Annotated in this window: 54 protein-coding genes, 1 rRNA gene and 1 pseudogene (1 of these 56 only partly in view); 33 read left to right on the top strand and 23 right to left on the bottom strand. The window is 69.7% G+C overall.

Features of this window, described 5'->3' with window-relative positions; all coding sequences use genetic code 11:
* The 3 genes in view from ACWC09_RS37155 to ACWC09_RS37145 are tightly spaced (at most 59 nt apart) and all read right to left on the bottom strand, a layout consistent with a single transcriptional unit that may run on beyond the window.
* A protein-coding gene (locus tag ACWC09_RS37155; RefSeq protein WP_450855448.1) for a hypothetical protein crosses the window boundary here: on the bottom strand, window positions 1–569 show its 5' portion. 529 nt of this gene lie to the left of the window's left edge; the window shows 569 of its 1098 coding nt (coding positions 1–569); it begins with the start codon at window positions 567–569; its stop codon lies beyond the left edge, outside the window.
* A gap of 2 nt (window positions 570–571) precedes the next feature.
* On the bottom strand, window positions 572–826 hold the full coding sequence (locus ACWC09_RS37150) for a MoaD/ThiS family protein (protein ID WP_450855447.1): 255 nt from the start codon (window positions 824–826) through the stop codon (window positions 572–574).
* 59 nt (window positions 827–885) lie between these two features.
* Entirely contained in the window at window positions 886–1776 is an 891-nt protein-coding gene (locus tag ACWC09_RS37145; protein WP_450855446.1) for an alpha/beta hydrolase, read from the bottom strand.
* A 182-nt stretch (window positions 1777–1958) separates the two neighbouring features.
* On the opposite strand from ACWC09_RS37145, the gene ACWC09_RS37140 reads away from it, so the two are divergent.
* From ACWC09_RS37140 to ACWC09_RS37100, 9 genes are all read left to right on the top strand, one after another.
* Window positions 1959–2738, top strand: coding sequence for a winged helix-turn-helix transcriptional regulator (locus ACWC09_RS37140; RefSeq protein ID WP_450855445.1), 780 nt, complete (start codon window positions 1959–1961; stop codon window positions 2736–2738).
* A 96-nt stretch (window positions 2739–2834) separates the two neighbouring features.
* A complete protein-coding gene (locus ACWC09_RS37135) occupies window positions 2835–3857 on the top strand; it encodes a LacI family DNA-binding transcriptional regulator (protein ID WP_450855444.1) in 1023 nt (340 codons plus the stop codon).
* A 232-nt stretch (window positions 3858–4089) separates the two neighbouring features.
* On the top strand, window positions 4090–5241 hold the full coding sequence (locus ACWC09_RS37130; protein ID WP_450855443.1) for a S1C family serine protease: 1152 nt from the start codon (window positions 4090–4092) through the stop codon (window positions 5239–5241).
* 33 nt (window positions 5242–5274) lie between these two features.
* On the top strand, window positions 5275–5481 hold the full coding sequence (locus ACWC09_RS37125; RefSeq protein WP_450855442.1) for a hypothetical protein: 207 nt from the start codon (window positions 5275–5277) through the stop codon (window positions 5479–5481).
* Between the two features lie 78 nt (window positions 5482–5559).
* The gene (locus tag ACWC09_RS37120) at window positions 5560–6297 is read left to right on the top strand and encodes a response regulator transcription factor (RefSeq protein WP_450855441.1); all 738 of its coding nucleotides are present in this window, start codon (window positions 5560–5562) and stop codon (window positions 6295–6297) included.
* Window positions 6294–7742, top strand: coding sequence for a HAMP domain-containing sensor histidine kinase (locus ACWC09_RS37115; RefSeq protein ID WP_450855440.1), 1449 nt, complete (start codon window positions 6294–6296; stop codon window positions 7740–7742). The genes ACWC09_RS37120 and ACWC09_RS37115 overlap by 4 nt, the downstream gene beginning before the upstream one ends.
* 230 nt (window positions 7743–7972) lie before the next feature.
* On the top strand, window positions 7973–10015 hold the full coding sequence (locus ACWC09_RS37110; RefSeq protein WP_450855439.1) for a pectinesterase family protein: 2043 nt from the start codon (window positions 7973–7975) through the stop codon (window positions 10013–10015).
* A gap of 58 nt (window positions 10016–10073) precedes the next feature.
* On the top strand, window positions 10074–10802 hold the full coding sequence (locus tag ACWC09_RS37105) for a PH domain-containing protein (RefSeq protein WP_450855438.1): 729 nt from the start codon (window positions 10074–10076) through the stop codon (window positions 10800–10802).
* Between the two features lie 65 nt (window positions 10803–10867).
* Window positions 10868–11578: a response regulator transcription factor gene (locus tag ACWC09_RS37100; RefSeq protein WP_450855437.1), complete on the top strand. Its 711-nt coding sequence runs from the start codon at window positions 10868–10870 to the stop codon at window positions 11576–11578.
* Here ACWC09_RS37100 and ACWC09_RS37095 read toward each other — a convergent pair.
* Window positions 11568–13352 (bottom strand): ABC transporter ATP-binding protein, encoded by a 1785-nt coding sequence (locus tag ACWC09_RS37095; RefSeq protein ID WP_450855436.1) that lies wholly within the window; start codon window positions 13350–13352, stop codon window positions 11568–11570. The genes ACWC09_RS37100 and ACWC09_RS37095 overlap by 11 nt on opposite strands.
* A 675-nt stretch (window positions 13353–14027) precedes the next feature.
* Entirely contained in the window at window positions 14028–15836 is a 1809-nt protein-coding gene (locus tag ACWC09_RS37090) for a bifunctional metallophosphatase/5'-nucleotidase (protein ID WP_450855435.1), read from the bottom strand.
* 181 nt (window positions 15837–16017) lie between these two features.
* On the opposite strand from ACWC09_RS37090, the gene mshD reads away from it, so the two are divergent.
* A complete protein-coding gene (gene mshD / locus ACWC09_RS37085) occupies window positions 16018–16944 on the top strand; it encodes a mycothiol synthase (RefSeq protein WP_450855434.1) in 927 nt (308 codons plus the stop codon).
* 67 nt (window positions 16945–17011) lie between these two features.
* Here mshD and ACWC09_RS37080 read toward each other — a convergent pair whose 3' ends face one another.
* Genes ACWC09_RS37080 through ACWC09_RS37060 form a run of 5 tightly spaced genes read right to left on the bottom strand, consistent with a single transcriptional unit; the run spans window position 17012 to window position 21492 of the window.
* A complete protein-coding gene (locus tag ACWC09_RS37080) occupies window positions 17012–17695 on the bottom strand; it encodes an ABC transporter (RefSeq protein ID WP_450855433.1) in 684 nt (227 codons plus the stop codon).
* Between the two features lie 17 nt (window positions 17696–17712).
* On the bottom strand, window positions 17713–19242 hold the full coding sequence (locus ACWC09_RS37075) for an ABC transporter permease (RefSeq protein WP_450855432.1): 1530 nt from the start codon (window positions 19240–19242) through the stop codon (window positions 17713–17715).
* Window positions 19239–20099, bottom strand: a complete 861-nt coding sequence (locus ACWC09_RS37070; RefSeq protein ID WP_450855431.1) for an ABC transporter ATP-binding protein — start codon at window positions 20097–20099, stop codon at window positions 19239–19241. The genes ACWC09_RS37075 and ACWC09_RS37070 overlap by 4 nt, the downstream gene beginning before the upstream one ends.
* Window positions 20096–20956, bottom strand: coding sequence for a zf-HC2 domain-containing protein (locus ACWC09_RS37065; protein WP_450855430.1), 861 nt, complete (start codon window positions 20954–20956; stop codon window positions 20096–20098). The genes ACWC09_RS37070 and ACWC09_RS37065 overlap by 4 nt, the downstream gene beginning before the upstream one ends.
* A complete protein-coding gene (locus tag ACWC09_RS37060; RefSeq protein ID WP_450855429.1) occupies window positions 20953–21492 on the bottom strand; it encodes an RNA polymerase sigma factor in 540 nt (179 codons plus the stop codon). The genes ACWC09_RS37065 and ACWC09_RS37060 overlap by 4 nt, the downstream gene beginning before the upstream one ends.
* Window positions 21493–21603: 111 nt before the next feature.
* Here ACWC09_RS37060 and ACWC09_RS37055 point away from each other — a divergent pair, with 111 nt between their 5' ends.
* The 8 genes and pseudogenes from ACWC09_RS37055 to ACWC09_RS37020 all read left to right on the top strand — a co-directional run bounded on the left by ACWC09_RS37055 (window position 21604) and on the right by ACWC09_RS37020 (window position 28071).
* Window positions 21604–22035, top strand: coding sequence for a GntR family transcriptional regulator (locus ACWC09_RS37055; protein WP_450855428.1), 432 nt, complete (start codon window positions 21604–21606; stop codon window positions 22033–22035).
* Window positions 22032–22274: pseudogene (locus ACWC09_RS37050) on the top strand (ATP-binding cassette domain-containing protein); the annotation flags it as partial. The gene ACWC09_RS37055 and the pseudogene ACWC09_RS37050, both read left to right, overlap by 4 nt.
* Before the next feature lie 41 nt (window positions 22275–22315).
* The gene (locus tag ACWC09_RS37045; protein WP_450855451.1) at window positions 22316–22693 is read left to right on the top strand and encodes a hypothetical protein; all 378 of its coding nucleotides are present in this window, start codon (window positions 22316–22318) and stop codon (window positions 22691–22693) included.
* A gap of 315 nt (window positions 22694–23008) precedes the next feature.
* On the top strand, window positions 23009–25243 hold the full coding sequence (locus ACWC09_RS37040; protein ID WP_450855427.1) for an RNA degradosome polyphosphate kinase: 2235 nt from the start codon (window positions 23009–23011) through the stop codon (window positions 25241–25243).
* Complete coding sequence (locus ACWC09_RS37035) at window positions 25224–26282, top strand: CHAD domain-containing protein (RefSeq protein WP_450855426.1); 1059 nt, start codon at window positions 25224–25226, stop codon at window positions 26280–26282. The genes ACWC09_RS37040 and ACWC09_RS37035 overlap by 20 nt, the downstream gene beginning before the upstream one ends.
* A complete protein-coding gene (locus ACWC09_RS37030; RefSeq protein WP_450855425.1) occupies window positions 26279–26698 on the top strand; it encodes an NUDIX hydrolase in 420 nt (139 codons plus the stop codon). The genes ACWC09_RS37035 and ACWC09_RS37030 overlap by 4 nt, the downstream gene beginning before the upstream one ends.
* A gap of 250 nt (window positions 26699–26948) precedes the next feature.
* Entirely contained in the window at window positions 26949–27773 is an 825-nt protein-coding gene (locus tag ACWC09_RS37025) for a hypothetical protein (protein ID WP_450855424.1), read from the top strand.
* 121 nt (window positions 27774–27894) lie between these two features.
* Window positions 27895–28071, top strand: coding sequence for a hypothetical protein (locus tag ACWC09_RS37020; protein ID WP_450855423.1), 177 nt, complete (start codon window positions 27895–27897; stop codon window positions 28069–28071).
* 250 nt (window positions 28072–28321) lie between these two features.
* On the opposite strand, the gene ACWC09_RS37015 is transcribed toward ACWC09_RS37020, so the two are convergent.
* The gene (locus ACWC09_RS37015) at window positions 28322–28642 is read right to left on the bottom strand and encodes a metal-sensitive transcriptional regulator (RefSeq protein ID WP_356353196.1); all 321 of its coding nucleotides are present in this window, start codon (window positions 28640–28642) and stop codon (window positions 28322–28324) included.
* Window positions 28643–28830: 188 nt separating this feature from the next.
* Between ACWC09_RS37015 and ACWC09_RS37010 the strand changes: the two genes are divergently transcribed.
* Together ACWC09_RS37010 and ACWC09_RS37005 are read left to right on the top strand one after the other, a co-directional pair.
* Window positions 28831–29451 carry a DUF47 domain-containing protein gene (locus ACWC09_RS37010; protein WP_450855422.1) on the top strand — a complete coding sequence of 207 codons (621 nt, stop codon included), beginning with the start codon at window positions 28831–28833 and terminating at the stop codon, window positions 29449–29451.
* A 7-nt stretch (window positions 29452–29458) separates the two neighbouring features.
* Entirely contained in the window at window positions 29459–30457 is a 999-nt protein-coding gene (locus ACWC09_RS37005; RefSeq protein ID WP_450855421.1) for an anion permease, read from the top strand.
* Between the two features lie 237 nt (window positions 30458–30694).
* Here the strand turns inward: ACWC09_RS37005 and pstB are convergent, their stop codons facing one another.
* From pstB to pstS, 4 genes are all read right to left on the bottom strand, one after another.
* Window positions 30695–31471: a phosphate ABC transporter ATP-binding protein PstB gene (gene pstB, locus ACWC09_RS37000; RefSeq protein ID WP_450855420.1), complete on the bottom strand. Its 777-nt coding sequence runs from the start codon at window positions 31469–31471 to the stop codon at window positions 30695–30697.
* A 62-nt stretch (window positions 31472–31533) separates the two neighbouring features.
* Window positions 31534–32586 carry a phosphate ABC transporter permease PstA gene (pstA, locus tag ACWC09_RS36995; RefSeq protein ID WP_450855419.1) on the bottom strand — a complete coding sequence of 351 codons (1053 nt, stop codon included), beginning with the start codon at window positions 32584–32586 and terminating at the stop codon, window positions 31534–31536.
* On the bottom strand, window positions 32583–33590 hold the full coding sequence (pstC, locus tag ACWC09_RS36990) for a phosphate ABC transporter permease subunit PstC (protein ID WP_450855418.1): 1008 nt from the start codon (window positions 33588–33590) through the stop codon (window positions 32583–32585). The genes pstA and pstC overlap by 4 nt, the downstream gene beginning before the upstream one ends.
* Window positions 33591–33730: 140 nt before the next feature.
* Window positions 33731–34858 (bottom strand): phosphate ABC transporter substrate-binding protein PstS, encoded by a 1128-nt coding sequence (gene pstS, locus ACWC09_RS36985; protein ID WP_450855417.1) that lies wholly within the window; start codon window positions 34856–34858, stop codon window positions 33731–33733.
* A gap of 319 nt (window positions 34859–35177) precedes the next feature.
* Between pstS and ACWC09_RS36980 the strand changes: the two genes are divergently transcribed.
* On the top strand, window positions 35178–36728 hold the full coding sequence (locus ACWC09_RS36980; protein ID WP_450855416.1) for an FAD-binding oxidoreductase: 1551 nt from the start codon (window positions 35178–35180) through the stop codon (window positions 36726–36728).
* A gap of 104 nt (window positions 36729–36832) precedes the next feature.
* On the opposite strand, the gene ACWC09_RS36975 is transcribed toward ACWC09_RS36980, so the two are convergent.
* From ACWC09_RS36975 to ACWC09_RS36955, 5 genes are all read right to left on the bottom strand, one after another.
* Window positions 36833–37537, bottom strand: coding sequence for a phosphatase PAP2 family protein (locus ACWC09_RS36975; protein ID WP_450855415.1), 705 nt, complete (start codon window positions 37535–37537; stop codon window positions 36833–36835).
* Window positions 37538–37733: 196 nt separating this feature from the next.
* Complete coding sequence (locus ACWC09_RS36970; RefSeq protein WP_450855414.1) at window positions 37734–38741, bottom strand: C40 family peptidase; 1008 nt, start codon at window positions 38739–38741, stop codon at window positions 37734–37736.
* A gap of 87 nt (window positions 38742–38828) precedes the next feature.
* Complete coding sequence (locus ACWC09_RS36965; RefSeq protein WP_450855413.1) at window positions 38829–39602, bottom strand: trypsin-like peptidase domain-containing protein; 774 nt, start codon at window positions 39600–39602, stop codon at window positions 38829–38831.
* A gap of 44 nt (window positions 39603–39646) precedes the next feature.
* Window positions 39647–39871 carry a hypothetical protein gene (locus ACWC09_RS36960; protein WP_450855412.1) on the bottom strand — a complete coding sequence of 75 codons (225 nt, stop codon included), beginning with the start codon at window positions 39869–39871 and terminating at the stop codon, window positions 39647–39649.
* Window positions 39872–40394: 523 nt separating this feature from the next.
* Window positions 40395–41915 carry a lysyl oxidase family protein gene (locus tag ACWC09_RS36955; protein WP_450855411.1) on the bottom strand — a complete coding sequence of 507 codons (1521 nt, stop codon included), beginning with the start codon at window positions 41913–41915 and terminating at the stop codon, window positions 40395–40397.
* Between the two features lie 589 nt (window positions 41916–42504).
* Between ACWC09_RS36955 and ACWC09_RS36950 the strand changes: the two genes are divergently transcribed.
* Window positions 42505–43881: a S53 family peptidase gene (locus tag ACWC09_RS36950; RefSeq protein ID WP_450855410.1), complete on the top strand. Its 1377-nt coding sequence runs from the start codon at window positions 42505–42507 to the stop codon at window positions 43879–43881.
* A gap of 102 nt (window positions 43882–43983) precedes the next feature.
* Here ACWC09_RS36950 and ACWC09_RS36945 read toward each other — a convergent pair whose 3' ends face one another.
* Complete coding sequence (locus ACWC09_RS36945; protein ID WP_450855409.1) at window positions 43984–44472, bottom strand: hypothetical protein; 489 nt, start codon at window positions 44470–44472, stop codon at window positions 43984–43986.
* A 45-nt stretch (window positions 44473–44517) separates the two neighbouring features.
* On the opposite strand from ACWC09_RS36945, the gene ACWC09_RS36940 reads away from it, so the two are divergent.
* The 11 genes from ACWC09_RS36940 to ACWC09_RS36890 all read left to right on the top strand — a co-directional run bounded on the left by ACWC09_RS36940 (window position 44518) and on the right by ACWC09_RS36890 (window position 56364).
* Window positions 44518–45507 (top strand): zinc-binding dehydrogenase, encoded by a 990-nt coding sequence (locus ACWC09_RS36940; protein ID WP_450855408.1) that lies wholly within the window; start codon window positions 44518–44520, stop codon window positions 45505–45507.
* A 139-nt stretch (window positions 45508–45646) separates the two neighbouring features.
* Window positions 45647–45982: a WXG100 family type VII secretion target gene (locus tag ACWC09_RS36935; protein ID WP_450855407.1), complete on the top strand. Its 336-nt coding sequence runs from the start codon at window positions 45647–45649 to the stop codon at window positions 45980–45982.
* Complete coding sequence (locus tag ACWC09_RS36930) at window positions 45979–47115, top strand: WXG100 family type VII secretion target (RefSeq protein WP_450855406.1); 1137 nt, start codon at window positions 45979–45981, stop codon at window positions 47113–47115. The genes ACWC09_RS36935 and ACWC09_RS36930 overlap by 4 nt, the downstream gene beginning before the upstream one ends.
* Window positions 47112–47375, top strand: coding sequence for a hypothetical protein (locus ACWC09_RS36925; RefSeq protein ID WP_450855405.1), 264 nt, complete (start codon window positions 47112–47114; stop codon window positions 47373–47375). Before ACWC09_RS36930 ends, ACWC09_RS36925 begins: the two co-directional genes overlap by 4 nt.
* Window positions 47376–47576: 201 nt before the next feature.
* Window positions 47577–48884: a S53 family peptidase gene (locus ACWC09_RS36920; RefSeq protein WP_450855404.1), complete on the top strand. Its 1308-nt coding sequence runs from the start codon at window positions 47577–47579 to the stop codon at window positions 48882–48884.
* Window positions 48885–49255: 371 nt separating this feature from the next.
* Entirely contained in the window at window positions 49256–49564 is a 309-nt protein-coding gene (locus tag ACWC09_RS36915) for a hypothetical protein (protein WP_014673544.1), read from the top strand.
* Window positions 49565–49716: 152 nt separating this feature from the next.
* Window positions 49717–50553, top strand: a complete 837-nt coding sequence (locus tag ACWC09_RS36910) for a hypothetical protein (protein WP_450855403.1) — start codon at window positions 49717–49719, stop codon at window positions 50551–50553.
* Window positions 50543–51886 carry a hypothetical protein gene (locus ACWC09_RS36905; protein WP_450855402.1) on the top strand — a complete coding sequence of 448 codons (1344 nt, stop codon included), beginning with the start codon at window positions 50543–50545 and terminating at the stop codon, window positions 51884–51886. The genes ACWC09_RS36910 and ACWC09_RS36905 overlap by 11 nt, the downstream gene beginning before the upstream one ends.
* The gene (locus ACWC09_RS36900) at window positions 51883–53442 is read left to right on the top strand and encodes an SCO6880 family protein (protein WP_450855401.1); all 1560 of its coding nucleotides are present in this window, start codon (window positions 51883–51885) and stop codon (window positions 53440–53442) included. The genes ACWC09_RS36905 and ACWC09_RS36900 overlap by 4 nt, the downstream gene beginning before the upstream one ends.
* Window positions 53443–53448: 6 nt before the next feature.
* Entirely contained in the window at window positions 53449–54876 is a 1428-nt protein-coding gene (locus ACWC09_RS36895; protein WP_450855400.1) for an ATP-binding protein, read from the top strand.
* A 15-nt stretch (window positions 54877–54891) separates the two neighbouring features.
* On the top strand, window positions 54892–56364 hold the full coding sequence (locus ACWC09_RS36890; protein WP_450855450.1) for a type IV secretory system conjugative DNA transfer family protein: 1473 nt from the start codon (window positions 54892–54894) through the stop codon (window positions 56362–56364).
* Window positions 56365–56368: 4 nt separating this feature from the next.
* Here ACWC09_RS36890 and ACWC09_RS36885 read toward each other — a convergent pair whose 3' ends face one another.
* The gene (locus tag ACWC09_RS36885; protein WP_450855399.1) at window positions 56369–56920 is read right to left on the bottom strand and encodes a GNAT family N-acetyltransferase; all 552 of its coding nucleotides are present in this window, start codon (window positions 56918–56920) and stop codon (window positions 56369–56371) included.
* A 71-nt stretch (window positions 56921–56991) separates the two neighbouring features.
* Window positions 56992–57066, bottom strand: a 5S ribosomal RNA gene (gene rrf / locus ACWC09_RS36880); the annotation flags it as partial.

The following is a 57066-nucleotide window of genomic DNA, read 5'->3' as shown; positions in this document are numbered from 1 at the left end:
AACGCCAGCGCGATGCCCTGCCGGGCCGGCCACATGCCGTTCAGCCGGAACCAGCCCGCCGCGGTGACGGCCTGGAGGACGACGAGGGGGACGAGGAGGGCGTACGACCCGACGGCCGCCGTACCGGACAGGAGCAGCCCCAGCAGCGCGGTGAGCGCGGCCGGCCGCATCCCGGGCTCGATGACCGGCGAACGGCCCTCCAGGCGGGCCCGCTGGGCATCCGTGATCCTGGAGTTGCCGCCGATGGTCGCCGGACCGTAGCCGGCGACTCCGACGGGGTTTTCCTCAGGCACGGAGGGTGCGGACACGGGTGCCTGCGGCTGCTGCTGCCATGCCTGAGCCGCCGGCTGGGGCGACTGCGGCGGCAGATACCCCGTCTCGGTCCCCTGCACCGGCGCCTGCACCTGTGTCTCCCACGTCTGCCCCTGCCACTGCTGCGTGTGCTGCGGGGCGGCGTACGGGTCGTCGTAGGTCTGCTGCCACTGCGGGTCGTAGCCCTGTTGGTACTGGTTCTGCTGGTACTGGTTCTGCTGGTACTGGTTCTGGTTCTGGTACGGCTGCTCGGTCATCCTCACCCTCCTGCGAACGGCGGGAGCACCTCGACCGTGCCGCCGTCGGCCAGCCGTACCGTCTCATGACCGCGGGTCCCGACAGGGTCACCGTCGATGAGGAACGAGCATCGCCGCAGCACCCGGGCCAGTTCTCCGGGGTGTCGCTCGCGCACGGCCTCGAGCGCGTCGGCGAGGGTGACCGCGTCGTACGGCTCCTCGGCGACCCCGGCCGCGGCCTTCGCGGCGGCCCAGTAGCGCACCGTGACCTTTGGCATCCGTTCCTCAATCGATCGGCGGCGCACACCATCGCGGTGCACCCCTGTGTTCCGTCAGGCTAGCCCGCCCGGCCGACAGCCCAGTTCCCGATGCGGGCCAGCAGCTCGTCCGTCGCCGCGTGTTCCGCGTGCCCCATGCCACCCTCCAGCCAGAGTTCGCCGTGCTCACCGGCGGCGGTGGCCAGCATGCGGGGATGGTCGACGGGGAAGTAGCCGTCCCGGTCGCCGTGCACGATCAGGAGAGGGGTGGGGGCGATGCGCGGCACCGCCTCCACCGGGGACAGCGGGACCGGATCCCACTCGCGGTGGTGGATCCTCGTACCGAAGCCGTAGCGGCCCACCAGACGGCCCTCCGGGCGCGTTACCAGCCAGTGGAGCTTCCGCATGGGGGCCGTGCCCCGGTAGTACCAGCGGGCCGGTGCACTGACGGAAACCACCGCGTCCGTATGCGCGTCCGTGCGCCCCTCCCGCCCCGACCCGTCCGAACCATCCGCACCATCCGGTCCGTACAGCGCCGCGTGCCGCAGCGCCACGGAACCGCCCATCGAGAAGCCGACGGTGGCCACGCGCGCGTGCCCGAGCGAGCGCGCCCAGCGGACGGCCGCGGCCAGATCGAGGACCTCCTTGTCACCGACCGTCGAGCGCCCGCCGGAGGCCCCATGGCCGCGGAAGGAGAAGCTGACCACGGCCCCGTACTGGGCGAACGCCTCGACGACCCGGCGGACGTGCGGCTTGTCCACGTCGCCGGTGAAGCCGTGGGCCATGACGAACACGAGATCAACGGCAGATGGCGCGGAGGCGTCGTATACGGCGGACCTCGGGTCGTATACGGAATCGATCGTCACCCCGTCGTCGGTGTGCAGAAACGTCCGCAAAGGTGTGCGTCTGATCGTCTCAGAGTTCGGAATACGGGTGGAACGGGCCACATGACCTGCCGGACCAGTGCTCATGTGGGCTATTCTGCTGGGCAGAGGACTCGGGCAGCGTAGCCCCCGGGTCCTTTTGTGCTTTCGGAAGCGTTGTATACGAAGCGGGAAACTCCAGGTGACCGCTGGTGTACGGGGCCTTCGGGATCGCAGAGCAGGTGATACACCGCACACGTCCTCGCAGGGACCGAGGAGGAACCAGACGTATGAGTTCTCTGCTGCTCCTGACCAATGCCCTCCAGCCGTCGACGGAGGTGCTGCCAGCTCTCGGACTGCTGCTGCACAACGTGCGCGTGGCACCGGCTGAAGGCCCCGCTCTCGTCGACACCCCCGGTGCCGACGTCATCCTCATCGACGGCCGCCGCGACCTTCCGCAGGTCCGCAGCCTCTGCCAGCTGCTGCGCTCCACCGGCCCCGGCTGTCCGCTCATCCTGGTCGTGACGGAAGGCGGCCTCGCGGCCGTCACCGCCGACTGGGGCATCGACGACGTCCTGCTGGACACCGCGGGCCCGGCCGAGGTCGAGGCGCGCCTGCGGCTTGCCATGGGCCGGCAGCAGATCGTCAACGACGACTCCCCCATGGAGATCCGCAACGGCGACCTGTCGGTCGACGAGGCGACCTACTCCGCCAAGCTCAAGGGGCGCGTCCTCGACCTCACCTTCAAGGAGTTCGAGCTCCTCAAGTACCTCGCCCAGCACCCGGGCCGCGTCTTCACGCGCGCGCAGCTGCTGCAGGAGGTCTGGGGCTACGACTACTTCGGCGGCACCCGAACGGTCGATGTGCACGTACGACGTCTGCGCGCCAAGCTCGGCCCCGAGCACGAGTCGCTGATCGGAACCGTCCGGAACGTCGGTTATCGATTCGTTACCCCCGAGAAGGCGGACCGGGTCGCCGACGAGGCCAAGGCCAAAGCGGATCGGGCAAATCCGGAGGATGTGGACGAGACCGCCGCCCTGGACGTGACCGAGGTACCGGCGGAGGCATAAGAGGCGCTCGGGCAGGGCATTGCTTCCGCACATGGGGTACCGAAGGAAGCTCTTCACGCCCTGCCCGGAGTCGGTCTCTCCGCGTAGACTCCGCGCGTGGCCAAGGTGACTCGGGATGATGTGGCGCGACTGGCGGGGACTTCCACCGCGGTCGTCAGCTATGTCATCAACAACGGACCCCGGCCGGTCGCCCCGGCCACGCGCGAGCGTGTCCTCGCCGCGATCAAGGAGCTGGGGTACCGGCCGGACCGGGTCGCCCAGGCGATGGCGTCCCGACGGACAGACCTCATAGGCCTGATCATCCCGGACGCTCGCCAGCCCTTCTTCGGCGAGATGGCACACGCGGTCGAGCAGGCCGCGTCCGAGCGCGGAAAAATGGTGCTGGTCGGCAACACCGACTACGTGAGCGAACGCGAGGTCCACTACCTGCGCGCCTTCCTGGGCATGCGGGTCTCCGGCCTGATCCTCGTCAGCCACGCGCTGAACGACCAGGCCGCCGCGGAGATCGAGGCCTGGGACGCGCGGGTGGTGCTCCTGCACGAGCGCCCGGAGGCCATCGACGACGTCGCCGTGGTGACGGATGACCTGGGCGGCGCCCGACTGGCCGTGGAGCATCTGCTGCAGCACGGCTACGAGTACGTCGCCTGTATGGGCGGTACGGCCGAGACGCCCGCCGTGGGCGACCCCGTCTCCGACCACGTCGAGGGCTGGCGCCGGGCGATGGAGGAGGCCGGGAAGCCGACCGAGGGGCGGCTGTTCGAGGCCCCGTACAACCGCTACGACGCGTACCGCATAGCGCTGGAGCTTCTCGGCGGGCCCCGGCGGCCCCCGGCGATCTTCTGCTCGACCGACGACCAGGCGATCGGTGTGCTGCGGGCGGCGCGGGAGCTGCGGATCGATGTGCCGGGGGAGCTTGCCGTCGCCGGGTTCGACGACATCAAGGAAGCGGCGCTGACGGATCCGCCGATGACGACTGTCGCGTCGGACCGGCCGGCCATGGCTCGGGCTGCCGTGGATCTCGTGCTGGACGACGGGGTGCGGGTCGCGGGGTCTCGGCGGGAGCGGTTGAAGGTGTTTCCGTCGAGGTTGGTTGTGCGTAGGTCCTGCGGCTGCGAGTAGCTCCGCCGGTTGGGCCGTCCTTCGGCTTGCGGTCCGTTGTGGCTGGTCGCGCCCACGCGGCGGAGCCGCCTGTGGATACAGCCCCGCGCCCCTCGCCGGCGTCTTCATGAGCCTTGGCTGAGAAGAGCTCCCAACCCCCGAGTTCCGCCTTTATATCGGGCATACGAGGTTCTGCCGGGCTTCTCAGCGGGCACTCAGGAAGCTCTCATGGTTGAGGGACAAGCTCAATGGCATGACCGAGAGCTTCCGCCGCAGCGGCGAGTACGAGAACCCGTACCAGGGCGACCAGCAGCAGTACGCCTCCTCGCCCGTGAACCCCGAGTGGCCGCCCCCGCCGGGGTACCAGCCGGCGCAGCAGCAGCCCGCTCCGCAGTCTGTGCAGCCGGTCGCGGTTGGCGCCGACGGCGGTGTCTACGGCGGTGACGGCAACGGCGGTGGTACGGCCGTGCTGGCCCCGGCGCCGGCCGAGTCGGCGCCGGGGGCCGAGCCGGCCGCGAAGAAGCGGACCCGCGGCCCCATCGCCCTCCTCGCCGCCGTGGCGATCGTGGCCGCGGCGATAGGCGGCGGCACGGCCTACGCCTTCCAGGAGCTGGCCGGCAACGACACCGTCGCCACCAGCTCCACGACCACCAACGTGGTGCCGTCCAGCAAGAAGGGCGACGTCGCCGCCATCGCCGCGGCCGTCAGCCCGAGCGTGGTCGAGATCAGCGCGACGCTGAGCAACGGCTCGTCCACCGGCTCCGGCGTGATCATCACCAGCGACGGCGAGATCGTCACCAACAACCACGTCATCTCCGGCGCCCAGTCGATCAAGGTGACGACCAGCAGCGGGAAGTCGTACACCGCGAAGGTGGTCGGCACCGACAGCAAGAAGGACCTCGCGCTGATCAAGCTGGAGGGCGCGTCCGGCCTGCAGGCGGCGTCCCTCGGCAACTCCTCCGGCGTCCAGGTCGGCGACACGGTCGTGGCGATCGGCTCCCCCGAGGGGCTGTCCGGCACGGTCACGAGCGGCATCGTCTCGGCCCTGAACCGCGACGTGACCGTCTCGACCGACGAGAGCCAGAGCCAGGGACAGGGCCAGAGCGGCGGCGACGGCCAGTGGCCGTTCTCCTTCGGCGGCCAGCAGTTCAACGGCGACACCGGCTCGTCCACGACGACGTACAAGGCGATCCAGACCGACGCGTCCCTCAACCCGGGCAACTCGGGCGGCGCGCTGATCGATGCCGGCGGGAACATCATCGGCATCAACTCGGCGATGTACTCGGCGAGTTCGTCCTCGTCCTCCGGTTCCTCCGACGCCGGCAGCATCGGCCTCGGCTTCGCCATCCCGATCAACACCGTCAAGGCCGACCTGGCCACGCTGCGGTCCGGCTCCACCAGCTGAGCCCCCCCCCAACTCACGAGCAGGGAGTACGTCATGATCAAGCAGGTTTCCCACACCGTCGCCGGCACCGACCCGGCCGGCTTCGCCCTGGCCCTCGCGGTGGCGTACGAACTGCACGCACCGGTGGCCGCGGGCCGGGCCCCGGAGCTCGCACCGCAGCTGATGGGGCTGCGTACCACCGCCGCCCACCCGCACCACCGCAAGGTGCAGCTGGGCAGGCTGGCGGCGATGCGGGGCTGATGTGCGAGGCTGAAGGCCTTCAGCACGTCGATTACTTTCAGCCCCTTGTTGTCCCACCGCACCGAGGAACCGAAGCCCATGAGCCCCGCCGAAGGCGACCGTGACACCCAGCGCATCCTGATCGTCGACGACGAGCCGGCGGTGCGTGAAGCACTCCAGCGCAGCCTCGCGTTCGAGGGGTACGAGACCGAGGTCGCGGTGGACGGCGCGGACGCCCTGGAGAAGGCGACCGCCTACCGACCCGACCTGGTCGTCCTCGACATCCAGATGCCCCGCATGGACGGCCTCACCGCGGCCCGCCGCATCCGCGGCGCGGGCGACACGACGCCGATCCTGATGCTGACGGCGCGGGACACGGTGGGTGACCGGGTGACGGGGCTGGATGCCGGAGCGGACGACTATCTGGTCAAGCCCTTCGAGCTGGACGAACTCTTCGCCCGCGTCCGTGCGCTGTTGCGGCGCAGCTCGTACGCGGCCGCCGCGGGGGCCGCCGCGGCCGAGGACAACGAGGCGCTGACCTTCGGCGATCTGCGGATGGATCTGGCGACGCGGGAGGTGACGCGGGGTGGGCGGCCGGTGGAGCTGACCCGCACGGAGTTCACACTGCTGGAGATGTTCATGGCGCACCCTCGGCAGGTGCTCACGCGTGAGCAGATCCTGAAGGCGGTGTGGGGCTTCGACTTCGAGCCCTCGTCCAACTCCCTTGATGTGTACGTGATGTACCTGCGCCGCAAGACCGAGGCCGGCGGTGAGCCCCGGCTTGTGCACACGGTGCGGGGTGTGGGGTATGTGCTGCGGCAGGGTGGGGCGGAGTGAGGAAGGTTCTGCGCCGGTATCGGACGCTCCCGATCCGGTCACGGCTGGCGCTGCTAGTGGCGGCGGCGGTGGCTTTTGCGGTGGCGGCGGTTTCGGTGACGTGCTGGTTCATCGTGCAGGGGAAGCTGTACGAGCAGCTCGACAGTGACCTGACGAAGGGGAAGGGGCCCGGAGGACAAATCCAACAGGCCCAGATCGCCCTCATCAACTGCACCAAGACGCCGCAGAACAACAACGGTTTCTTCCGAAACACCTACTCCCAGGTGGTCACAGAGAACGGAAAGGTCTGCATCACCGACGACTCCATCGGCACGGTCAAGGTCACCCAGGCCGACAAGGACGCGATCAAGAAAGAGAACCCCCGCCAGGTCTACTTCCGCAACGGCACAGCCGACGACGGCAACGAAGTGCGTGTGATGACGCGCTACCTGGCTCCCACGACCAACGCTGCGGGGGAGGCCGGCCCCGACATCGGAATCCTCGTCGCCGTCCCTCTGAAAAGCACCCAGAAGACCCTCAGCGACCTCGCCCTGATCCTCCTCCTCGTCTCCGGTGTAGGAGTCCTCGGCGCCGGAGCCGCCGGCCTCGCAGTGGCCCGTGCCGGTCTCCGTCCCGTCGACAAGCTCACCGAGGCCGTGGAACACGTGGCCCGGACCGAGGACTTGAGTATCCGCATCCCGGTGAAGGACGACGCCGAGGACGAGGTGGCCCGGCTGTCCCGTTCCTTCAACTCGATGACCTCCTCCCTGGCCAACTCCCGCGAACTGCAACAGCAACTCATCGCGGACGCTGGTCACGAACTCCGTACCCCCCTGACCTCCCTCCGCACGAACATCGAACTCCTCACCCGCAGCGAGGAGACGGGCCGCCCGATCCCCCCGGCCGACCGCAAGGCGCTGCTCGCCTCGGTGAAGGCCCAGATGACCGAACTGGCGTCCCTGATCGGCGACTTGCAGGAGCTGTCGAGGTCGGAGGGGCAGCGCGGCGAGCGTGTCCAGGTGGTGTCGCTGCAGGACACGGTCGAGGCGGCCCTGCGCCGGGCACGGCTCCGCGGACCGGAGCTGACGATCACCGCCGACCTCCAGCCCTGGTACGTACGGGCGGAGCCCTCCGCCCTGGAGCGGGCGATCGTCAACATCCTCGACAACGCGGTGAAGTTCAGCCCGGAGGGCGGTGCGATCGACGTCCAGCTGGACCACGGGACCCTGACCGTCCGCGACCACGGGCCCGGCATCCCCGAGGACGAACTCCCCCACGTCTTCGACCGCTTCTGGCGCTCCCCGAGCGCACGGGCCCTGCCGGGCTCGGGGCTGGGTCTGTCGATCGTGGCGCGGACGGTGGAGCAGGCGGGCGGCGAGGTGACGCTGGCGCGCGCGAAGAGCGGCGGCACCATCGCGACCGTACGGCTGCCGGGGGCGGCTACGGCTCCGCCGGAGGTTCCGTAGGCAGGTCGGTTCCGAGCCCGCCGTTCGCAGCCTCTTCGAGGAGAGCCCTCGCTTCGGCGACATCCATGGACCCGGCCCCACGAATTTCAAGATCGTGCTGCGCCCTCACCAGCCCTCAATGCCCCCGGCACGAGGGGGAATTCATGGTGAGGAGCCAACCCCGGCAACCTTTCCGCCCGGAGCGGCGACCCCTCACCGGTCCCTGTCCCCCGCACGGAACGGATGCCCCCATGCCCCAGCACCGTCGCCCCCGAACCGTCCTCGCCATCGCCGTCCCCCTCGTCCTGGCGGCCACCGGAGCCGTCGGCTACGGCTTACTCCCCGGCGCCCAGCCCCAGGCCTCCGCCGCCACCCTCCCCACCTGGGCCACCGCCACCGCCGACGGCTTCGCCTCCGTCAACGCCCTGGGGCAGAACGGCACTTATGGAGGGAGGGACGGGAAGATCGTCACCGTCAAGACCCAGGCCGATCTGGAGAAGTACGCGACCTCCAGCGACCCGTACGTCATCGTCGTCGCCGCGGCCATCACCATCGACCCCGTCGGCAAAGAGATCAAGGTCCAGAGCAACAAGACCATCGTGGGGTCGGGGACGGCCGGGCAGATCGTCGGCGGGGGCTTCTTCCTCGGCCAAGGCGTCCACAACGTGATCATCCGGAATCTGACCATCCGGGACACCTACCAGGGCACCTGGAACGACAAGGAACACGACTTCGACGGCATTCAGATGGACGGCGCCCATCATGTGTGGATCGACCACAACGACATTCGCCACATGGCCGACGGGCTCATCGACAGCCGTAAGGACACCAGCTACCTGACCGTCTCCTGGAACAGGCTCAGCCAGGACAACAAGGCCTTCGGCATCGGCTGGACCGACAACGTCACCGCGGACATCACGATCCACCACAACTGGATCCGCGAGACCGAGCAGCGCAACCCGTCCACCGACAACGTCGCCCACGCCCACCTCTACAACAACTACCTGGAGGACGACGCCGGCACCGACATCACCTCCTCCTACGGCGACTACTCCCGCGGCAAGACCAACATGGTCCTGGAGAACTCCTACTTCCAGGGCGTCAACAACCCTGTCATCAGGGACAGTTCGGCCACGCTGGTGCAGCGCGGGAACGTCTTCTCGGGGACCAGCGGGCGGAACGAGAGCGGGGGGTCCGGCGCCGCCTGGGATCCCAAGAGCTACTACGGCTACACCCTCGACAAGGCCGCCGATGTTCCGGGTCTGCTCAAGTCCGGTGCCGGGCCCCGCAGTTCCATCGGTACGACGAGCACGGCGACCACCACCACCTCCGCCTCCGCCACCACCCTCACCGTCGCCCAGGACGGCTCCGGTCAGTACAGGACCGTGCAGGCCGCCGTGGACGCCGTACCGGCGAACAACTCCTCCCGGGTCGTCATCTCCGTCAAGCCGGGGACGTACCGCGAGCTGGTCAAGGTCCCGGCCAACAAGCCGCACGTCACCATCCAGGGCACCGGCGGCAGCCGCAAGGACACGGTGATCGTCTACAACAACGCGGCCGGCACGCAGAAGCCGGACGGGTCGGGGACGTACGGGACCGGCGGGAGCGCGACCGTCGCCGTGGACGCCGACGACTTCCAGGCCCGTAACCTGACCATCTCCAACGACTTCGACGAGGCCGCGCACACGGACATCAGCCAGCAGGCGGTCGCCCTGCGGACGAGTGCCGACAAGGTGTTCCTGGACGGAGTCATCGTGAGCGGGGATCAGGACACGCTGCTGGTCGACACCGCCGCCAAGGACAAGCTCGGGCGCGTCTACATGTCCAACTCCTACGTCGTCGGCAACGTCGACTTCGTCTTCGGGCGGGCGACCGCCGTGATCGACAAGTCCGTCATCACACTCAAGAAGCGGTACGACGGGACGTCCGCCGGGTTCGTCACCGCCCCCTCGACCGCCGCCAACCGCAAGGGCATCCTCATCGCCAACTCCACGGTGAACGGCGATGTCTCGAGCCGGTCCTTCTACCTCGGGCGGCCCTGGCACGCCGGTGGTGACGCCACCCTCGATCCGCAGACCACCGTCCGGAACACCTCCCTCAGCGCCGCGATCAAGACCACGCCCTGGACCGACATGAGCGGGTTCTCCTGGAAGGACGACCGGTTCGCCGAGTACAAGAACACCGGCGCGGGGTCGGGCAGCGCGAGCAGTGACCGGCCGCAGCTGACCGACGCCCAGGCCGCCGACCAGGAGGTCGCGGACTGGCTGGGGGACTGGACGCCGACCGCGTCCTGACGTCCACAGACGGCGGTCGTACGATCACCTCGACATGCGTCGTGGAGGGGGACCGTCGATGAGCGACGAGGGTGGCGTGGAGCGGGAGTACCGCGGACGGCGGAAGATGCCCTGGCTGTATCTGCTGCTGATGGGTGGGCTGACGGCCAACGTCTTCCTGCAGAGCGGCCGCGTGTCCGGCGGGGTGAACGGCTGGGCACCATGGGTCATGCTGGTGCTCATGGTGCTGACCGTCGTCCGGATCGCCCTGGAGCGGTTCCGGGCGTACACCCGCGTGACGACGGCCGGCGTCACCGTGCAGGGGCGCCTGCGGCGGCGCACCTGGTCCTGGCACGAGGTGTACGACATCCGGGTCGAGCCCGCCCCGCGCGGTTCCGGCCGGCTGGCTCCCCGGTGGCTCGCCTACCTCTACGACTCCGAGGGCCGCCGGGTCCTGCTCCGGCACCTCGACGACTGGCAGCTGGACGATCCGTACACCGAGGTCTCCGATCTGTGCCTGGCCGCCGCCCCGCACCGCGCCCTCGCCTGGGAGCGAAGCCCTCGGGTCGAGGAGCTGATCCTGCGGGGGGCCGCACGGCGCAAGGCGTGGACGTGGGCCGCGTACGGCGCGCTCGGTGTGCTCTGCGCCATGTTCTTCGTCGACATCTGGCTGATCGTCGTCGGACGGCCGGAGCACCCGTTCCTGCTGTTCGTCTGTGTGCCGCTCCTCTCCTTCGGCATCCTCGGCGCCGCCCTCCAGCAGTACTGGTCGGCCCGTCCCCCACGCTCCCTCGCCCAGCAGCCGTAACCACGCTTATCCGGCTGCTATCCGGCTGCCAGCTCCGGCACAGCACATCCCCACACCGTGTTCACATGGCACGGAAGACAACGGTTCTACTGGCCGACGACGACGAGGCCGTACGCGAAGGCATTGGGCGGCTGCTCCGGTTCGAGGGGTACGACACCCTTCTCGCCGGGGACGGCCGTACCGTCCTGGAGCTGGTCGGGGTGCCCGAGGGCGAGCCCGATCTCGTGCTGATGGACGTGACCATGCCGGGCCTGGACGGGCTGGCGGCGACGCGGCGGATCCGGGCCTCCGGGTCCACCGTGCCGATCCTGATGATCACCGGACGGGATGCCGTTGGCGACCGTATCGTCGCCCTCGACAACGGCGCCGACGGCTATCTGATGAAGCCTTTCGCGGTCGAGGAGCTGCTGGCGAGGGTGCGTGCGCTGCTGCGACGCGTCCCCAGGCAGACCCCCGGCGCCGCCGAGGCCGGCCACCGGCTGGTCTTCCAGGACGTCGCCATGGACCTGCGGACCCGTACCGTCAGCCGCGGCGACCACCCCCTCGACCTCACCAAGACCGAGTACTGCCTGCTGGAGTACCTGCTGCGGCATCCGGCCAAGGTGCTCAGCCGGGGGCAGATCCTCAGGGACGTCTGGGGGTTCGACTTCGAGCCGACCTCCAACACCCTCGACGTGTACGTCATGTATCTGCGCCGAAAGCTGGAGAGCCGCGGCGGACCGCGGCTCATCCAGACCGTACGGGGGCTGGGTTACACCCTCCGCGCTACCACCTGAGGATCATCGTCTCGTCCACCGCCGCAGGTGCGTCGGCCACCGCGTCCGGCAGCGGCTCGGCGAGGGCCGCGTAGGCGCCGCCCGCCGCGAGCAGCTCCTTGTGCGTGCCGGCCTCCACCAGCCGGCCGCGGTCGACGACCAGGATGCGGTCCGCGTCCGGGGCGAGGCTGAGGTCGTGCGTGATCATGATCGTCGTACGGCCCGCCATCAACTTCCGCAGGGGCGTGACGACTTGGCGGGCGGCGACCGCGTCCAGGCCGGCCGTCGGCTCGTCGAGGACGAGGACCGGTGCGGCGCGGAGCACCGCGCGGGCGATGGCGATGCGCTGGAGCTGGCCGCCGGAGAGCGCGGCCGTGCCGGGGGCGATCTCGGTGTCGTACCCCTCGGGCAGTGCGGTGATGAAGTTGTGCGCCGCCGCCTCCTGGGCCGCCCGCTCGATCTCCTCGTCGCTCGCGCCGGGGCGTCCGCAGGCGATGTTCTCGCGGATGGTGCCGTTCAGGATCAGGGTCTCCTGGGGCAGCAGGGCCACGTTCTCGCGCAGGAAGCGCAGCGATACGTCGGTGAGGGGGACGCCGTCGAGGGTGATCACGCCCTGGGCGGGGTCGTAGAAGCGGGTGAGGAGTTTGGAGAGGGTCGACTTGCCCGCGCCGCTCGATCCCGTGACGATCACCAGCTCGCCGGGGCCGGCGGAGAAGGAGACATCGCGCAGGGAGGCCCGGCGGGACTCCGGGTAGCGGAAGGACACGTCGTGGAAGGCGACCCAGCCGCGCACGGGCCACTCGGCGACCGGCTGAGCCGGGTCGGCGACGGCGGGCTTCGCGTCCAGGATCTCGTTCAGGCGCTCGGCGCCCGCGGTGGCCGCGGTGAGGGTGAGGCCGAGGTGGCCGAGGTTGCGGACCGGGGGGTAGAGGTAGCCGATGAACGCGGCGAAGGCGAGGAGCTGGCCGAGGGTCATACGGTCGGCGGAGATCTCCCAGACGCCGAGTCCGATCACGGCGAGGACGCAGAGCGTCTCGACGACCTCGACGAACTGCTCGTACATCTCGCTCAGTCGGGCGCCTCTGACACTGGCCGTCATCCAGGCGCGGGCCTCGCGGTCGAGCCGCTTCTCCTCGTCCGCGCGGCGGTTGTACGCCTGGGTGAGCACGATGTTGCCCAGCGACTCCTCCACCACGGAGGTGATCGCGCCGTCGGCGACCCGCTCGTCCTGGGACGCCGTCCGGATGCGGCCGGAGAAGCGGCGGGCGGCGAGCAGGAAGAGGGGCGCGAGGACGAAGGTGGCCAGGGCCAGGTCCCAGCGCAGGTAGAGGGCGGCGGCGGAGTAGAAGACGGCCGAGAAGGCGGCGGCGACGGTGCCGACGACGCCCGACACGACCATCTGCTCGATGGCCTCGACATCACCGGTGAGGCGTTCGACCAGGTCGCCCTGGCGGTGCTTCTGGAAGAAGTGCGGGGGCAGGTCCTGGACGTGCCGGAAGACCTTCGCCCGCAGTCTGAGGACGAATCTCTCGGCGGTCCAGGTGGCGAGCGAGTTGCCGAGGTAGCCGACGAACGCGCCGAGCGCGGCCACGCCGAGCCAGGCGGCGGCCGGGCCCCAGAAGGCGGAGAGGGAGCCGGCCTCCAGGGCGTTGTCGGTGAGCTCGGCGAACAGCAGGATCGAGGCGGTCTCGGCGAGCGCGGACAGGATCACGCACGCGACGATCGTCACGAGCCACCTGCGGTCGCCGCGGGTCAGCGGCCAGAAGCGGCCGAAGGCCGCACGGACTTCTCTCATGGTCGACAACTCCCTTCGGGGTACGGAGGAGACATGGCCGAGGCGGGGCCACCGGTGCGAGCGCGCTCGTCTAACCGGTGACCCCGCCTCACGGAGTGCGTCAGCCCTGGTGGCCGACGGGGCGGCGCTTCGGGGCGGGCTTCTTCGGGGCCGGCTTCTTGGGGGCCGGGGCGGGCTTGTGGTGCTTCTTGACGGGGGCGATCTTCTTGAAGCTCATGGGGTCTTCCCTTTCTGTGAGCGCTTCCGTCAGCGCTTCTGTCACCGGTCTGCAACAGTTCCTCTGCCGATCTGCTGCAATTACATTTGATTTACGTGTGTGAATTATGCGTCAGTGCTTGTCGCCGATGGGGCGGCGCTTCGGCGCCGGCTTCTTCGGGGCGGGCTTCTTCGGAGCCGGGGCGGGCTTGCGGTGGGCCTTCTTGACCGGGGCGATCTTGTGGAAGCTCATGATGATGTCCTTCGTTCTCGGTTGTCGTTTGCGCCGTTCGCTTTCGACATGGAAAACACTACGGCATTCCCGGAGCCGCAAAAGGCCAATTCCACTTAGAGGTTCCTGAGTTGATGCTGTGAGAGATTCTTATGCCATTCCCGGAACCGAACCGGTGCTTACACAGAATTTAAAAACAGAGGGGCCCGGTGCCGGTCGGCACCGGGCCCCTCGTCGGGGAACCGCGACTACTGCACGAGGGTGATCCGGTTCGTGGCCGGCGGCGACAGCGGGGCGCTCGCCGACGAGTTGGCCGTCAGGTACTGCTCCAGTGCCGCCAGGTCGTCCGTGCCGACCAGGTCGTTCGTGCCCTGGCCCAGCGTGGTGAAGCCGTCGCCGCCGCCCGCGAGGAAGCTGTTGGTGGCGACGCGGTAGGTGGCGGCCGGGTCGATGGCGGAGCCGCCCAGCTTGATGGAGTCCGTGACGACGCGGTCCGCGCCGGTCTTCGTGAGGTCCAGCGTGTACGTCAGCCCGGTGGACGGCTGCAGGATCTTCGGAGCGGCCGCGTTCGTGCCGCTCACCTGCTCCTTCAGCACCTGGATCAGCTGGGCGCCCGTGAAGTCCTGCAGGTTCACGGTGTTGGAGAAGGGCTGGACGGTGAAGCCCTCGGCGTAGGTGACGACTCCGTCGCCCTCACTGCCCTTGGCCGCGTACGTCAGACCGGCCCGCACACCGCCCGGGTTCATCAGCGCGAGGTCGGTCTCCGGGTCCAGCTCCTTGCCGTACGCCAGTTGCGCGTCGGCGATCAGGTCGCCCATCGGGGACTCGGTGCCGGTGTTGGCGATGTCGGCCGCGATGTAGCCGATCGCGCGGTTGCCGACGGGGGCCGCCAGGGTGTTCCACTTGGCGATCAGCTCGGTCATGTCGGGCGCCTTGGCGACGGTCCGGGTGACCACCTGGTTCGCGGACTTGACCGCCGTACGGACGATGTCGCCGGTGAAGCGGTCGTACGTCAGCGTGGTGTCCGTGTAGAGGCGGCCGAAGGACGCGGCCGAGGTGACCATGCGGGGCTTGCCGGCCGGGTCGGGGATCGTGCAGACGTAGGCCGCGTGGGTGTGACCGGTGACCAGGGCGTCCACGGACGGCGAGATGTTCTTCGCGATGTCGACGATCGGGCCGGAGATGCCGCTGCCCGAACCCCCGGAGTCGCAGTCGTAGTTGTACGCGCCCGAGGCCGGGAGGCCTCCCTCGTGGATGAGGGCCACGATCGAGTTGACGCCCTGGGCGCGCAGCACCTTGGCGTACTTGTTGATCGTCTCGACCTCGTCCTTGAACTTCAGGCCCTTGACCCCGTCGGCGGAGACGACACCCGGGGTGTCCTCCAGGGTCACGCCGATGAAGCCGATCCGGACGTCCTTCTTCTTCCAGACCCAGTACGGCTTCAGGATGGGCTTGCCGGTCTTCTCGTCCAGGACGTTCGCGGCGAGATAGGGGAAGTCGGCGCCCTCGAACTTCTCGTCCGTGTAGCAGCCGGCGGTCGGGTGGCAGCCGCCGTTCTGGAGGCGGGCCAGTTCCTTCGCGCCCTCGTCGAACTCGTGGTTGCCGACCGAAGTGACGTCGAGGTCCAGCTTGTTGAGCGCCTCGATGGTGGGCTCGTCGTGGAAGAGGCCCGAGATGAGGGGGGAGGCGCCGACCATGTCGCCCCCGGCCGCGGTGATGGAGTACGCGTTGCCCTCGCGGGCCTCGCGCAGATGCGTCGCGAGGTACTCGACACCACCGGCGTCGATCGTCTTCGTCGTGCCGTCGGCCTGCAGTTCGGTGACACGGCCCGAGGAGCCCGACGGGGGTTCGAGGTTGCCGTGCAGGTCGTTGAAGGAGAGCAGCTGGACGTCCTGGTAGCGGCTCGGGAGATGACCCCCGCCCTGGGACGTCGCCTCGTGCGCGTCCGCCGGGAGGGCGGCGGCGAGGGCGCCGACGGCGGCGAGGCCGGCGGCCGCGGCCATGAGGCGGTAGGTACGAGATCTGCGGCGCGGGCTGGGCTGGTTGATGGCTGGCATACGCCCCCCTGTGGGTGTACTGAGATCTGGGCCCCGTCCGGCGCAGCCTAGGGTCAACGCGCGTAGCGTCGATAGAGGTTTCTTGGTTACATCCTGGTTTCCTGTTGCCCTCCGCTTTGCCGTTCCGTTCCGTTTGCACCGTGCCCCCTATTCGCCGGGCGCTCCCCGTACCCTCGTACGCATGACCAGCGACGACACCGCACGCGCGGGCCGGACCCGCTCCATCGAGACCCAGTCCGCTCTCTCCCCCGAGCAGATCGAGGCCGTGCTCGCGCTACTGGCGGCGGCCGCGGCGACCGACGGCCAGCAGGCGGTGTCCGAGCAGGGGCGGCTGCAACTGCGGGGCGGTGAGCGCGAGGGCGTCTCCCACCTCCTCCTCTTCCTCGACGACGAACTCGTCGGCTACGCCCAGCTGGAGGACACCGACCCGGTGGAGGCGCCGGCCGCCGAGCTGGTCGTCCACCCGGAGCACCGCGGCCACGGCCACGGGCGGGCGCTGGGCTCGGCCCTTCTCGCCGCGTCCGGCAAGCGGCTGCGGGTGTGGGCCCACGGCGGCCACTCGGCGGCACGGCATCTGGCGCAGGTCCTCGGCCTGACCCTGTTCCGTGAACTCCGCCAGATGCGGCGGCCGTTGACCGACCTGAACCTCCCGGAGCCGGTGCTGCCGTCGGACGTGACGGTCCGTACCTTCGTCCCCGGCCAGGACGACACGGCCTGGCTCGCCGTGAACGCCGCCGCCTTCGCCCACCACCCCGAGCAGGGCTCTCTGACGCAACGGGACCTGGACGCCCGTAAGGCCGAGCCCTGGTTCGACCCGGCCGGCTTCTTCCTCGCCTTCCGCGGCGAGGAACTCATCGGCTTCCACTGGACGAAGGTGCACGCGGAGGAGGGGCTCGGCGAGGTGTACGTGCTCGGGGTGCGGCCGGGTGCGCAGGGGGGCGGGCTGGGGAAGGCGCTCACGACGATCGGGCTGCGGCATCTGGAGGGGCAGGGGGTGCCGGACGCGATGCTGTATGTGGACGCCGACAACAAGGCCGCCGTCTCCGTCTATGAGCGGCTGGGATTCACGACGTACGAGGCGGACCTGATGTACCGCACGGAGACGTGAGCGCCGGTGCGGGCGGGCGGCCCTGGGGGCTACGCCCCCAGACCCCTATCGGCCTGCGGCCTCGTCCTCAGACGCCGGACGGGCTGGAATGTGCGTGCGGCCTCGTCCTGAACCACCGGCCGGGCTGGATTTTCCGCACCGGCTCCGGCAGGCACAGCATCAGGGCCGTCACCGCCCCGACCAGCAACCACGCCCACCGCTCGTGCGCCGCATCCCACCGCTTGTCCTGCGGCCACACGAACAGCGCCCACCGCTGCGGCAGCACCAGCGGCGACACGATCGCCGTGAAGAGCAGGGCCGCCGCCACCGAGGGCCCCGGCCGGGGCTCCTCCGTGAGGCGGGCGGCCAGCGCGCCGGCCGCCAGTGCGAGTGCGCAGGCCGCCGCCGCCTCGAGGGTGACGGCGCCCCAAGGGGGCCGCACCTCCGACGGGATCAGCAGGAGTACGGCCGTCCACCACAGGACGGTGAGCGGGGTGACCAGCGCGAGCCGCAGGCCGGTGCGCAGCGCCCGCCGTGCCGGCACCGTCGAGGTGATGTGGCGGGCCGGGTCGTCCAGGAGGAAGGTCAGGGCCAGCGCGTAGGCGAGTGCGGCGGTGCGCAGGACGGTGAGGGACGGCCAGCCGAAGGAGGCGTCGGCCGGCAGGCGGGGGACCAAAGCCAGCAGCAGGCCCAGGGCGGCGCCGACGCCCAGTGCCCGCCAGGGCAGGGTCCGCGCGACGGCGGGCGTCAACTCCCTTATCAGTACACGCACTTCAGGCCCTCCCCGGTTCACGCCTCGCACTTCTCCAGCCCCTTCTTCGGTGCCGTGACCCCCAGCAGTTCGGCCGCCCGGGCCGTGCTCAGCCTGGGTGCCGTCAGCTCCGCCCAGTGAGCCTTCACCCGTGCCCCGATCTCGTCGCGTCCCTTCGCCAGCAGCTCCCGTACGACCTCCGTCTGGGCGGCGGTCATGCTCAGCGGGTTCGTCGGGGAGAGGACGATCGCCGAGCCGGAGAGGCTGTCGTCGAGGCGGACGTTGCGCAGGGACTGGAGCGGGTCGGGCAGAGGGGAGATGCCCAGCCACATGATCGTGACCATGCGGCCGTCGCACAGGTCCGTCGTGGCCTTCTCGCTCCCCGCCACCAGCACGGAGGCGACCGCCGTGGAGAACTCGGGCACGCGGTTGCCGCCCCAGGACACGCCGACGGTCACCTGGTGGGGAGCGGTGGCCGGGTCGATCGCGGAGTCGGAGGTCAGGCCGTAGCGGGCGTCGATGCGCTGCCGTACCACCAGCGCCTGGTCGTGTGCCGTACCGCCCGCCAGGGACCGCACCTCGCGCACCACCCCGGCCCAGCTGTCCACCCGGCCCGCCCACTCCGGGAACGCGCAGTACGTCGAGCCGTCCCGCCGCACACAGCTCTGCACCTTCTGCGGGCTCACCGACGCCCGTTCCCGCGCCGCGGTGACGGACTGGGGCAGCGCTCCCGCCTGGAGCACCCCGCCGGTCACCGCCAGCGCCAGCGCCCCCGCGACCGAGCCCTTCAGCACCCAGCTCCGGCCGCCCGCCGCCACCACGGCGACCAGCGCCAGTGTCAGGCCCAGGCCGACCAGGTACAGCGCGTGCCAGGCCGCGGGCCGACCCATCAGGTCCGACGGCACGGTGTTGCCGCCGGAGTCGGTGACGATCGGCTCCAGCCAGCGCGTTCCCCTCTCGTCGTCGCCGGTCGGTACCGCCACGGCGACGCCGAAGAAGAAGAACAGGACGATCGTCAGCGGCGCGGCGAAGCCGGACGGGACCAGACGGGCCAGCAGGACGCCGAACGCCCCGAACAGCAGCACCGCCAGCGGACCCACGAGCAGTTCGGCCGGTGAACCCGACCCCACCGCACCGGACTTGAGCGCCGACCAGCCGAACTGGACTCCCACGCCCACCGCTACGAGCAGCGCCACCGGGACGACGGACAGGGCGTGGGCCGCCGTACGGCGCCACGGTTCGAGGGGCAGCACCCCGAAGTGCCGTTCCGTGTCCCGCCGTTTGGAGCGCAGGACCGCCTGGTTGACGCAGAACAGCACCGCGAGCGCGACCAGCAGCGGGCCGAGCTGGGTGGCGCGGTCGGCGTCCTGCAGCGCCGGGTAGCCCTCCTGGTAGTCCGGGGCGGTCCAGCCGATCCACGCCGCGTACAGCGCCAGCGCGCACAGCATCGGGGCGCGCAGCAGCAGTCTGCGTCCCTCGAAGAGGGCCAGGGCGAGCACGGCCCGCCAGGAGGCGCCCGCCGTCGGGGTCTCCACCCCCGTCACCGTCTCTTCCAGCACGGCGCTCATGCCGCCACCTCCGCGCCCGCGTCGTCCAGGGTCAGCAAGTAGCCGTCCTCCAGGGACGGTTCGACGAGCTCGGCACCGGCGGGCGGGTCGCCCACGTTCCGGAAGGTGCCCAGTCCGGTACGCCAGCCCGCCTTCGCCCCCGCATCGCGTTCCGCGCTGCTCCACACCCGGCCGGCCGCCCTCGCGGTCAGCTCCGCCGGAGTACCGTCGAAGCGGATTCGGCCGCCCGCCATCACCAGCACACGGTGGCAGAGCATCGCCACGTCCTCGGTCTGGTGGGTGGACAGCAGGACCGTCCGGCCCTCGCCGGCCCGCGCGATCAACTCCCGGAAGCGCATGCGCTGTTCGGGGTCCAGGCCGACCGTCGGCTCGTCGAGGACCAGGAAGCCCGGGTCTCCGACCAGCGCGGCCGCCAGCGCCACCCGCTGGCGCATGCCACCGGACAGCTTCTTGATCCGCTTTCCCCGTACGTCGCCCAGCGCGACCTCCTCCAGCACCCGCCGCGCCTCGCGGTGCCGTGCCGCCCGGTCGGTCAGCTCCTTCAGGATCGCCACGTAGTCGACGAACTCGAAGGGCGTGAAGTCCGGGTGGAATCCAGGGGTCTGGGGCAGATAGCCGAGCCTGCGCCGCACCTCCTGCCGCCCCGAGGAGCTGCCCGGGTCGTGGCCGAGGACGGTGAAGGCGCCGCTGTCGGGGGGCACGGCGGTGGCCAGCACCCTCAACAGGGTGGTCTTTCCGGCGCCGTTGGGGCCGAGGAGGCCGGTGACGCCCTGGGTCAGCCGCAGCGACACGTCGTCGAGGGCGCGGGTGCCGCCGTAGCGGAGACTGAGTCCGGAGGCGGAAACGGTGGGTGTCATACGGCAGTTCCCCTGAAGTGGTCGGACTGGAAGCGGGCGGACCGGGAGCGGTCGAAGCGGTCGCGGGCGAGGAAGAGCAGCCCGCCGGCGAGCGCGGCGACCGCCGCCGCCACCCCTTGGCCGGCCGCCGTGAACGGCACGAGCGTCGCCTTGGCGTCATGCGCGTGGGCCGCCAGCAGCAGCGCCACCCACGCCCCGCCGACCAGCGACGGCGCGAGCACCGGGCCGAGCCGGGCGGACAGCGCCAGTCCGGTCGAGGTGAGGGCGAGGGCGGGCAGCAGCCAGGCCAGGGCGCGCAGACCGTAGCCGGGCAGGGCGAGCGTCGCCAGGCCGTTGAGGCCGAGGCCGGCGGCGAGCACGGCGACCGTGCGGATCATCAGCAGCCGGAACCCGTGCAGCGGGGCGACCACCGCCATCTCGTACGTCGGATCCAGCGCGGGGCCGTACGACACCGCGACCCCTGCCAGCGGCAGCAGCGGTGCGAGAGCCAGGAAGAGGTTCGGGGACTCGGCGGTGCGGGCCGCGTGCGCCGCCGCCACGGACATCACCAGCACCGCGACGACCGCACCCAGCCAGGAGCGGCGCAGCACGGGCGTCGCCGTCAGCAGCCGCGCGGTGTGATCGGCGACACCGATCCGCACCAGCATCCGCTCGAACAACCCCGGCCGGGGCGCGTCGAGTTCGGCATCCAGCCGCTCCCAGCCGGCGTCCAGGGAGACCGGATCACCGACGGAGGCGAGCGTCTCACGGCACTCGGCGCACGCCATCAGATGCGTGTCGGCGGACCACAGCATCGGCGGGGCCAACTCACCCTGGGCATACGCCCGTAGATCCCCTGCGTCCACATGCCACGTCATGCCAGCGCCTCCCTCAACTGCTTCCGGGCCCGCATCGCCCGTGTCTTGACCGTCCCCGGCGGTATGCCGAGCAGGACGGCCGCCTCGCGGGTGGTCAGCCCGTCGATGACCGTCGCCTGGAGGACCGCCCGGAGTTCCGGTGAGAGCCGGACGAGGGCGCCCGCGAGGTCCCCGTGCTCCACCCCCGCGAGCACGCGTTCCTCCGCGGACGCCTCGTCCCGGTGCCGCAGCCGCGCCAGCGTCTGCCGCAGCCGCCCCCGTGCCCCGTCCCCCCGCAGCGCGTCGATCAGCCGCCGCGAGCCGATGCGCCACAGCCACCCGGCCACATCGCCGTCCTCGCGGTAGCGGGCCTTGCCCCGCCAGATCGCGAGGAACGTCTCCTGTACGACGTCGTCGACCACGCCCGCGTCGGCGCACCGGCCGCGCAGCCGGGCGGTCAGCCACGGCGCGTACCGCCGGTACAGCTCCTCGAAGGCGCGCCGGTCCCCGTCCGCGGCGGCCCGCAACAGCTCCCCGTCGCTTCTCGTTTCGCTCACGTCTCCTCATCGGACCGACTGTGCGGATCGGTTCACCGGATCGGTCTTGACTTTCTCAGGCCGGTTCCACCACCCTTTCACTACTCAATTAGTGAAAGGGTGGTTGTACGGGTGGTCGAGTACCGCATCGACCGGCGCTCCGGCGTCGCCACCTACGTCCAGATCGTCCAACAGACCAAGCAGGCCCTCCGTCTGGGCCTCCTGGAGCCGGGAGACAAGCTGCCCACCGCACGCGAGGTGGTCGAGGCCACCGCCATCAACCCGAACACGGTGCTGAAGGCCTACCGGGAGCTGGAGCGCGAGGGCCTGGTCGAGGCCCGTCGCGGGCTCGGCACGTTCGTCAGGCGATCGCTCGGCACCCAGCCGACCGAGTCCCCGCTCCATGGCGAGCTGGACGACTGGGCCGCGCGGGCACGCGAGGCCGGCCTCGACCGCGAGGACGTGGCCGCACTCTTCACCGCCGTACTCGAGAAGCAGTTTCCGGAAGCTCCCTTTTCGGGACACCACAGGCCGGGACAGCACAGTCAGGGAGACCCCTCATGACCGACACCGCCGGCTTCGCCCTGGAGGCGGCCGCTCTGGGCAAGCGCTTCGGTGGGCGCTTCAGGCCGGGCGGCTGGGCGCTGCGCGACTGCGGCTTCCGGCTGCCCGCGGGCCGCGTCTGCGCGGTCGTCGGCCCGAACGGCGCCGGCAAGTCCACGCTCCTCGCGCTCGCCGCCGGGCTGCTGGCGCCGACCGAGGGCTCGGTCACCGTCCTCGGCCCGGACCCGGCGTCGGCACGCTCCTGGTCCTCCTGCACCGCCTGCTCTACGACGCCCACCAGGTGCCGGTCACCTGGCACTGGTGGACCGACCAGACCTTCACCGCCAACGGCACGACCGCCGTCGCCCAACCCCTCCTCGGTCTCGCCCTCGGCACCCTCGCGGCCCTGCTGCTGCGCCGCGCCATGCCGGCGTCCGGCCTGGCGCTCGCCGCCATGGGCCTGCTGAACACCGCCCTGGGCGTCCTCCGCCCCCACCTCTGGCCCTGGGCCACCGGAAAGCCCGCGTCCAGCGACGTCCTGTACGGCATCGCCGTGGACCAATACCACCCCGCCTCCCACTTCTGGCCCCTCCAGCTCACGGAGACCGCCCTGGTCCTCGCCCTCACCGCGGCGATCACGGCCCTCGCCTTCCGCCTGCTGCGCCGCCGGGCCGTGTGAGGCATCCGATCCGCGTACGTCCTTCCACGGGGGGATGGACGTACGTATCCTCAGGGCGGCTCCCAGCGGTCCGTTACGCCTTTCCGGCCCACGTGGACGTCCGGGAGCCGCCCCGCGATATCCCGCACGCCATGTCGCCGTAACCAACGGTTCAGACAGCCTTGCGACGCTCGCCCAATGACGCCCTCCGTGCCAGAACCTTCGCCGTCCCCCGAGGGGCCCGCGGGGAACGGGGACGCCCTCCGCTCCGTGAACACGCTCCCGCCCGCTGCTTCCGACGCGCCCGTAACGCCCGGGACGCGGAAGAATGGGTTCATGAGTCAGTCAGACACCGCCCAGGCCCAGGTTCAGCACGCGCAGCCCTCCGTGGGCTCCATAGCCGCGCACCGCCCGCACACCGTGTCGGCCGCGGTCTCCGACCTGGAACCCGACATCGATGCCGACCTCGACGCGTACGAGGAGGCACCGTACGACGGGCCCCAGCTGCCGCAGGGCCGCTTCCTGGACCGGGAGCGCAGCTGGCTCGCGTTCAACGAGCGGGTCCTGGAGCTCGCCGAGGACCCGAACACCCCGCTGCTCGAACGGGCCAACTTCCTCGCGATCTTCGCCAGCAACCTGGACGAGTTCTTCATGGTCCGGGTGGCCGGTCTCAAGCGCCGTATCGCCACCGGCGTCGCCACCCGTTCGGCCTCCGGCCTCCAGCCCCGCGAGGTGCTGGAGATGATCTGGGCCCGCTCCCGCGAGCTGATGGCCCGGCACGCCGCGACCTACCACGAGGACATCGCCCCCGCCCTGGCGGAGGAGGGCATCCACCTGGTCCGCTGGAGCGAGCTGACGGAGAAGGAGCAGGCCCGCCTGTTCACGCTCTTCCGGCACCAGATCTTCCCGGTCCTGACCCCGCTGGCGGTCGACCCGGCGCACCCCTTCCCGTACATCTCGGGCCTCTCCCTCAACCTGGCCGTGGTGGTGCGCAACCCCGTCACCGGCCACAGGCACTTCGCCCGGGTCAAGGTGCCGCCGCTGCTGTCCCGCTTCCTGGAGAGCTCCCCCGGCCGTTACGTCCCCATCGAGGACGTCATCGCCGCGCACCTGGAGGAGCTGTTCCCGGGCATGGAGGTCCTGGAGCACCACGCCTTCCGCCTCACGCGCAACGAGGACCTGGAGGTCGAGGAGGACGACGCCGAGAACCTGCTGCAGGCCCTGGAGAAAGAGCTCATGCGGCGCCGCTTCGGGCCGCCGGTGCGCCTGGAGGTCGAGGAGTCCATCGACCGGGAGGTCCTGGACCTGCTGGTGCGCGAGCTGAAGATCAGCGAGGCGGAGGTCTACCCGCTGCCCGGCCCGCTCGACCTCACCGGCCTCTTCCGCATCCACGGCCTGGACCGCCCCGAACTGAAGTACAAGAAGTTCATCGCGGGCGTCCACCGCGACCTCGCCGAGGTGGAATCAGCCTCCGCCCCGGACATCTTCGCCGCCCTGCGCACCCGGGACGTCCTGCTCCACCACCCGTACGACTCCTTCTCCACCTCCGTGCAGGCCTTCCTGCAGCAGGCGGCCGACGACCCGGACGTCCTCGCCATCAAGCAGACCCTGTACCGGACTTCGGGCGACTCCCCCATAGTCGACGCGCTCATCGACGCCGCCGAGGCCGGCAAGCAGGTCCTCGTGCTGGTCGAGATCAAGGCCCGCTTCGACGAGCACGCCAACATCAAGTGGGCGCGCAAGCTGGAGGAGGCCGGCTGCCATGTGGTCTACGGCCTGGTGGGCCTGAAGACCCACTGCAAGCTGTCCCTGGTGGTCCGTCAGGAAGGCGACACGCTAAGGCGCTACAGCCACGTCGGCACCGGCAACTACCACCCGAAGACGGCCCGGCTGTACGAGGACCTCGGCCTGCTGACGGCAGATCCCCAAGTGGGCGCGGACCTCTCGGACCTGTTCAACCGCCTCTCGGGTTACTCGCGGCGCGAGACGTACCGCCGTCTCCTCGTCGCCCCCAAGTCCCTGCGCGACGGCCTGATCGCGCGGATCAACAAGGAGACGCAGCACCACCGTGCCGGACGTCCCGCGTTCATCCGCATCAAGGTCAACTCGATGGTGGACGAAGCCCTCATCGACGCGCTCTACCGGGCGTCCCAGGCCGGCGTACCGGTCGACGTCTGGGTCCGCGGCATCTGCGCGATCCGCCCGAGCGTCACGGGCCTGTCGGAGAACATCCGCGTCCGCTCGATCCTCGGCCGCTTCCTCGAACACTCCCGGGTCTTCGCCTTCGGCAACGGCGGCGAACCCGAGGTGTGGATAGGCAGCGCCGACATGATGCACCGCAACCTCGACCGCCGTATCGAGGCCCTGGTCAGGGTCACCGACCCGGCCCACCGCGCAGCCCTGAACCGGCTGTTGGAGACCGGCATGTCCGACACCACCGCGTCCTGGCACCTCGGTGCGGACGGCGAGTGGATCCGGCACGCCACCGACGCGGACGGCCAACCCCTGCGAAACGTCCAGGAGATGCTCATAGACGCCCGGAGGCGCCGGCGTGGCACAGCAACACCTTGACCCGACGGACCCCACGGCCGGGCCCGCCCCCACAGGTGACGCCCTCGCGGGCTACCTGCGGGCCCAGGCCACGGAGTTCCTCCGAGCCCTGCGCCAACACCGGGAAACCGGCCCGGCGGCGGGGGCCCCGGAGGATTCCGTCGACCCGACCCGCGCCCTGCGCCGCTCGGTCCGCCGCATCAGCGGCAGCCTGCACACCTACCGGCCCCTGCTGGAGACCGACTGGTCGGAGGTCCTGCGCCCCGAACTGGCCTGGCTGTCGGGGACGTTGTCGATGGAGCACGCGTACGGGGCGCGCCTGGAGCGGCTGTTGCTGGCGTTGCAGAGGCTGTCGGGGGCGGCGGTGTTCCCCGCCCAGGCGACAGCGACGGCCACCGCACCTTCGACGTCGTCCGCCTCCGTGCCCACAACGGACCGCGGAAACCTCACAGTTGGCGCCGCCAAAGCAGGCGCCCTGCTCGAGCGCCAGCTCACCCTCGCCAAGACCCGGGCCCACAGCACCGCCCTCCAGGCCCTCGGGAGCAGCCGCTTCCACGCGGTCGCCGACAAAGTGGCCGTACTGGCCAGCGAAGTCCCCCTCACCCCCACCGCCGCCACCGCGGACCTCCGCCCCCTCGCCGCCGCGGCCGAGGAGCGCCTCACGGACGCCGTCGCCGCCCTCCCCCTCGTCACCGCGGGCCACCCCTACAACGCCGAGGCCCTCATCCACGGCCTCTCGCCGGACCCGTCCCCGCACCCCCAGGACGCCCCCTGGCACCAGGTCCGCCTGCTCCTGCGCCTGCACCGCTACGCCCGCGAGGCCCTGTCCGGCGACGACACCCCCCTCGACGTCCGCCTCCTCACGGCGGGCCAGGCCCTGGACCGTCACCGCGACGCGTCCGAGGCGGCGGCGGCCGCGGCGTCGGCGGCCCGTACCCCCCGTATCGCCCCTGCCACCGCGTACGCCCTCGGCGTGCTCCACGCCGACCAGCGCCACGAGGTGGAGGCGGCGCGGTTCGCGTTCCAACAGTGCTGGCAGAAACAGGTGGTGAGTACGTGATCCCGACCCCCGACAGCAACGACACCGTCGTCCAGGCGGCCGGCTGCGTCCTGTGGCGCCGCTCGCCGGTCGACGACGACCTCGAGATCTGCCTGGTCCACAGGCCGAAGTACGACGACTGGTCCCACCCCAAGGGGAAGCTGAAGCGCGGCGAGGAGGCCCTCGCGGGCGCGCTGCGTGAGGTCGAGGAGGAGACGGGCTACACCGCGGAGCCCGGAACCGAGCTGCCCACCGTCTGCTACATGGCGAACGGCCGCCCCAAACGGGTCCGTTACTGGGCGGCGGAGGCGATCGGAGGGAACTTCGCGCCGAACGACGAGGTGGACCGCATCCTGTGGCTCTCCCCCGCCGCCGCCCGCAGCCGTCTGACGCAGTACCGCGACCGCACCCTGATCGACGAGCTGCTGCCGCTCTAGTATCCAGTGGTCCCCGCGTGTGCCTCGGCGTCCGTCCGGGCCTGACTCCGCGCCCTGCGAGCAGGCCCCCGCCACCCACAACTGCAGCGCGCGAAACAGAAGCGGCCCTGCTCGACGGTCGTCGTACGGTGTTCCTCTTGCGCCACCCCGACAACGTTACCCAGCCCCAGTAAAGGGCGGGTATGCGCGTGACGGCCCCCGCCCACCCGTCGTTATCCGGAACGAGAACCGGCTTGGGGGTAGGCAGGCAATGGCGGAACGACAGCGCAGGGTGGGCGGGGCGATCGTCACCGGGGTCATCGTCTGTCTCGGCGCCGGTGGCTGTTCCGGCGGCGCCGCCGCCGAGGACTCCCACGCCTCCGACCCCGTCGACCTCCTCCGCCACACCGCCGACACCCTGGTGACCGCGGGCAGCTCCAAGGCGACGACCTCGATGGAGATGGCCACCGGCGGCACCCGTGTCACCATCCGCGGCGAGGGCGTCTACGACTACACACGCCGGCTCGGCCGCCTGACGGTGACGCTCCCGCAGGACCCGGCCGGCACCACAGAACACCGGCCCATCACCGAACTCCTCGCCCCGGGCGCGCTGTTCATGAAGAACCGCGGCGCCGGAGTCCCCGCCGACAAGTGGGTCCGGGTCGACACGGCCACCCTCTCCGACGGCAACCTGGTCACCGGCGGCGCGACGGACCCGTACGCGGCGGCGGCCCTTCTGCGCGGGACGCGCACGGCGACCTACGTCGGGCGAACCGAACTGGCCGGCACCGAGGTGCGCCACTACCGCGGCACCGCCGACCTCGCACGCGCCGCCCAGGGCGCCTCCCAGGGCGTACGGGAATCCCTCGCGGCGGCGGCGAAAGGGTTCGCCACTGCCGAGGTCCCCTTCGACGTCTATCTCGACGCCCAGGGCCGCGTCCGCAAGATCCGGCAGCGTTTCAGTTTCGTCAACGGCGAGCAGAAGGTCACCGTGGCGGTCGCCTCGACGACGCTGCTCTACGACTTCGGGGCCCCCGTCGACGTACGGCTGCCGGCGTCGAAGGACATCTACTCGGGGAGGATCGCCGAGCAGTGAGACCCCCTGGGAGCCCTCCTCACGGATGAGTGAGGGGCGTCAAGAACTAGCCCGTCCGTGCCATGCGCGGTGTGTAGGCCGCTCCCTACTCTAGGAAGTCGGTACCGGCAGAGATGAGGTGATGCACGTGGCTCCGGTCGGCGGTACGGCAGTCCAGGACCACGTGGCCCTCGCCGAGATCGAGCTGTGCGGAGAGCTGATCATCGCGGCCTCGGCCGCGGAGGAGCGGCTGAGCCTTCAGAGCATCGACGAGGTGCTGAAAGTGGCCGAGGAACGCGGGGACGCCTCCGGCGACTAGGGCCTGTCCGGCGGATCAGGTCGGCTGCAAGAAACAGCACGACTTAGCCGCCCCGAGCGGGGTCTGGTGCGTGCGGCTGCAAGGCGGAGGAGGGAGTCGACGCGGAGCGTCGGCGACCGACGACAACGCGGCAGATGTGCGTGCCAGACCCCGCGACGCCGACATGATCCGCCGGACAGGCCCTGGCCGGAGGCTCCACTGAGCGGGGGCTCCTTTTCGGCCACCGGCGTGCGTCAGGTACGCCTGCTCATCAGGTTCGCAGCATGCGGGCGATCGCCTTGGTCGCCTCGTCCACCTTGGCGTCGATCTCGTCGCCGCCCCTGAGGGCCGCGTCGGCGACGCAGTGCCGCAGGTGCTCCTCCAGGAGCTGCAGCGCGAAGGACTGCAGGGCCTTGGTGGAGGCGGAGACCTGGGTGAGTATGTCGATGCAGTAGACGTCCTCGTCGACCATCCGCTGCAGACCGCGGATCTGGCCCTCGATCCGGCGCAGACGCTTGAGGTGCTCGTCCTTCTGCTTGTGGTAGCCGTGTGTGGAGGCCGCTTCCGCGCCGGCCGCCTCGGTGGTCGTCATCGCGTCCTCCAGACATATACCCCAGGTGGGTATATCGTACCGAACTTTGCTGGGTATAGGGCCCTTGGTACGCCCCCGTGCTGATCACCGTGCCCGATGGGCGACACTGGGGGACGGCCCATTAGTCGTGGCCGGATGATGCACCTAGCATCAGCCTGACCGAAACCGATGCATCCTGAGGACCCCTTGTGCGCTTTCGTCTGACCCCCAGGGAGACGAGCTTCTACGACATGTTCGCCGCGTCCGCGGACAACATCGTCACGGGCTCGAAGCTCCTCATGGAACTGCTCGGGGCGGACACCGCCGGCCGGGCCGAGATCGCAGAGCGTATGCGGGCCGCGGAACACGCCGGTGACGACGCCACGCATGCGATATTCCACCAGCTGAACTCCTCGTTCATCACGCCGTTCGACCGCGAGGACATCTACACCCTCGCATCCTCCCTCGACGACATCATGGACTTCATGGAGGAGGCCGTCGACCTGGTCGTCCTCTACAACGTCGAGGAACTGCCGAAGGGCGTCGAGCAGCAGATCGAGGTGCTGGCGCGAGCGGCGGAGCTCACCGCCGAGGCCATGCCGAACCTCCGCACTCTGGACAACCTCACCGAGTACTGGATCGAGGTCAACCGCCTGGAGAACCAGGCGGACCAGATCCACCGCAAGCTCCTCGCCCACCTCTTCAACGGCAAGTACGACGCCATCGAGGTGCTCAAGCTCAAGCAGATCGTGGACGTGCTCGAAGAGGCCGCGGACGCTTTCGAGCACGTGGCGAACACGGTGGAGACCATCGCGGTCAAGGAGTCCTGACCCCTTCATGGACACCTTCGCTCTGGTCGTGACCATCGCGGTCGCGCTCTTCTTCACGTACACCAACGGCTTCCACGACTCGGCGAACGCGATCGCGACATCGGTCTCGACCCGCGCACTCACCCCTCGCGCCGCACTCGCGATGGCCGCGGCGATGAACCTGCTGGGTGCGTTCCTGGGCAACGGGGTCGCCAAGACGGTCAGTGAGGGTCTGATCGAGACCCCGACCGGCTCGCAGGGGATGGCCATCCTCTTCGCGGCGCTGACCGGTGCCATCGTCTGGAACCTGCTCACCTGGTACTTCGGCCTGCCCTCGTCCTCCTCCCACGCGCTGTTCGGCGGCCTCGTCGGAGCGGCGCTGGCGGGTGGCAGCGACGTGCTCTGGCAGGGCGTGCTCGACAAGGTCGTCATCCCGATGTTCGTCTCGCCGATCGTCGGCCTGATCGTCGGCTACCTCGTCATGGCGGCCATCATGTGGCTCTTCCGCCGCTCCAACCCGCACAAGACCAAGCGCGGTTTCCGTATAGCCCAGACCGTCTCCGCAGCCGGCATGGCGCTCGGCCACGGTCTCCAGGACGCCCAGAAGACCATGGGCATCGTGGTGATGGCCCTGGTGATCTCCGGCCACAAGACGTACGGCGACCCGATCCCGGTCTGGGTGAAGATCGTCTGCGCCCTGATGCTCTCGCTCGGCACCTATGCCGGCGGCTGGCGCATCATGCGCACCCTGGGCCGCAAGATCATCGAACTGGACCCGCCCCAGGGCTTCGCCGCCGAGACGACCGGCGCGGCGATCATGTTCACCACGGCCTACCTCTTCAAGGCCCCCATCTCCACGACCCACGTCATCACCTCCGCCATCATGGGCGTCGGCGCGACGAAGCGCGTGAAAGCGGTCCGCTGGGGCGTGGCCAAGAACATCGTCATGGGTTGGTTCATCACGATGCCGGCGGCGGCGTTGGTGGCGGCGGGGGCGTACGGGATCGTGAACCTGGCGTTCCTGTAACTCCCGTGCTCATACACACGGTTCACGCATTGCAGCCCGTTGGGCCCCTCTGGGGGAGTTTGTGGACGAGGCCGCTCTTGCCGAAGCGGGGGTCTGGGAGGCGGCAGCCCCCGGGGACGCCCTCCCCCACCCACCCGCAGCCAACGACGACGGGCCCGCCCCCGGGAGCCGGGGGCGGGCCCTTCTTCGTCCTCGCGGTGGCACCGCCATGCAGCACCGCGAGGGGTTCGTAACGGCTTAGCCGAAGCGCCCGGAGATGTAGTCCTCCGTCGCCTGGACCGACGGGTTGGAGAAGATCCGCTCCGTGTCGTCGATCTCGATCAGCTTGCCGGGCTGCCCGACCGCCGCCAGGTTGAAGAAGGCCGTACGGTCCGAGACACGCGCCGCCTGCTGCATGTTGTGCGTCACGATGACGATCGTGAACCGTTCCTTCAGCTCACCGATCAGGTCCTCGATGGCGAGCGTCGAGATCGGGTCCAGGGCCGAGCAGGGCTCGTCCATGAGCAGAACCTTCGGCTCCACGGCGATCGCCCGCGCGATGCACAGACGCTGCTGCTGACCACCGGACAGACCCGAACCCGGCTTGTTCAGGCGGTCCTTCACCTCGTTCCAGAGGTTCGCGCCCTTGAGCGACTTCTCGACGACGTCGCCGAGCTCGCTCTTCTTGTAGCTCCCGTTGAGGCGCAGGCCCGCGGCCACGTTGTCGAAGATCGACATGGTGGGGAACGGGTTCGGCCGCTGGAACACCATGCCGACCTCGCGGCGCACCGCCACCGGGTCGATCCCGGGCCCGTACAGGTCCTCGTCGTCGAGCAGCACCTTGCCCTCGACCCGGCCGCCCGAGGTCACCTCGTGCATACGGTTCAGCGTGCGCAGGAACGTCGACTTGCCGCAGCCGGAGGGGCCGATGAAGGCCGTCACCGAGCGGGGCTCGACCGTCATCGAGATGTCTTCGATCGCCTTGTGGGACCCGTAGTAGGCGGTGAGCCCACTGACGTCGATTCGCTTGGCCATAACTACTTCACTTCCGTCAGTCGCTGAGAGGGCCCCGCCCGGCGGAGCCGGAAATAGTCGCTTTAGCGACCGGTCTTCGGGGCCTTCCAGCGCGCGATACCGCGAGCCACCAGGTTGAGGATCATCACGAAGGCGATCAGGGTGAGCGAGGCCGCCCATGCCCTGTCGTACGCGTAGTCGTTGCCCGCGGCGTACTGCTGGTAGACGTACAGCGGCAGCGACTGCTGCGGACCCGAGAAGGGGTTGTTGTTGATGAAGCGGTTACCGAACACCAACAACAGTACGGGCGCGGTCTCACCCGCGATACGGGCGATGGCCAGCATGATGCCGGTCGTGATGCCGCCGATGGAGGTCGGCAGGACCACCTTCAGGATGGTGCGCCACTTCGGGACACCCAGCGCCAGGGACGCCTCCCGCAGCTCGTTCGGGACGAGCTTGAGCATCTCCTCCGTGGAGCGCACGACCACCGGCATCATCAGGATGGCCAGGGCCATCGAGCCGGCGAAGCCGAACGGCTGCATGTCGAAGATCAGCATCAGGGAGAGGATGAACAGACCCGCGACGATCGACGGGACACCCGTCATGACGTCGACGAAGAACGTGACCGCCTGGGCGAGCCTGCCGCGGCCGTACTCCACGAGGTAGATCGCGGTCAGCACACCGATCGGCGCCGCGATCAGCGTGGCGAGCCCGACCTGCTCCACGCTGCCGATGATGGCGTGGTAGATGCCACCGCCCGGCTGGGAGTCCGCGACGAGGCCCATCGAGTGGCTCAGGAAGTAGATGTCGAGGACCTTCACACCGCGCACGACGGTCGTCCAGACCAGGGAGATCAGCGGCACGAGGGCGACCAGGAAGGCGACCCAGACCAGGCCGGTGACGATACGGTCCTTGGCCTGCCGGCGGCCCTCGACCTTGGCGGCGATGCCGTAGGTGGCGACGAGGAAGAGCAGACCGGAGATCAGGCCCCACTGGACCTTGGTGAGCCCGGCGCCCACCCCGACGGCGACGGCGACGGCCACGGAGCCGGCGGCGATCGCCCAGGGCGACCACTTCGGCAGGCGGGCGCCGCGCAGGGTGCTGGGGCGCTTCTCGGCGATGGCGGCGTTGCTCATGCGTTGGCCCCCGAGTACTCCTTGCGGCGGGCGATGATCATGCGCGCCGCGCCGTTGACCAACAGGGTGATGACGAACAGGACCAGACCCGAGGCGATGAGGGCGTCACGGCCGAACTCGGTGGCCTCGCTGAACTTGCTGGCGATGTTCTGGGCGAAGGTGCCGCCGCCCGGGTTGAGCAGGCTGCCGTGGATCAGGAAGTCCGGGGAGAGGACGGTGGCGACGGCCATCGTCTCGCCGAGCGCGCGGCCGAGGCCGAGCATCGACGCGGAGATCACACCGGAGCGGCCGAAGGGGATCACCGCCATGCGGATCACCTCCCAGCGCGTGGCGCCGAGGGCCAGGGCCGCCTCCTCGATCATCTGCGGAGCCTGGCGGAAGACCTCGCGGCTCACGTTGGTGATGATCGGCAGGATCATGATCGCGAGCAGGATGCCCACGGTGAGCAGGGAGCGCGGGGCGCCCTGGTCCCAGGAGAAGACCCCGGTCCAGCCGAAGAAGTCGTTGAGCCAGCCGAAGAGGCCGTTCATGTGCGGTACGAGGATCAGCGCGCCCCACAGGCCGTACACGATGGACGGCACGGCGGCGAGCAGGTCGACCACGTACGCGATGGGACCCGCCAGCCGACGCGGGGCGTAGTGGGTGAGGAACAGCGCGATGGCCACCGCGACCGGGACCGCGATGACCATGGCGATGATCGAGGAGACCACCGTGCCGTAGGCCAGGACGGCGATGCCGAAGCTGGGCGGCGTGATGTTGGTGTTCCACTCGAAGGTGGTGAGGAAGTTGCCGTGGTTCTTGCTGAGCGCGAGGGACGCACGGTAGGTGAGGAAGACCGCGATCGCGGCCATGATCACCAGCAGCAGGATGCCCGACCCGCGGGAGAGACCGAGGAAGATCCGGTCACCGGGTCGGGTAGCACCGCGGGCGTTGCGCTTCTGCTCGGCCGTCGACGGTTCGGGGGTGGGGGGTGGGGCGTCGGTTATCTGTGTGGATGTGTCCATCGGGTTCTCCGGTCTGCGGAACCACACGCTGTGCGGCTCTGCGAAGCCGTACGGGTCGCCGTACGGCTCGTGGCGGCGGTGCACCGGACGATGCGGTCCGGTCCCGGGTTCTTGGGGCCCGGGACCGGACCGCACTCAGATCAGCTCAGGCCCTCGATGGTGGTGCGGACCTTGGCGATGATGTCGGCGGGGATGGGCGCGTACTTGAGGCCGGACAGCACGCCCTGGCCCTGCTCGGAGGCGATGTAGCGCAGGAACGCCTTCGTGGCGGGGAGGGTGTCGGCCTTGTTGCCCTTGTCACAGACGATCTCGTACGTGACCAGGGTGATCGGGTAGGCACCGTCGGCCTTGGTGCCGTAGTTCAGCTGCAGCGACAGGTCCGAGCCCGTGCCCACGACCTTGGCGTCGGCGATCGCCTTGGAGGCGGAGTCGCTGCTCGGGGCGACGGCGGTGCTGGCGCCGGTGTTGATGCTGACCGCGTTCACACCGTCGGCGACGTAGGACAGCTCGAAGTAGCCGATGGAGCCGTTGGTCTGCTTGACCTGGGCCGCGACACCGGAGGACTGGGCGGCGGCCTGGCCACCCTTGGCCTGCCACGCCTTGCCGCCGGAGTAGGGCCAGTCGCTCTTGGCGGTGGCGATCAGGTACTTGGTGAAGTTGTCCGTCGTACCCGACTCGTCAGAGCGGTGGAACGCCTGGATCTTCAGGTCGGGGAGCTTCGCCGACGGGTTCAGCTTGGCGATCGCCGGGTCGTTCCACTTGGTGATCTTGCTGTTGAAGATCTTCGCCAGGGTCGGGGCGTCGAGAACCAGGTTGCTCACGCCGGACAGGTTGTAGCCGACCGCGATCGGGCCACCGACCATCGGGAGGTCGATGCCCTGGCCGCCGGAGCAGACCTTCTTGGAGGCGGTGACCTCTTCGGGCTTCAGCGCGGAGTCGGAACCGGCGAAGGCGAGCTGGCCCTGGGTGAAGGAGGTGACACCCGCACCGGAACCGCCGGCCTTGTAGTTGATCTGTACACCGCAGGCCTTGGAGAACTGGGCCACCCAGGCGTCGATCGCGTTCTTCTGCGCGGACGAGCCGTCGGAGAGCAGCTGCCCCTTGGCGTTGTCACACTTGATGGACCCGGCCTGCGTGGAGGCCGAAGCGCTGCTGCCACCGCTGCTGCTGGAGGTGTCGTCCGAACCGCACGCCGTGAGGACCAGGGCGCCGGACGCGGCGAGGGCACCGAGGGCGATGGCCCGCCGGTTCATGCGCTGAAGCTTCACTGAGGGAGTTCCTTCCAGGAGCCGCCGTCCTGAATCCGGCGGCGTGCGAAGTTGGTGAGTCTCGGCAACGGGGACGCCTCTGGAAGAGATGCGGCCCGCATCGCGTAAGGCCGAAATTAGGCAGAACAGGTGAAGGAGCCGATGGCCACAAATGAACGGAAGGTGAACCCCTGCAGACGTTGTGGTTAGGTCACGGAATGCTCACGGGGAGAGCACGTACAGGTTCCGGGGCCACAGTGACACAGGAGTGACACTTGGGCTGGAACGCGCGAGGTCGGCGAGCCGTCTCGTTCCACAGGAACCGACGGGAAGGCACACCATGCAACGGCGTACGTTCATCGGAGGCGGCACGGCCGCGATAGCGGGAGTCGCCCTGGCTGCGTGCAAGGGCGGCAGCATCGCGGGCGCCGCCTCGTCGTCCTCCGATTCTTCCACCGGTTCCTCCACTACGCCGGTTCTGCCGGCCGCGGCCTCCAGCTGGTCCGCCCTCGCCCGTGACCTCGACGGCACGCTGGTCCGCCCGGGCGACGCCAAGTGGACCACCGCCCACCAGCTGTACAACACCCGCTTCGACGGCCTGAAGCCGGCCGCGGTCGCCTATGCCGCCCACGCGGACGACATACGTACGACCCTCTCCTACGCCCGCGCCCACAACATCCGGGTCGCCATCCGCAACGGCGGCCACTCCTACGCCGGTTGGTCCTCGGGGAACGGCAAGCTGATCCTCGATGTCTCCAAGCTGAACCGCATCCGCGTGGGCGGCGGCTCGGCGGTCGTCGGCGCCGGCTCCAAGCTGATCGACGTCTACCGCGGTCTCACCGCCCACGGCGTGACGATCCCGGCCGGCTCCTGCCCCTCCGTCGGCGTCTCCGGCCTGGTCCTCGGCGGCGGCCACGGAGTGGTCTCCCGGGCGTACGGCCTGACCTGCGACAGCCTCACCCAGGCGACGCTGATCACGGCGGACGGCAAGGAGGTCACCGCCAACGCGACGACCAACAAGGACCTGTTCTGGGCCCTGCGCGGCGCGGGCAACGGCAACTTCGGCGTCGTGACCGAACTGCACTTCAAGACCCACCCGGCGCCGCAGGCGGTGTCCGCCTACGTGACCTGGCCCTGGTCGAAGGCGGCCGCCGTGGTGAGGGCATGGCAGGAGTGGGGCCCCGACCAGCCCGACGAGATCTGGTCCTCCTGCCACCTGGAGAACGGCGGCTCGCCCACCGTCTCGGTCGCCGCCTTCTCCCTCGGCACCTACGGCGAACTCCAGAACGCGCTGGACCGCCTGGCCGCCAGGGTCGGCGCACCGGCACGCAGCGTCTCCCTCAACCGCCACTCGTACGAGGGCGCCATGGAGGCGTACGCGGGCTGCACGTCCTTCCGCACCGAGGCCCAGTGCCACCTGCCCGGCACCACCCCGAACCGCAACCCCGAGGGCGCCCTGGGCCGCGAGACCTACACCGCCCGCTCCGACTTCTTCGACCGCTCGATCTCCGACGCCGGCATCCAGACCCTGCTCAACCGCATCAGCGCGGTCCCCGGCGGCTCGGGCAGCATCGCCCTCACGGCCCTCGGCGGCGCGGTCAACCGCGTCTCCCCCACGGCCACGGCCTTCGTCCACCGCCGCTCCCGCATGCTGGCCCAGTACCTCGCGTCCTGGCACTCCGGCACGGCGGGCACCACGGCCCAGTCCTGGCTGACCAAGACCCACAACGCGATGCGCCCATACGCCTCGGGCGCGGCCTACCAGAACTACACGGACCCGACCCTGACGAACTGGCGGAAGGCGTATTACGGGGATGCGGCGAGCCGTCTGGCACAGGTGAAGAAGCAGTACGACCCGAACCGCTTCTTCACATACCCGCAGGCGCTGTAGCGCCCCTTCCAGGGGCGGGGGGCTGTATCGACAGCGGCACCGACGCGTGGCGCGACCAGCACCCACCGGCCCGCAGGTTCAACTCCGCCCTTCCAGCGGAGCGCCTACGCGGCCAGGTCCCGCTCCTCCGACTCAACTCCCTCACGGGCTCCGGGAATCACCGCACCGTCACCCACAGCAGCCCGTCCCCGAGCCCGCACGACCCAAGCACCCCACGAGGACCCCTCGACCGCCTTCATCAAGGGCGTCAACAAAGCCATCGCAACCGGAGACAACAACAAGGCGACAGCCGTGCCGAGCGCGAACCCCCCGACCACGTCCGTCGGGTAGTGCACACCCATGTACACCCGGCAGAACCCCTCCAGCAGCGCCAACCCGATCCCGGCGGCCCCGAACCTCCGGTTGGCGACGAACAGCCCGACCCCCATGGCCATGGTGATCGTCGCGTGGTCGCTCACGAACGAGTAGTCGGTCTTCCCGGAGATCAGGACATCGAGCCCCTGGTGATCGAGAAAGGGCCGAGGACGCTCGACGAACCCCCGTATCGGAACATTCACCAGCACCGCGATCCCCGCGGCCAGCGGCGTCCACACCAGCGCGGCCACGGACGGCGCGGCATCCTCGCCGCCCCGCCGCCGCACGGACCACCAACACCACACCACGAGCAGCACCATGGCGATCAGCAGCCCGTACTCACCGACGAACTCCATGCCCCGGTCGAACCAGTGCGGCGCGTCCTTGGCCAGGCCATTGATGTCGTAGAGCAGGTCGACGTCGGGGTTCGACCCGGATTCGGCGAGTCCAGCCATCGTGCTGCGGCCCCTTCGTCGTCTCTCCGGGCGCACACACGTGCGCCCCGCTTACCCACCCCCGTGGTTGCAGATGCCTCCGAGAACAGGAACGCACGGTCCCCGTTACTACGTTCCACACTCCACCGAATGATCACGCAGACGTTATCGAAGAGAGACCCATAGTCGCAGCTCAGGGGGTGGTTTCACGCTCGGTTCACACCGTGGTGGGCAACGCTTTCGCGCCATCTTCGGTCACCCGCGTCGCCCCGAAGTAGTCCGGGGTGTCGATCGGGTCGAACCGGATCACGGCCCCCGTCCGCGGTGCGTCGATCATGTATCCGCCGCCGACGTAAATCCCCACATGCCGGATGGCCCGCGAGTCGGTGAGGTCGTCGGAGAAGAACACCAGATCCCCTGGCAGCAGCTCGTCGCGCTGGGGATGCGCCCCCGCGTTGTACTGGTCGTTCGCGACCCGCGGCAGCGTCACGCCGACGCTCTCGTACGCGGCCTTGGTCAGCCCCGAGCAGTCGAAACGCCCGCCGTCGGCGGCCGTGCCGTTCCCGCCCCAGAGATAGGGCGTGCCCAGCTTCTTCTGCGCGTAGCCGATGGCGCCCGCGGCCTGCTCACTCGGATCCACCCGCGACACGGGCGCCGCGAAGCTCTCCTCCAGCGTGGTGATCGTCTTGACGTAGTTCCGCGTCTCCTTGTACGGCGGCACGCCCCCGTACTTGATCACCGCGTAGGCTCCGGCGTTGTACGAGGCGAGCATGTTTTCGGTCAGATTCCCGGGTACGTCCTTCACGTACGAGGCGAGTTGACAGTCGTAGGACGCGGCGGACGGAATGGCGTCCTGCGGGTCCCACACGTTCTTGACGCCGTCGCCGTTTCCGTCGATCCCGTGCGTGGCCCAGGTCCCCGGGATGAACTGAGCTATCCCCTCGGCCGCGGCCCCGCTCTTCGCGTTCGGGTTGAACCCGCTCTCCTGATAGAGCTGGGCGGCGAGCAGCGCGGGATTGAGGGCGGAGCAGAGGTTGCCCCACTTCGCCACGATGGCCGAATAGGCGGCCGGCACCGATCCCTTGGCCAGCGCCTTGGTCCCCCCGCCGACCCCGTTGACCAGGTTCCCGGCGACGACGTACACGCCGACCACGAGCAGCATCACGAACGACAGGGCAGAACCGACGGCAACGGTCGCGATGATCCACGCCTTACGCACCGTCAACCGCCCCTCGCCGCCCAGGAGTCGTGCCCAGGTCAGTGTAGGGGCGGGTGCCGTGTTCCGGAGTGATCACATAGAGACGAAAACCGGTCAGGGATCGGTGGCCGCGTCCCGGTACAGCTCGGCGGCCTCGGTCCCCAGGACCACGCTGTACGAGATGTCGTCGGTCGCCCCGCCCTCCTCGTGCCCGCCGAGCACCCCGACGACCTGGTGGTCCCCGTTCACCCAGGGGCTGCCGCTGGTCCCGCCGCTCAGGGCGGGACAGTCGATGCGCTGCTGGGTTCTGCTGTGCGCGGTCGGCTTGTTGGTGCAACTGACCGGCACCTCACGGGTGTTGGGATACCCGATGACCGTGACGGCGGTGGCCCCGGTGGTCGTACCGGCGACGAACCGATTGCCCCCCACCACGTCCTCGACCCCCTTCCCGTCCCTCTCCGCCAGGGCGGCGAAGGCGACGTCGCTGTCCTCGGCCTGCCCCTTGGTCCACCCGTCCGGCAGGAACCGCTTCTTCACGGTCCACACCCCGTACGGCGCCTCCCCGCCCCGGTATCCGGGTACGAAGACGAGGTTCCCGTCCCCGTCCAGGCAGTGCGCGGCGGTGACGACGAGGTTCCGGTGGGGGCTGTGCACGACGGAGGCGGTACAGAAGTGCCCGCCCTTGAGGGAGGAGGCGCGGTCGGCCCCGAAGAGGGCCCCGACTCTCGCGGTCTCCCTGCCCGCCACCGCGACGGCACTGACGGCGAACGGCCCGGGCCCGTCGTCGGCGGCCGCGAGCGAGGCCGAGGTCACGGCCGGCACGAGCAGGACCACGGCCGCGCACAGAGGACTGTAGACACGTCTGCTGATGCGTGAGGTGCGCTTCATCGGACCCCACCCTGTCCGACGAAGGTGAGAAAAAGGTCTGCCGTTCACTTAGATATCTCCGTGAACGGGCCCTTCTGCGCACGGGGGCCGCGAGGAGAGACGTCGTAGACCGGAAACCCGTCCGTGTCGATCTCGATGGCGACGGCGAGGGCGCTGTCCTCGGGATCGGCAAGGGACATCTTGTCCAGCCCATCGGGCATGACCCTGTCGAGTTGCCGTCGCAGCCGCCTCACCACACCCGCGGGCTTCCCAGGCGGAGTCGGGGACATCACGAGCACTCCTCCCACGATCTGCACCCGCCGACCTGTCGCGGCCTCGGACTTCTCGGCGACATCACGCGGATTTCCCGGCCGAGGCCGTGGATACACGGGGGTCTTGGGCGACACGGACATGGCTCGCTGCCTCCGTCCCTCGGCCTCGCTCGCTGTGTGAGCGGGGTCGCTGGGGGTCCGACATCCCGCTCGGCGTCGAATCCACCGTACTGTGCGATCTCCTCCGCCGCCTCCGGGTCCGGCTCCACGCACACGGGTGCCGGCTTCCTGACCCGCCGCTCGGGCGGCGCCGTACCCGGCTTCGGTGACGGCGGCCTCGGCCTCTTGCAGATCGCAGAGGCACGGAGATCCTCCCCTCAGGGAGTGCGACATCCACGCGGCCGAGTGCTACCACCAGCAGTACCTTTCGGACACCAAGAACCCGGGCGGGTACTGCGGGCTGGGTGGGACGGGGGCCAAGCCAGGTTGGTTCACCGTGCCGGTGAGCGGGCGGAGGCGCCTGCCCCCGCCCGCCAGGTGATCAGGGAGCGTCGATGAGGCCGTACTTGGGCACGGTCACCGTGCGGGCCCCCGGCGTGCCGCCGATGACGACCTTGCGGTACGTGACGTTGTTGGCCGTGCTCTGCTCCTTGAGCCGGTTGTCGGGGTTGGCGATGACCTGGATGTAGTAGGTGCCGTTCGGCAGGTCCGTGACGTCGAAGGACTGACCGGGCCGGTACTGGCTGTAGGTGTCGCCGTTGCCGACGTCGAGCACCTCGCGCACCGAGACCGCGGTCTCCTCACCGCAGGCGGTGGCGAGGTCGGTGCTGTATGGGTGCCAGTTGGCGTTCTTCACCGTGTAGTCGATGGCGTCGGTGTTGGCCAGGCAGAACGCCTCTTTGCCGCTGCGGACGATCTCCTTCTTGTCCGCGCCGAGCAGCCGGTAGCTGGCGAAGTCGCTGAAGTGCCAGTGCTGGTGGCCGTCCCGCGGGTCCCACTCCATGGTGCCGGTGGGTGTGTACCCGACCTGCTTGCCCTTGGCGTCGTAGAAGTACTGGTACGCGTCCATCTTCTCCGCACCGGGCTTGCGGAACCCGTCCACGACCAGTGGCGAGGGGCCGCCGTTCCAGACGGTGGCGCTGAAGGCGAGGTAGTCCTTGCCTGCGACGGCACCCTCTCCACCCTCGTCCCCGTTGGTGATCGCGATGCCGTACGCGGGGAGGGCACGCAGGTCGGGCTTGGGCACATCGGCGGGGACGGCCGCCCTGCCGACCGGGCGCTCGGCGGCCGGCTTCGGGCTCTTCGACGCGTTCTTCTGCCCGTGCTTGACGCCGGCCAGGCCCTGGCCCCCGCCGGAGTCCTGCTGGCGGACCGTCACCTTGATGGTCTGGGTTTTGTCCGGCATTCCGAACAGGTCGCGGTACTTCTTCGCCACCGACACCTTCGCGGTGTAGACACCGGCCGGCAGATCGATCGGGTTGTCCCCGCGGAAGCCCTGGGACGTGGCTGCCGCCCAGCCCTTCTCGACGCCCCACACCGCGCCGAGCGCGAAGGGGTTGTCGGAGCAGCTGCCGGGGTATTTCGAGGTGGCCGGGGCGTCCGGCCGGATCCGGCCCGCCCGGTTGTTCGGGCAGAACGACTGCGTGGTGTCGGCCACCTTCGCGCCCGACGCGTCGCTGATGCTGACCTTGAGGAAGTCCGGCAGGCCCGAGAAGTCCTTCACCAGGCCCTTCGGCAGGGTCTTGGTCAGCGTTCGGCCGCCGGAGCGGATCAGCTGCGACGCGATGACGGGGTCGTTGTAGGACTTGCGTGTCACCCGCAACTCGAGCGGTCCCCCGTCGACCGTGACGTAGGTGCCGAGGTCCAGGTAGACCCCCGGCTCGCCGTCCCATCGGTCGACCGTCACCGCGGGGGAGGCGGCGATCAGTCCGAGCTTCGGCGTGCCCGCCGGTGTCGCCGCTCCCGCGCCGGGCGCGGCGAGGGTTCCGGCGGCGCCGACGGTGAGGGCGGCAGCGGTGATGATCGCCGAACGCCGTAAGGCATTGGGGTGATGTGTGGTCATAGGTGCTCTTTCTGCGTCTGGTCGGGACGTTTCGCGCATGTCTTGCAGGCACGGAAGGAGGTGCTTGTGTGTCATCTGTGAAAAGGGTGAGAAGTCGATTCAGGTTGCCTGGCAACCGAAAGTCGCCCTGAAAGTCGGCTCGTTGCCGCTGTCGACTCGGTGGTCGACGACCGCATGCCACTCGGCCATGCCGGAGAAAGCGCGGAGACGGGTGCGGCTTCTACGCCGACGGATCGTTCCCTGGGCGGTGAGCGCTCGCCACCATGTACACAGGGCGCGATCTCGGACTCACGGCGCTGTACAAGAGGCGCCGACAGGGCTCGGTACCCGCACTCGATCAACGCGCGTCAAGCTGTGCTTTCTCTGTGGCCGAAGTCAAGCCACCCCCATCCCGCACCCATCCCCCCTCCATCGACCTGCAATCCCCCAACCCCACTTCAGTAATGCGGAAGTCAGTATTCCGAAGCGCTCTTGTTTGTCACGTACTCAACAAGCCATCGTCGTTCGCGGGCCGCCGCCCCCACCGGCAACCTCACCGGTGGACCCCCCACTCGCAGGCCTCTGCAAACCTCACTCAGGAGGCTGTACGTTGCGTACGTCCACCCCCAACTCCCCCCACATATCCGGCAGATGGCGGAAGGTCGGCTCGGCCGCCGCCGCCACCGCCGCGCTCGTGTTCGCCGGTCTCGGCACCGCCGTACACGCGAACGCGGCGACCGCCACGGACGCCGGTGCGCACAAGGTGAGCGCCAAGACCGTCGCCGCGCAGGTCGCCAAGGCCCATGTGCGGTACGAGAAGGCAGCCTGTGGCGCCACCCCGAAGAAGGGCTACGCCGCCTGTAACGCCCTGCGCGTCACCGGCGGAACCACGGCCTACATGGAGAAGCAGGCGGCCCTGAAGGGCATCGCCCCGAAGACCATCAAGCCGAACGCCTCCACCGACTCCCCCACCGGCTACGGCCCGTCGGACATCCAGTCGGCGTACGGCCTGACCGACGCGGCCTCCTCCGACGGCTCCGACGAGACGGTCGCCATCGTCGACGCGTACGACGACCCGAACGCCGAGGCGGACCTGGCCACTTACCGCTCGTACTACGGCCTCTCGGACTGCACGACCGACAACGGCTGCTTCACCAAGGTCTCCCAGACCGGCTCCACGAGCTCCCTTCCCTCCGCCGACAGCGGCTGGGCCGGCGAGATCTCGCTCGACCTCGACATGGTCAGCGCGACCTGCCCGAACTGCAACATCCTCCTCGTCGAGGCCAAGTCGGCGTCCGACGCCAACCTGGGCACCGCGGTGAACGAGGCCGTGAAGCTGGGCGCCAAGTTCGTCTCCAACTCCTACGGCGGCTCGGAGTCCTCCTCCGACACGACGTACGACAGCTCGTACTACAAGCACGCGGGCGTCGCCATCACCGCGAGCGCGGGCGACGAGGGCTACGGCGCCGAGTACCCGGCGGCCTCCCGCTACGTCACCGCGGTCGGCGGCACCAAGCTCTCCACGTCCTCCAACAGCCGCGGCTGGACGGAGTCCGTCTGGAACACCAGCTCCACCGAGGGCACCGGCTCCGGCTGCTCCTCCTACGACGCCAAGCCGTCCTGGCAGACCGACACGGGCTGCACCAAGCGCATGATCTCCGACGTCTCGGCGGTGGCCGACCCGGCGACCGGCGTCTCGGTGTACGACTCCTACGGCGACGACGGCACCGGCTGGAACACCTACGGCGGCACCAGCGCCTCGTCCCCGCTGATCGCCTCGGTCTACGCCCTCGCCGGCACCCCGGGCAGCAGCGACTACCCGGCCTCCTACCCCTACGCCGCGGCCGGCACCTCGGCCCTGAACGACGTCACCAGCGGCAGCAACGGCACCTGCTCCACGTCGTACTTCTGCACCGCGAAGTCGGGCTACGACGGCCCGACCGGCTGGGGCACCCCGGAGGGCCTGGACGCCTTCACGGCCGGCTGAGCCAACCGGCAGACAGCGCACGACCTCCCCGTCGGGTCACGGGGAGCCGCCCTGAATGAGGAGGACGTGGGGTCTCCTCGGCGGCATGAAAAGGGAAACGGGTCACGGCAGCCGGCCGCGGCCCGTTTTCCCGTTGCGCCGGGCCAGAAAGCGTCTCACCGCACGGGGACTCCGGATCACGTACAGCTCCGCGCCACCGGCATGGGCGGTGATCGCCGCGAGGAGCAGCGGCCGACTCCGGCGCCGACAACCCCACACCCACCGCCAGAAGTCGGCGCGCTGCCGAGAACGCCGGACCGCCCGCCAGGCGCAGCGCCAGAAAGGGAAGTCGAGCAGGATGACGGTGTCGGCCGCTCGGAGCCGGACCTCGGGGACGTCGTGGGGCCCGAGGTCGCCCTCCATGATCCAGACCTCGCCGCGGGCGAGTTCGGCCTGCACGGCGGCCCACCGGTCGGGGGGTGTCGCCTCAGGTCCCGGTCGCCAGAAGTGCTGGTCCAACTCGATGACCGGGAGCCCGGTGTCCGAGCCGAGCCTGGCCGCGAACGTCGACTTGCCCGAACCGCCGCGCCCCAGGATCACCACTCGCCGCATGGACGCCATGGTTACAGGCCGCCCCCGGACACCTACCCTCATGAGATGTCTACGACCATGCGAGCGGCGGTCTGTGTCCGGGCGGGTGGCCCGGAGGTGTTGGAGGTCCGGGAGGTGCCGGTGCCGGCGGTCCGGGAGGGCTGGAGTCTGGTGCGGGTGAAGGGCGCGGGGCTGAACCGGTCGGAGCTGCGGACCCGGCAGGGGCATTCCCCGAGCGTGACGTTCCCTCGCGTGCTGGGGATCGAATGCGTGGGAGTCGTGGCCGACTCGACCGACCCGCAGCTGCCCGAGGGGACGACCGTCGCGGCGGTGATGGGGGAGATGGGCCGGGAGTTCGACGGCGGCTACGCCGAGTACGCGCTGCTCCCCAACTCCCTCCTGATGCCGGTCACCACCACCCTCCCCTGGGACGTCCTGGCCGCCCTGCCGGAGACCTACCTGACCGCGCAGGGTTCACTCGACGCGCTCGGCATCGCACCGGGCGGCAAGGGCCGGCTGCTGATCCGCGGCGGAACCTCCTCGGTGGGGATGGCGGCCGCGTCGATCGCCTCCGGATACGGGTGGGAAACCGCGGCCACAACCCGGCGCCGGGACAAGGCCGACGCACTGACCGCGGCCGGCGTGGACCACGTACTCCTCGACGACGGCGGCCCCTTGGCCGAGCACCTGCACGCCGTCTGGCCCGAGGGCCCGGACCACGTCCTGGACCTCGTGGGCGCGCGCACGGCCGTGGACTCGCTGCACCTGGTCCGCCGCGGCGGGACGGTCTGCGTCTCGGGCTCCCTCAGCGGCTGGCTGATCCGCGACTTCGAACCGATCGCGATGATCCCCACCGGAACCAGGCTCACGGCCTTCCACAGCGACACCGTCAAGGGCAGTGCGGGCAGGGACGTGCTGCAGCGGATCATCCGCGAGGTCGAGACCGGCGTCCACCGCCCCCACGTCGACCGCGTCTTCTCCCTCGACGACATCGTCACGGCCCACCGGCACATGGAGGACGACCGGGCGACGGGGAAGCTGGTCATGTTGCCGTAGGGACTCCTGGGCATTGGCTTGGCCTAGGGGACGCAAAGTCTCTGTCAGGCCGTGCTTAGGGCACGTAATAGCCCCTTCCCGGCGGGCCGCCGACCGGTAAACCCTGGCGGACGTTCGAATACGCGACCGGGGGAGCGGGATGAGCGGGCAGTTCGGTGTCGACCCCGACACACTGAGGGACCTGGCGGGCAAGTTCGACCGGGAGGCGAAGGATCTGGCCAAGCCGGTCGGGGAGTTCGCGGCGAGCGCGTCCGAGATCGGGGAGGCGTTCGGCCTGCTCGGTGTCTGCGACGGCGCGGCAAAGAAGTACGAGCAGCTGCTGGACCACACGGTCAAGGCACTCGGGAGCCTTCCGGATGTCCTCAGGAGCGACGGAGACCGGCTCCGTATCAACGCGACCAACTACACGGACTCGGACCGGACCGCCGTCGGCTACCTCCAGGACGCGACCCGGAGGGGGGCGGGTCCGGCGTGAGCATCAACAGCTGGATCGACGGCAAGGTGCTGGAGATCCTCCAGGCGTTCGGTGTGGAGCTCCCGGGCGGCAACGGCGACACGCTCCGCACGATGGCCCGTTCCTGGGACACCATGGGCAACGAGCTGACCGATCTCGTACACGCCCTCGACATCGCGATCGCGGGCGTCGACAAGCAGGGCTGGCACGGCGAGGCGCGGGACGCCTTCGAGCGGCACTGGGAGGAGCAGAGGCAGATCATCAAGCAGGTCGCGGCCAACTTCCACCAGGTGGCCGACGGGCTGCGGGCCTACGCCACCGAGATCGACGGGATCAACGAGGAGATCATCGACATCTGCGTCGAGATCGCCGAGATGGAGGTGGCCGGTGCCGCGCTGTCCTTCTTCACCGGTTTCCTCTCCGACCTCGTCGCCAACACGGCCGTGGCCACGCGGGTCGCCCGGATCGTCGACCTGGTCAAGCTGTTCACCTCGGCGGCCGAGAAAGTGGCGGCCCTGCTCGGGAAGTTCGTGGAACTCAGCGAGGAGACGGCCGCCACCCTGGAGAAGGTACTGACGACCGTGGCCAGGATCACGGCGGGCTTCGCCAAGAAGGGGGCCGAGAGTTTCGTCACCAACTTCACCGCCGACTCGGTCAGTCTGATGGCGAACCAGGCGGTCAACGGCAAACCGGTGACCGTCGGGGACGGCCTCACCGCCGGCAGCCGTGCCGCGGCCGGTACGGCCGCGTTCACCGCGGTCGCCGGAACGGCGGGAGGGCGGGTGGAGGGGACGGTCGGTGACATCCTGCGGGGTGACGGCCTCCTCGGCACCACGGTGAACGGCGCGGCGGGCAATGTGGCGGGCGGTCTCAGCGCCGACCTCATCGCCGGCCAGGATCCCTCGACGATCGGCCAGGACGCGCTCACCAACGCCGCCACGGGCGCCTTCGGCAACGCCCAGAACCACGGCGTCAACCACGCCCTGGAGGAGCACGGCAGCCTGGGCGGGGAGAACCTCAGCGAGCAGGGGAAGCTCGCCGACGGCTCCTTCAAGAACACCGTGGGCACCACCCTCAACACCGGTGTCTACGCCGCCGGCACGGGCATCGAGTCGGACATCCAGGACCTGACGAAGAACGAGAACGACAAGTGAAGGCTCTGACCGCCGTCCACCTCGCGGCCGTGTGGACCCCGAACCCGGCCCACCCCTACACCTGGGCCAAGTTCTTCGGCCTCCTGGCCGTGGTCCTCGGCTGCGTGATCGCCCTCATCGGCCTGTACGCGGGCTTCACCACCTGGCGCGGCCTCGCCCCGGACGGCCGCCGCAGGCAACTGCGCCCCGTCATCCTCGTCACAGGTGTCTTCCTGGTCATCGGTCTGGCGATCACGGCGTTCGGCGTCTGGCTGTTCTGAGCGCCTCGGCTCCCCAACCCCGTGCAACTCCCGTGAGCAACCTGTGAGTTGAGTAAAAGCCCAGACCGGTTTCGGTAAGCCGGAAGTCAGGATTCCGGGACGGCTCTGGTTGTCGCGTACTCAACAAGAGATGGTCTTGGCGGGCCGCCGCCCACACGCACTCGCACTGCCCCTGTTCAACACTTCTCAGGAGGCTGCACCTTGCGTACCACCACCCCCAACAGACCGTCTCACAGAGGCGGTTGGCGCCGCATAGGCACCGCCGCGGCCGCCACCGCCGCGCTCCTCCTCTCCGGCTTCGGCACCGCCGTACAGGCCGACGCGGCCACCACCGCGTCCACCAAGGTGACCTACGTCTCGACCCCCTGTGCCACCCCCAAGCACAAGGGCGACCTCACCTGCAAGTCCTACCGTGTCACCGGCGGGCTCACCGCCTTCCAGAAGATGCAGGCCGCGAAGACCGGCATCACCCCGAAGGCCGCCGACGCGTCCACCCCCTCCGGCTACAGCCCGACCAACCTCCGGTCCGCCTACGGCCTGACCTCCGCCGCCGCCTCCAACGGCTCCGGCGAGACGATCGCGATCGTGGACGCGTACAACGACCCGAACGCCGAGTCGGACCTCGCGACCTACCGCTCGTACTACGGCCTCTCCGCCTGCACCACGGCCAACGGCTGCTTCAAGAAGGTCAGCCAGACCGGCTCGACGACCTCGCTGCCCTCGTCCGACGCCGGCTGGTCCGAGGAGATCTCCCTCGACCTCGACATGGCCTCCGCGATCTGCCCGCTGTGCAACATCACGCTCGTCGAGGCCACCAGCGCCAGCTACGCCAACCTCGGCACCGCGGAGAACGAGGCCGTCGCGCTCGGCGCCAAGTTCGTCTCCAACAGCTACGGCGGCTCGGAGAGTTCTTCCCAGACGACGTACGACACCTCGTACTACAAGCACGCCGGTGTCGCCATCACCGTCTCCTCCGGTGACAGCGCCTACGGCGCCGAGTACCCGGCGACCTCCCAGTACGTGACGGCGGTCGGCGGCACCAAGCTGTCCACCTCCTCCACCACCCGCGGCTGGACCGAGTCCGTCTGGCGCACCTCCAGCACAGAGGGCACCGGCTCCGGCTGCTCCTCCTACGACGCCAAGCCGTCCTGGCAGACCGACACCGGCTGCACCAAGCGCATGGAGTCCGACGTCTCCGCGGTCGCCGACCCCGCCACCGGCGTCTCGGTCTACGACTCCTACGGCGTCACCGCCGGCTGGTACACCTTCGGCGGCACCAGTGTCTCCGCACCCATCATCGCGGGCGTCTACGCCCTGGCCGGCACCCCGGCCAGCGGCACCTACCCGGCGCAGTACCCCTACGACTACGCGGGCACCTCGTCCCTCAACGACGTGACGAGCGGCTACAACGGCTCCTGCTCGACCGCGTACTTCTGCACCGCCGAGACCGGCTACGACGGCCCGACGGGTTGGGGCACGCCGGAAGGCATCGCGGCCTTCGCCAACTGACGCGACAGCTTCGCCAACTGACGCGACCCCGGAAAGCGAGCGGACCCCGGCAGCAGCCGGGGTCCGCTCTCCTTTTCCCCACCGCCGCCGTGAGAACATCGTCTCGGCCACTCACCCGACCAGCCGTCAGAAACGGCCCAGGTCGCAGAAGGGGTCAACGACGGAACCACACGACTGGTTCCGCTCAGGCCTCATTGCCCGGCGTGACCTGCCGTGATACACAGAGTGACCGTGCATGCCAATCGTACGAAACCCGCCAATCAATGACGCCAAGTCGACATACGACGGCGGCATTGTCGGCGAGAATGAGCCTGACCTCTGCGCACCCGCAGGGGGAACTGCGGAACTACCCACCAGGGGCGGTGACTTACATGCTCTTTGCGGCCGACAAGGGAGACATCAACACCATCATCGGCGGGATCGCTCCGGACTGGGGCCCCTTCGGCAGCCTGGGCAACGAGGCCAAGGTGATGATCGAGGTCGTGATGGCGGTCGCCATCCTGCTCTGCCTCGGCATCGCGGTCTGGGGCGCGGCCAAGCAGCGCATCGGCGCGACCGCCCTCCGCGACACCTTCAGCGCGGAACAAGGCAAAGGCCTCATCATCGCCGGCCTGACGGGCGTATTCATCATCGGCTCACTGGGCACGCTCTTCACCATCGTGTACGGCATGGCCGTCTAGCAGGCGTTCTCTCCGGCCCCTCTACCCCACCCGCCCGTCGTGCCCACCGGCTGAGGTTGCGTTTCCCTGATGTCGAGTCACCACACCGCGCCCGCGCGGGTTCCAGCACGGCTACCGTCGTATGTCTACGAGGTGGAGAGGGCGTACGCGGCATGAGTCTCGACGACGAGCGCGAGGGCTCCGGCGGTTACGGAGGCACGGGTCAGACCCGCACCCGGCTGCCCGACGCGGGCGGCGGCGACGTGTACGGCGGCGCACGCAGAGGCGGCCGCTCGTCGTCCCGAGGCCTGGTCACGGTGGTGGGGGTCGTGGTCCTCCTCATCGCCGCGATCGCATTCGCGAACCGTGGAGGAGATGACTCCTCTTCAACGACCGGAAGCGCGGGCGACAAGCCCGACAGCTCTTCCACGGCGGCCAGCGGAACCAAGCCCGTGACGGGCAAGTCGGGTGCGATCGCGACCGGGTACGCGCACGACCAGCAGGGGGCGCAGAGCGCGGCAGCCAACTACGTCGTGGCCATGGGCTCGGCCGACATGTTCGACAAGACCAAGCGGGACGCCATCCTGGGGACCGTCATCGCCCCCGCCAGACTCGCGGACTTCAAGCAGGAACTCGACACCGCCTACACCCCGGCGTTCAACAAGAGCGTCGGACTGAACGAGAACGGCTCGACCCCACAGGGCTTCACCTTCGTGTCCCGTACGAGCCCGATCGGCACCAAGGTCACCGCGTCCTCGTCCGACAGCGCGACCGTGGAGGTCTGGTGCAGCGGCCTCCTCGGCCTGGCGGGCGAGAACTCGACGAACCCGGTCACCAACAGCTGGTTCACCAACACGGTCCAACTCCAGTGGACCGGCGGCGACTGGAAGATCGTCACGCAGTCCCAGAAGACAGGCCCGGCACCCGTCCCCGGTGACGACAAGGCCTCCAGCGCCGACGAGATGGCGAAGGCCGTCGAGGAGTACGGAGGGTTCACCTATGCCCGGTAAGCACCGCGTACTCAAGCTCGCCGCCACGCTGACGGCCGTACAGACGACGGCCGTGCTCCTGGCGAGCAGCGCCTTCGCCGCGCCCTCGCCGACCCCGTCCGCGAGCTCCAGCAGCGACCCCTGCCGGCTCATCTCGGGAAGCGCCCGGGCCCTGTGCGAGAGCGACCGCAACACCAAGCAGAGCGGCGGGTCCATCAGCAACGACCCGACCTCCACCCTCGACCCCCTCTCCTCCCTGGCGAAGGGCTGCGCCGAAGCCGCCTCCTGGACCATCAACAAGCTCAGCGGGGCCGTGAAGGACACCGCCGGTGTCGACTTCACCAACGAGAAGTTCCTTCAGCAGTACGCGGTCGTCTTCGCGGCGTCGACGATCCTCACGCTTCTCCTCTGGCTGCTGGCGGTGGCCAAGCGGGCCGTGCGGGGCGTGCCCCTCACCACCGCCATCTCCGAGGCCGTCGGCTTCCTCTGGCTGACCGTCCTCGCCTCCGCCTTCACCCCCCTGATCCTCTACACGGTCGTCTCCGCGGCCGACGGCGTGACCGACGTCCTCGCCAAGACCACCGGCAACCAGGCCGACACCTTCTTCGGCACCTTCTCCGGCGCCCTCAACAAGGGTGAGGACATCGGCGGCGGCCCGATCATGCTGATCGTTGTGTCGCTGGTGAGCATCCTCGCCGCAGGCGTCCTGTGGCTGGAGCTGGTCATCAGAGCGGCGCTGCTGTACGTCGGGGCCCTCCTCGGCACCGTCGTCTACGCCGGCCTCGTCGACAAGAACCTCTGGGGCCACGTCCGCCGCTGGGCCGGCATCATGATCGCCGTCATCCTGGTCAAACCGATCATCGTCATCGTGCTGGGACTGGCAGGCGCCCTGTCCTCCGACAACGGCCCCGACTCCTTCTCCGCCGTCGTCTCCGGCCTCGCCATCATCCTGCTCGCCATCTTCGCCAGCGCGATGATCTACCGCTTCGTCCCCGGCTTCGGCGACGAGATCGCCAGCGGTCGCAACAACCGCATCATGGCGGGCGCCGAGGGCAAGGCCGCCGCGGTCATCAGCTCCCCGGCCACCATGGTCGCGCAGGGCATCAAGACCCACAGCGCCCGCGCCAACGACAACGGGGGCGGCGGCCAGTCGTCCTCGGGCGGCGGCCCCCGCCCGGCCAACCCGGTCAGCGGCGGCGTCGCCGCCCACAGCACCCGCTCCTCGAACGGTGGCGGCGGCGGATCTGTCCCCTCCGCCGCACCCGCACCCCGTTCGTCGAGCCCGGTGAACACCCCGCACGCCGGCAACACCCGCAACAGCAGTACCAACCGCACGGGAGGTGAAGGGCGTTGACGACCGAGTCCCACCTGTCCCATCCGATCACGCCCCGCCGTACGTATCTCATCGGCCGCGCCCGGCCGAACGCGATCGTCGGCCGCAACCGCGAGTCCGGCGAGATCGCGCTGATCATCGTGGGCGCGTTCCTCGGCATGATGTGCGGGCTCCTGGTCCCCGTCCTCTCCCTGCGCATCGTGCTGCTGATGGGCTTTCCTCTGCTGGCGCTGATGGCGGTCTACGTGCCGTACAAGCACCGCACGTTCTACAAGTGGTTCGAGATCAACCGCAGTTACAAGCGCACCCTCAAACAGGGCACCCTGTACCGCAGCGGCGTCATGGAGGCCGGTACCCGCTACGACGGCCGTGAGGTCGAGATCGGCCCGCCGCCGGGGATCGGCCGCATCAACTGGCTCGCGGCCCCCTTCGGCCCCGACGAGATCGCCGTACTCCTCCACGCGGACCGCCGCACGGTGACCGCCGCGATCGAGATCGAGGGACCCGGCGTCGGCCTCCGTGACTCCGAGGACCAGGAAGCCCTCGTCGACCGCTTCGGCACCCTGCTGAAGCATGTCGCCAACGGGGACGGCTTCGTCACCCGCCTGCAGATGCTCGCCCGCACCCTTCCCGCCGACCCCGACGCCCACGCCAAGGACGTGGCCATGCGCGGCGACGAGAAGTCACTGCCGTGGCTGCAGACGTCGTACGACCAACTGCAGTCGATGGTCTCCACCAGCAGCGAGCAGCACCGCGCGTACCTGGTCGCCTGTATGCACTACACCCGCGAACTCGCGGCCGAGGCACAGGCCATGGCCCGCGCGGCCCGCCCGCAGAGCGGCCGCAAGGTCGACAGGGACGCGGGGCTGGCGGTCGTCATGGCCCGCGAGCTGACCGACATCTGCTCGCGCCTCCAGGAGGCCGACATCCGTGTGCGACAGCCGCTGGGCCAGGGCCGCCTCGCCTCGCTCATCCACTCCATGTACGACCCCGACCACCCCATCGACCACATCCAGGCGATGACCAAGCGCAACGCCTGGCCGGCCGAACTCGACGCCATGGAGCCGACGTTCCTCCAGGCGAAGACCCGGGAGTCCTCCACCCGCGCGCCCTGGTGCCACGCCACGGCCTGGGTGAAGGAGTGGCCGATGACCCCGGTGGGCGTCAACTTCCTGGCCCCGCTGCTGGTCCACACCCCGGACGTCATCCGCACGGTCGCCGTCACGATGGACCTCGAACCGACCGAGGTCGCCATCGAGCGCATGCTGACGGAGAAGACCAACGACGAGGCGGAGGCCAGCCGCGCCGCCAAGATGAACCGCACGGTCGACCCCCGTGACGTCGCCGCCCACAACCGCCTCGACCAGCGCGGCGAGGACCTGGCGAGCGGCGCGGCCGGCGTCAACCTGGTCGGCTACATCACGGTCTCCTCCCGCTCCCCCGAGGCCCTGGCCCGCGACAAGCGGACCATCCGGGCCTCGGCCGGAAAGTCGTATCTGAAGCTGGAGTGGTGCGACCGCGAGCACCACCGCGCCTTCGTGAACACATTGCCCTTCGCGACCGGCATTCGGAGGTAGGACCTGATGCGGGACCCGCTGTCCGTCCTCACCGACGCCTTCACGTCCTTCCTCTTCGGCAAGGTCGAGACGACCCGACTGCCGGTACGCACGTCGACAGGCCAGGCCCAGGCGGTCTACCTCCCCACGGCCGCCCCGGGCCTCGGCGACTCGGGCGTGATCATCGGCCGCGAGGTCTACTCCGGCAAGGGCTACATCTACGACCCCTTCCAGCTCTACGGCCAGCAGCTGCCCGCACCGCACTGGCTGGTCCTCGGCGAGTCCGGCAACGGCAAGTCGGCGCTGGAGAAGACGTACGTCCTGCGCCAACTCCGCTTCCGCGACCGCCAGGTGGTCGTCCTGGACGCGCAGGGCGAGGACGGGGTCGGCGAATGGAACCTGATCGCGGAGGAGTTGGGGATAACCCCCATCCGGCTCGACCCGATGGCAGCGCTGGACCACGGAATCCGCCTCAACCCCCTCGATCCGGCGATCACGACGACGGGCCAGCTCGCGCTGCTCCGGACGATCATCGAGGTGGCGATGGGCCACGGCCTGGACGAACGCTCCGGCTTCGCCCTCAAGGTCGCGCACGCCTTCGTCAACGAGACGATCGTCGAACGCCAGCCGATCCTCACCGACATCGTCGAGCAGCTACGGCACCCCGAGCCGGAGTCGGCCGAGGCGATGAACGTCGACATAGAGGACGTACGGGCGTGGGGGCTGGACGTGGCCCTGGTGCTGGACCGTCTGGTCGACGGTGACCTGCGGGGCATGTTCGACGGCCCCACGACGGTCGGCATCGACCTGGACGCGCCGCTCATCGTCTTCGACCTGTCCCACATCGACCGCAACTCCATCGCCATGCCGATCCTGATGGCGATCGTCGGCGTGTGGCTGGAGCACACCTGGATCCGCCCCGACCGGAAGAAGCGCATCTTCCTGGTCGAGGAGGCCTGGCACATCATCAACAGCCCCTTCGTGGCGCAGCTGTTCCAGCGGCTGCTGAAGTTCGGCCGACGGCTGGGTCTGTCCTTCGTGGCGGTCGTCCACCACCTGAGCGACGTCGTCGACGGCGCCGCGGCGAAGGAGGCGGCGGCGATCCTGAAGATGGCGTCGACGAGGACCATCTACGCCCAGAAGGCGGACGAGGCGAGGGCGACGGGCCGGGTGCTGGGCCTGCCCAGGTGGGCCGTCGAAATCATCCCGACCCTCACCCCGGGCATCGCCGTCTGGGACGTCAACGGCAATGTCCAGGTCGTCAAACACCTGATCACGGAGACGGAACGCCCGCTGGTCTTCACCGACCGCGCGATGACGGAGTCGTCCGCCGACCGCGAGCTGGCCGACGACGCCCTGCGCGCCGCCGAGCTGGAGGCGGAGGAACGGGCGGCGGCCTTCGTGGAGCAGCACCTGAGCGACTTCGACGGCACGTCCGAATCGACGGTGGCGTAGCGGGAGGCGGACGTGGTGAGACCGGACGACCGACGGCTTCGACGGGACGATCGGGAGGGACAGGGCGGCATCCCCGACGGGCTGTTGGTCGGCATACTCGCCTTCCTGCTCGGCATGACCCTGCTGGTGTGGTCGGCGACGGGCCTGGCAGGCCTGTTCTCCAAGGGCTCCTGGCCCGACGGCGTCACCTTCACCCGCACCCCCCTCGCCATGCGACACCTCATCGGACAGCCGCACGACATCCCGGGGGCGTGGCCGAACACACCGGAGGCGCAGCTCTCGGGGTACGGGCTGTTCTGGGGGCTGTTCATCGGCCAGCTGATGGTGCTGCTCGTGCTGACCGTGTTCGTGATGGGGACGGTCGCACGGTGGCGGGCCCAGCGGATGCGACGCAAGGTGGAGCGGGCGGCCGCCATCGAGAGGGCCACGGCAGCGGCGACCGTGCCGGAGCCCGAGCCGACACCCCGGCCGACGGAGGTGTACGAGGCGCCGGTACCGCACGAGGTACCGGTACCGCGGGCGGAGCCCACCCTCGCGCAGCCCACGGAACCGGACCGATTCGAATCGTCCGTCCTGCACTACGGCTCACCCGCGACCCGCCAGACCACCGCGACCCAGGCCGTCCGCGACGCGGAAGGCCCCGTCCTCGTGGTCACCTCGAACCCCGCCGTCTGGTCGGACACCAAGGACGCCCGCTCCAAACTGGGCCCGATCCTCCTCTACGACCCCACCCACCTCTGCGACACCCCGGCCCGCCTCCACTGGCCCCCCACAGCCGGCTGCGAGGACAAACAGACCGCGACCTCCAGAGCCGCGGCCCTCCTCGCTCCCATCCGCCCCACGGCCAAACTGGACGAGGCCCTGGCGGACACAGCGGAAACGCTCCTTCGGACCTACCTCCATGCGGCCGCCATCGACGGCCGCACCATCCGTCATGTCCACCGCTGGACCCAGGGCAGCCAGGTCCAGGACGCGGTCCGCATCCTCCGTACGAACCCCAAGGCCTCCCCCGGCTCCGCGGGCGAGCTCGAGGCCGCCCTCACCGCCCACCCCGAACGCCGCGACATGGCACAGGAGCTGACGAGCCGAGCCCTCGCCGCCCTCTTCACGGTCAACATCCGCGAGGCCTGCACACCCAACCGAACCGATGCACTCACCTTGGATTCCTTCGTCGACGAAGGGGGCACGCTTTATGTGGTGGGGGAATCCATCGAGGACCCCAGGACCAACCCAGGCGCGATGCCCCTCCTGACGGCCCTCGTCTCAAGCGTGGTCGAGCGTGGCCGGCGCATGGCCGAACGGTCATCCTCCGGTCGCCTCGACCCACCACTGACGCTTGTCCTCGACGACGTCGCCGCGGTGGCTCCGCTTCCCCAGCTCCCTGAGCTACTGACCACGGGAACGGAGCGAGGCCTGCCGACCCTGGCTCTGCTCCGCTCCCGGGAACAGGGCAGGGCCCGCTGGCCGCACGACGAGCTGCCGGTGTAGCCCGTCAGCTTTCGTCGCGCTCCAGGGCGAACTCCAGCTCGGACTCTCCGGAAGCCTGCTCCAACGGCACCATCGCCCCTGTCGGCACGAACCCGACCTTCCGGTACAGCCGCTGAGCCCGCCCGTTGTCCTCGTGCACGATGAGCCGCACCCGCTCGGCACCCTGCGCCCAGGCCCACTCCAGGCCGGCGTCGAAGAGCACCTCGGTCAGCCCGATCCCCCGGTGCTCGTCCCGTACGAACACCCCGACGACATGCCCTTGCTTCCGCTCGACCGGGAATCCCGCCCAGTCCGTGGACCCGGCTTCCTCCATCAACACGGTGAGCGTCCCGACCCACTCCCCGTCCGGTCCCTCGGCAATGATCTGCTGCGCACCGAACGCCCCCTCGCAGGCGCCGACGGCACGCTCCTGCCAGAAGGAGTCCGGATGGGCAGCGGCCTGCTCATAGGTCTCCAGAAACGCGAGATGCGCGACAGGATCCCGCAGGGCGACAAGCCGGAGCGCCTTCGCCTCCGGCCACTCGTCGGCGTGTATGGAACGGACCTTGTAGTTCATGCCAGCCACCGTAGCCGAAACGCAGAAAACCCCCGTACCGAATAAACGGTACGGGGGTTTTCGCAAAGATTGTTCGGCGGCGTCCTACTCTCCCACAGGGTCCCCCCTGCAGTACCATCGGCGCTGTAAGGCTTAGCTTCCGGGTT

It is taken from the genome of Streptomyces sp. NPDC001617, assembly GCF_053596855.1.
Note: the sequence above shows the minus strand (reverse complement) of the source record. Positions and strands in the feature narration are given on the sequence as shown.

Bases quoted from the DNA above. Each gene is read 5' to 3' on its own strand.
- ACWC09_RS37150 (WP_450855447.1), bottom strand. From the start codon at position 826: ATGCCAAAGGTCACGGTGCGCTACTGGGCCGCCGCGAAGGCCGCGGCC.
- ACWC09_RS37145 (WP_450855446.1), bottom strand. From the start codon at position 1,776: ATGAGCACTGGTCCGGCAGGTCATGTGGCCCGTTCCACCCGTATTCCG.
- ACWC09_RS37140 (WP_450855445.1), top strand. From the start codon at position 1,959: ATGAGTTCTCTGCTGCTCCTGACCAATGCCCTCCAGCCGTCGACGGAG.
- ACWC09_RS37130 (WP_450855443.1), top strand. From the start codon at position 4,090: ATGACCGAGAGCTTCCGCCGCAGCGGCGAGTACGAGAACCCGTACCAG.
- ACWC09_RS37125 (WP_450855442.1), top strand. From the start codon at position 5,275: ATGATCAAGCAGGTTTCCCACACCGTCGCCGGCACCGACCCGGCCGGC.
- ACWC09_RS37120 (WP_450855441.1), top strand. From the start codon at position 5,560: ATGAGCCCCGCCGAAGGCGACCGTGACACCCAGCGCATCCTGATCGTC.
- ACWC09_RS37110 (WP_450855439.1), top strand. From the start codon at position 7,973: ATGCCCCAGCACCGTCGCCCCCGAACCGTCCTCGCCATCGCCGTCCCC.
- ACWC09_RS37105 (WP_450855438.1), top strand. From the start codon at position 10,074: ATGAGCGACGAGGGTGGCGTGGAGCGGGAGTACCGCGGACGGCGGAAG.
- ACWC09_RS37100 (WP_450855437.1), top strand. From the start codon at position 10,868: ATGGCACGGAAGACAACGGTTCTACTGGCCGACGACGACGAGGCCGTA.
- ACWC09_RS37095 (WP_450855436.1), bottom strand. From the start codon at position 13,352: ATGAGAGAAGTCCGTGCGGCCTTCGGCCGCTTCTGGCCGCTGACCCGC.
- ACWC09_RS37090 (WP_450855435.1), bottom strand. From the start codon at position 15,836: ATGCCAGCCATCAACCAGCCCAGCCCGCGCCGCAGATCTCGTACCTAC.
- mshD (WP_450855434.1), top strand. From the start codon at position 16,018: ATGACCAGCGACGACACCGCACGCGCGGGCCGGACCCGCTCCATCGAG.
- ACWC09_RS37075 (WP_450855432.1), bottom strand. From the start codon at position 19,242: ATGAGCGCCGTGCTGGAAGAGACGGTGACGGGGGTGGAGACCCCGACG.
- ACWC09_RS37070 (WP_450855431.1), bottom strand. From the start codon at position 20,099: ATGACACCCACCGTTTCCGCCTCCGGACTCAGTCTCCGCTACGGCGGC.
- ACWC09_RS37065 (WP_450855430.1), bottom strand. From the start codon at position 20,956: ATGACGTGGCATGTGGACGCAGGGGATCTACGGGCGTATGCCCAGGGT.
- ACWC09_RS37040 (WP_450855427.1), top strand. From the start codon at position 23,009: ATGAGTCAGTCAGACACCGCCCAGGCCCAGGTTCAGCACGCGCAGCCC.
- ACWC09_RS37025 (WP_450855424.1), top strand. From the start codon at position 26,949: ATGGCGGAACGACAGCGCAGGGTGGGCGGGGCGATCGTCACCGGGGTC.
- ACWC09_RS37020 (WP_450855423.1), top strand. From the start codon at position 27,895: ATGCACGTGGCTCCGGTCGGCGGTACGGCAGTCCAGGACCACGTGGCC.
- ACWC09_RS37015 (WP_356353196.1), bottom strand. From the start codon at position 28,642: ATGACGACCACCGAGGCGGCCGGCGCGGAAGCGGCCTCCACACACGGC.
- ACWC09_RS37005 (WP_450855421.1), top strand. From the start codon at position 29,459: ATGGACACCTTCGCTCTGGTCGTGACCATCGCGGTCGCGCTCTTCTTC.
- pstB (WP_450855420.1), bottom strand. From the start codon at position 31,471: ATGGCCAAGCGAATCGACGTCAGTGGGCTCACCGCCTACTACGGGTCC.
- pstA (WP_450855419.1), bottom strand. From the start codon at position 32,586: ATGAGCAACGCCGCCATCGCCGAGAAGCGCCCCAGCACCCTGCGCGGC.
- pstC (WP_450855418.1), bottom strand. From the start codon at position 33,590: ATGGACACATCCACACAGATAACCGACGCCCCACCCCCCACCCCCGAA.
- ACWC09_RS36980 (WP_450855416.1), top strand. From the start codon at position 35,178: ATGCAACGGCGTACGTTCATCGGAGGCGGCACGGCCGCGATAGCGGGA.
- ACWC09_RS36975 (WP_450855415.1), bottom strand. From the start codon at position 37,537: ATGGCTGGACTCGCCGAATCCGGGTCGAACCCCGACGTCGACCTGCTC.
- ACWC09_RS36965 (WP_450855413.1), bottom strand. From the start codon at position 39,602: ATGAAGCGCACCTCACGCATCAGCAGACGTGTCTACAGTCCTCTGTGC.
- ACWC09_RS36960 (WP_450855412.1), bottom strand. From the start codon at position 39,871: ATGTCCCCGACTCCGCCTGGGAAGCCCGCGGGTGTGGTGAGGCGGCTG.
- ACWC09_RS36955 (WP_450855411.1), bottom strand. From the start codon at position 41,915: ATGACCACACATCACCCCAATGCCTTACGGCGTTCGGCGATCATCACC.
- ACWC09_RS36945 (WP_450855409.1), bottom strand. From the start codon at position 44,472: ATGCGGCGAGTGGTGATCCTGGGGCGCGGCGGTTCGGGCAAGTCGACG.
- ACWC09_RS36940 (WP_450855408.1), top strand. From the start codon at position 44,518: ATGTCTACGACCATGCGAGCGGCGGTCTGTGTCCGGGCGGGTGGCCCG.
- ACWC09_RS36935 (WP_450855407.1), top strand. From the start codon at position 45,647: ATGAGCGGGCAGTTCGGTGTCGACCCCGACACACTGAGGGACCTGGCG.
- ACWC09_RS36915 (WP_014673544.1), top strand. From the start codon at position 49,256: ATGCTCTTTGCGGCCGACAAGGGAGACATCAACACCATCATCGGCGGG.
- ACWC09_RS36910 (WP_450855403.1), top strand. From the start codon at position 49,717: ATGAGTCTCGACGACGAGCGCGAGGGCTCCGGCGGTTACGGAGGCACG.
- ACWC09_RS36905 (WP_450855402.1), top strand. From the start codon at position 50,543: ATGCCCGGTAAGCACCGCGTACTCAAGCTCGCCGCCACGCTGACGGCC.
- ACWC09_RS36895 (WP_450855400.1), top strand. From the start codon at position 53,449: ATGCGGGACCCGCTGTCCGTCCTCACCGACGCCTTCACGTCCTTCCTC.
- ACWC09_RS36885 (WP_450855399.1), bottom strand. From the start codon at position 56,920: ATGAACTACAAGGTCCGTTCCATACACGCCGACGAGTGGCCGGAGGCG.